General features: G+C 71.6%; 55 protein-coding genes, 1 tRNA gene and 1 pseudogene (1 of these 57 cut by a window edge). 25 read left to right on the top strand and 32 right to left on the bottom strand.

The window, feature by feature from the left end; genetic code table 11:
- Positions 1-1,066 carry the 3' portion of a glycosyl hydrolase family 8 gene (locus VIU94_RS04285; RefSeq protein ID WP_331907686.1) on the top strand. Its footprint begins 584 nt before the window's first position, so the window shows 1,066 of its 1,650 coding nt (coding positions 585-1,650); the start codon falls outside the window, past its left edge; the stop codon is at positions 1,064-1,066.
- Between the two features lie 8 nt (positions 1,067-1,074).
- The gene (locus tag VIU94_RS04280) at positions 1,075-1,269 is read left to right on the top strand and encodes a hypothetical protein (protein WP_331907684.1); all 195 of its coding nucleotides are present in this window, start codon (positions 1,075-1,077) and stop codon (positions 1,267-1,269) included.
- A 78-nt stretch (positions 1,270-1,347) separates the two neighbouring features.
- On the opposite strand, the gene VIU94_RS04275 is transcribed toward VIU94_RS04280, so the two are convergent.
- The gene (locus VIU94_RS04275) at positions 1,348-1,704 is read right to left on the bottom strand and encodes a DoxX family protein (protein ID WP_331907682.1); all 357 of its coding nucleotides are present in this window, start codon (positions 1,702-1,704) and stop codon (positions 1,348-1,350) included.
- A 114-nt stretch (positions 1,705-1,818) separates the two neighbouring features.
- Between VIU94_RS04275 and VIU94_RS04270 the strand changes: the two genes are divergently transcribed.
- The 4 genes from VIU94_RS04270 (at position 1,819) to VIU94_RS04255 (ending at position 5,616) form a co-directional block, all read left to right on the top strand.
- Positions 1,819-2,730, top strand: a complete 912-nt coding sequence (locus tag VIU94_RS04270; protein ID WP_331907680.1) for a LysR family transcriptional regulator — start codon at positions 1,819-1,821, stop codon at positions 2,728-2,730.
- Between the two features lie 71 nt (positions 2,731-2,801).
- On the top strand, positions 2,802-3,350 hold the full coding sequence (locus VIU94_RS04265) for a hypothetical protein (RefSeq protein ID WP_331907694.1): 549 nt from the start codon (positions 2,802-2,804) through the stop codon (positions 3,348-3,350).
- 129 nt (positions 3,351-3,479) lie between these two features.
- Complete coding sequence (locus VIU94_RS04260) at positions 3,480-4,928, top strand: sensor histidine kinase (RefSeq protein ID WP_414720884.1); 1,449 nt, start codon at positions 3,480-3,482, stop codon at positions 4,926-4,928.
- Positions 4,929-4,935: 7 nt separating this feature from the next.
- On the top strand, positions 4,936-5,616 hold the full coding sequence (locus VIU94_RS04255; RefSeq protein WP_331907676.1) for a response regulator: 681 nt from the start codon (positions 4,936-4,938) through the stop codon (positions 5,614-5,616).
- 87 nt (positions 5,617-5,703) lie between these two features.
- Here VIU94_RS04255 and VIU94_RS04250 read toward each other — a convergent pair.
- Positions 5,704-6,048: pseudogene (locus tag VIU94_RS04250) on the bottom strand (phosphatase PAP2 family protein); the annotation flags it as partial.
- A 466-nt stretch (positions 6,049-6,514) separates the two neighbouring features.
- On the opposite strand from VIU94_RS04250, the gene VIU94_RS04245 reads away from it, so the two are divergent.
- Positions 6,515-7,105 (top strand): hypothetical protein, encoded by a 591-nt coding sequence (locus VIU94_RS04245; protein WP_331907674.1) that lies wholly within the window; start codon positions 6,515-6,517, stop codon positions 7,103-7,105.
- Positions 7,106-7,176: 71 nt separating this feature from the next.
- On the opposite strand, the gene VIU94_RS04240 is transcribed toward VIU94_RS04245, so the two are convergent.
- Entirely contained in the window at positions 7,177-7,851 is a 675-nt protein-coding gene (locus VIU94_RS04240; protein ID WP_331907672.1) for an alpha/beta fold hydrolase, read from the bottom strand.
- An 87-nt stretch (positions 7,852-7,938) separates the two neighbouring features.
- A complete protein-coding gene (gene fabV, locus VIU94_RS04235) occupies positions 7,939-9,153 on the bottom strand; it encodes an enoyl-[acyl-carrier-protein] reductase FabV (RefSeq protein ID WP_331907670.1) in 1,215 nt (404 codons plus the stop codon).
- A 432-nt stretch (positions 9,154-9,585) separates the two neighbouring features.
- Between fabV and VIU94_RS04230 the strand changes: the two genes are divergently transcribed.
- From VIU94_RS04230 to VIU94_RS04220, 3 genes are all read left to right on the top strand, one after another.
- On the top strand, positions 9,586-10,263 hold the full coding sequence (locus VIU94_RS04230; protein WP_331907668.1) for a hypothetical protein: 678 nt from the start codon (positions 9,586-9,588) through the stop codon (positions 10,261-10,263).
- Positions 10,264-10,404: 141 nt separating this feature from the next.
- The gene (locus tag VIU94_RS04225; protein WP_331907666.1) at positions 10,405-11,322 is read left to right on the top strand and encodes a HisA/HisF-related TIM barrel protein; all 918 of its coding nucleotides are present in this window, start codon (positions 10,405-10,407) and stop codon (positions 11,320-11,322) included.
- 58 nt (positions 11,323-11,380) lie between these two features.
- Positions 11,381-12,091 (top strand): N-acyl homoserine lactonase family protein, encoded by a 711-nt coding sequence (locus VIU94_RS04220; protein ID WP_331907664.1) that lies wholly within the window; start codon positions 11,381-11,383, stop codon positions 12,089-12,091.
- A 3-nt stretch (positions 12,092-12,094) separates the two neighbouring features.
- On the opposite strand, the gene VIU94_RS04215 is transcribed toward VIU94_RS04220, so the two are convergent.
- From VIU94_RS04215 to VIU94_RS04195, 5 genes are all read right to left on the bottom strand, one after another.
- On the bottom strand, positions 12,095-13,513 hold the full coding sequence (locus tag VIU94_RS04215; protein ID WP_331907662.1) for a TerD family protein: 1,419 nt from the start codon (positions 13,511-13,513) through the stop codon (positions 12,095-12,097).
- Positions 13,514-13,570: 57 nt separating this feature from the next.
- Positions 13,571-15,058, bottom strand: a complete 1,488-nt coding sequence (locus tag VIU94_RS04210; protein WP_331907660.1) for a GH1 family beta-glucosidase — start codon at positions 15,056-15,058, stop codon at positions 13,571-13,573.
- Between the two features lie 63 nt (positions 15,059-15,121).
- Positions 15,122-16,000 carry a carbohydrate ABC transporter permease gene (locus VIU94_RS04205; protein WP_331907658.1) on the bottom strand — a complete coding sequence of 293 codons (879 nt, stop codon included), beginning with the start codon at positions 15,998-16,000 and terminating at the stop codon, positions 15,122-15,124.
- Positions 15,997-16,998, bottom strand: a complete 1,002-nt coding sequence (locus tag VIU94_RS04200) for a carbohydrate ABC transporter permease (RefSeq protein WP_331907656.1) — start codon at positions 16,996-16,998, stop codon at positions 15,997-15,999. The genes VIU94_RS04205 and VIU94_RS04200 overlap by 4 nt, the downstream gene beginning before the upstream one ends.
- Positions 16,999-17,117: 119 nt before the next feature.
- Positions 17,118-18,458: an ABC transporter substrate-binding protein gene (locus tag VIU94_RS04195; RefSeq protein WP_331907654.1), complete on the bottom strand. Its 1,341-nt coding sequence runs from the start codon at positions 18,456-18,458 to the stop codon at positions 17,118-17,120.
- A gap of 224 nt (positions 18,459-18,682) precedes the next feature.
- Between VIU94_RS04195 and VIU94_RS04190 the strand changes: the two genes are divergently transcribed.
- Positions 18,683-19,705, top strand: a complete 1,023-nt coding sequence (locus tag VIU94_RS04190; protein WP_331907652.1) for a LacI family DNA-binding transcriptional regulator — start codon at positions 18,683-18,685, stop codon at positions 19,703-19,705.
- A gap of 285 nt (positions 19,706-19,990) precedes the next feature.
- Complete coding sequence (locus VIU94_RS04185; RefSeq protein ID WP_331907650.1) at positions 19,991-20,731, top strand: helix-turn-helix transcriptional regulator; 741 nt, start codon at positions 19,991-19,993, stop codon at positions 20,729-20,731.
- 132 nt (positions 20,732-20,863) lie between these two features.
- Here VIU94_RS04185 and VIU94_RS04180 read toward each other — a convergent pair whose 3' ends face one another.
- The 9 genes from VIU94_RS04180 to VIU94_RS04140 all read right to left on the bottom strand — a co-directional run bounded on the left by VIU94_RS04180 (position 20,864) and on the right by VIU94_RS04140 (position 28,434).
- Complete coding sequence (locus VIU94_RS04180) at positions 20,864-21,523, bottom strand: hypothetical protein (RefSeq protein ID WP_331907648.1); 660 nt, start codon at positions 21,521-21,523, stop codon at positions 20,864-20,866.
- Positions 21,511-22,065 (bottom strand): hypothetical protein, encoded by a 555-nt coding sequence (locus tag VIU94_RS04175; RefSeq protein WP_331907646.1) that lies wholly within the window; start codon positions 22,063-22,065, stop codon positions 21,511-21,513. Before VIU94_RS04175 ends, VIU94_RS04180 begins: the two co-directional genes overlap by 13 nt.
- Before the next feature lie 173 nt (positions 22,066-22,238).
- Entirely contained in the window at positions 22,239-22,598 is a 360-nt protein-coding gene (locus VIU94_RS04170; protein WP_331907644.1) for a hypothetical protein, read from the bottom strand.
- Positions 22,599-22,692: 94 nt separating this feature from the next.
- On the bottom strand, positions 22,693-23,826 hold the full coding sequence (locus VIU94_RS04165) for an FAD-dependent monooxygenase (RefSeq protein WP_331907642.1): 1,134 nt from the start codon (positions 23,824-23,826) through the stop codon (positions 22,693-22,695).
- Between the two features lie 72 nt (positions 23,827-23,898).
- Positions 23,899-24,465, bottom strand: a complete 567-nt coding sequence (locus VIU94_RS04160; protein ID WP_331907640.1) for a GTP-binding protein — start codon at positions 24,463-24,465, stop codon at positions 23,899-23,901.
- Positions 24,466-24,469: 4 nt separating this feature from the next.
- Complete coding sequence (locus VIU94_RS04155) at positions 24,470-24,889, bottom strand: DUF742 domain-containing protein (RefSeq protein ID WP_331907638.1); 420 nt, start codon at positions 24,887-24,889, stop codon at positions 24,470-24,472.
- A complete protein-coding gene (locus VIU94_RS04150; protein ID WP_331907636.1) occupies positions 24,886-25,323 on the bottom strand; it encodes a roadblock/LC7 domain-containing protein in 438 nt (145 codons plus the stop codon). The genes VIU94_RS04155 and VIU94_RS04150 overlap by 4 nt, the downstream gene beginning before the upstream one ends.
- Entirely contained in the window at positions 25,320-27,713 is a 2,394-nt protein-coding gene (locus VIU94_RS04145; protein ID WP_331907634.1) for a nitrate- and nitrite sensing domain-containing protein, read from the bottom strand. Before VIU94_RS04145 ends, VIU94_RS04150 begins: the two co-directional genes overlap by 4 nt.
- A gap of 331 nt (positions 27,714-28,044) precedes the next feature.
- Positions 28,045-28,434: a hypothetical protein gene (locus VIU94_RS04140; protein ID WP_331907632.1), complete on the bottom strand. Its 390-nt coding sequence runs from the start codon at positions 28,432-28,434 to the stop codon at positions 28,045-28,047.
- A 97-nt stretch (positions 28,435-28,531) separates the two neighbouring features.
- Between VIU94_RS04140 and VIU94_RS04135 the strand changes: the two genes are divergently transcribed.
- Positions 28,532-28,605, top strand: a tRNA-Met gene (locus VIU94_RS04135).
- Positions 28,606-28,692: 87 nt separating this feature from the next.
- Positions 28,693-29,604 carry a hypothetical protein gene (locus VIU94_RS04130; RefSeq protein WP_331907630.1) on the top strand — a complete coding sequence of 304 codons (912 nt, stop codon included), beginning with the start codon at positions 28,693-28,695 and terminating at the stop codon, positions 29,602-29,604.
- Between the two features lie 195 nt (positions 29,605-29,799).
- Here the strand turns inward: VIU94_RS04130 and VIU94_RS04125 are convergent, their stop codons facing one another.
- Entirely contained in the window at positions 29,800-30,720 is a 921-nt protein-coding gene (locus tag VIU94_RS04125; protein ID WP_331907628.1) for a hypothetical protein, read from the bottom strand.
- A 67-nt stretch (positions 30,721-30,787) separates the two neighbouring features.
- Between VIU94_RS04125 and VIU94_RS04120 the strand changes: the two genes are divergently transcribed.
- Positions 30,788-31,276 carry a DUF4265 domain-containing protein gene (locus tag VIU94_RS04120; RefSeq protein WP_414720883.1) on the top strand — a complete coding sequence of 163 codons (489 nt, stop codon included), beginning with the start codon at positions 30,788-30,790 and terminating at the stop codon, positions 31,274-31,276.
- Positions 31,277-31,413: 137 nt separating this feature from the next.
- Here VIU94_RS04120 and VIU94_RS04115 read toward each other — a convergent pair whose 3' ends face one another.
- Positions 31,414-31,995, bottom strand: coding sequence for a TetR/AcrR family transcriptional regulator (locus VIU94_RS04115; protein ID WP_331907626.1), 582 nt, complete (start codon positions 31,993-31,995; stop codon positions 31,414-31,416).
- A 94-nt stretch (positions 31,996-32,089) separates the two neighbouring features.
- Here VIU94_RS04115 and VIU94_RS04110 point away from each other — a divergent pair, with 94 nt between their 5' ends.
- Complete coding sequence (locus tag VIU94_RS04110; RefSeq protein WP_331907624.1) at positions 32,090-33,571, top strand: amidase; 1,482 nt, start codon at positions 32,090-32,092, stop codon at positions 33,569-33,571.
- Between the two features lie 72 nt (positions 33,572-33,643).
- On the opposite strand, the gene VIU94_RS04105 is transcribed toward VIU94_RS04110, so the two are convergent.
- Both VIU94_RS04105 and VIU94_RS04100 read right to left on the bottom strand, forming a co-directional pair.
- On the bottom strand, positions 33,644-35,323 hold the full coding sequence (locus tag VIU94_RS04105; protein WP_331907622.1) for a thiamine pyrophosphate-binding protein: 1,680 nt from the start codon (positions 35,321-35,323) through the stop codon (positions 33,644-33,646).
- 153 nt (positions 35,324-35,476) lie between these two features.
- On the bottom strand, positions 35,477-36,946 hold the full coding sequence (locus VIU94_RS04100; RefSeq protein ID WP_331907620.1) for a sodium:solute symporter family protein: 1,470 nt from the start codon (positions 36,944-36,946) through the stop codon (positions 35,477-35,479).
- A gap of 178 nt (positions 36,947-37,124) precedes the next feature.
- Here VIU94_RS04100 and VIU94_RS04095 point away from each other — a divergent pair, with 178 nt between their 5' ends.
- Together VIU94_RS04095 and VIU94_RS04090 are read left to right on the top strand one after the other, a co-directional pair.
- On the top strand, positions 37,125-38,582 hold the full coding sequence (locus VIU94_RS04095) for a PucR family transcriptional regulator ligand-binding domain-containing protein (RefSeq protein ID WP_331907618.1): 1,458 nt from the start codon (positions 37,125-37,127) through the stop codon (positions 38,580-38,582).
- A 47-nt stretch (positions 38,583-38,629) separates the two neighbouring features.
- A complete protein-coding gene (locus tag VIU94_RS04090; RefSeq protein WP_331907616.1) occupies positions 38,630-39,052 on the top strand; it encodes a DUF6924 domain-containing protein in 423 nt (140 codons plus the stop codon).
- A 21-nt stretch (positions 39,053-39,073) separates the two neighbouring features.
- On the opposite strand, the gene VIU94_RS04085 is transcribed toward VIU94_RS04090, so the two are convergent.
- The 4 genes from VIU94_RS04085 to VIU94_RS04070 all read right to left on the bottom strand — a co-directional run bounded on the left by VIU94_RS04085 (position 39,074) and on the right by VIU94_RS04070 (position 41,625).
- Complete coding sequence (locus VIU94_RS04085; protein ID WP_331907614.1) at positions 39,074-39,646, bottom strand: hypothetical protein; 573 nt, start codon at positions 39,644-39,646, stop codon at positions 39,074-39,076.
- Positions 39,647-39,989: 343 nt separating this feature from the next.
- Positions 39,990-40,613: a dihydrofolate reductase family protein gene (locus VIU94_RS04080; RefSeq protein WP_331907612.1), complete on the bottom strand. Its 624-nt coding sequence runs from the start codon at positions 40,611-40,613 to the stop codon at positions 39,990-39,992.
- 121 nt (positions 40,614-40,734) lie between these two features.
- Positions 40,735-41,067 (bottom strand): hypothetical protein, encoded by a 333-nt coding sequence (locus VIU94_RS04075; protein ID WP_331907610.1) that lies wholly within the window; start codon positions 41,065-41,067, stop codon positions 40,735-40,737.
- A 135-nt stretch (positions 41,068-41,202) separates the two neighbouring features.
- Positions 41,203-41,625, bottom strand: coding sequence for a MarR family winged helix-turn-helix transcriptional regulator (locus tag VIU94_RS04070; protein WP_331907608.1), 423 nt, complete (start codon positions 41,623-41,625; stop codon positions 41,203-41,205).
- Between the two features lie 202 nt (positions 41,626-41,827).
- Between VIU94_RS04070 and eno the strand changes: the two genes are divergently transcribed.
- The 5 genes from eno (at position 41,828) to VIU94_RS04045 (ending at position 49,053) form a co-directional block, all read left to right on the top strand.
- Positions 41,828-43,129, top strand: a complete 1,302-nt coding sequence (eno, locus tag VIU94_RS04065; RefSeq protein WP_331907606.1) for a phosphopyruvate hydratase — start codon at positions 41,828-41,830, stop codon at positions 43,127-43,129.
- Positions 43,130-43,191: 62 nt separating this feature from the next.
- Complete coding sequence (locus tag VIU94_RS04060) at positions 43,192-44,382, top strand: cytochrome P450 family protein (RefSeq protein WP_331907604.1); 1,191 nt, start codon at positions 43,192-43,194, stop codon at positions 44,380-44,382.
- Between the two features lie 219 nt (positions 44,383-44,601).
- Positions 44,602-45,417 (top strand): tyrosine-protein phosphatase, encoded by an 816-nt coding sequence (locus tag VIU94_RS04055; RefSeq protein ID WP_331907602.1) that lies wholly within the window; start codon positions 44,602-44,604, stop codon positions 45,415-45,417.
- 191 nt (positions 45,418-45,608) lie between these two features.
- Positions 45,609-47,681, top strand: a complete 2,073-nt coding sequence (ligA, locus tag VIU94_RS04050) for an NAD-dependent DNA ligase LigA (protein ID WP_331907600.1) — start codon at positions 45,609-45,611, stop codon at positions 47,679-47,681.
- Between the two features lie 148 nt (positions 47,682-47,829).
- The gene (locus VIU94_RS04045) at positions 47,830-49,053 is read left to right on the top strand and encodes a glycosyltransferase (protein WP_331907690.1); all 1,224 of its coding nucleotides are present in this window, start codon (positions 47,830-47,832) and stop codon (positions 49,051-49,053) included.
- A 146-nt stretch (positions 49,054-49,199) separates the two neighbouring features.
- Here the strand turns inward: VIU94_RS04045 and VIU94_RS04040 are convergent, their stop codons facing one another.
- Positions 49,200-49,661 (bottom strand): GNAT family N-acetyltransferase, encoded by a 462-nt coding sequence (locus VIU94_RS04040; protein ID WP_331907598.1) that lies wholly within the window; start codon positions 49,659-49,661, stop codon positions 49,200-49,202.
- Between the two features lie 141 nt (positions 49,662-49,802).
- Between VIU94_RS04040 and VIU94_RS04035 the strand changes: the two genes are divergently transcribed.
- Positions 49,803-50,516: a DUF6215 domain-containing protein gene (locus VIU94_RS04035; protein WP_331907596.1), complete on the top strand. Its 714-nt coding sequence runs from the start codon at positions 49,803-49,805 to the stop codon at positions 50,514-50,516.
- Between the two features lie 8 nt (positions 50,517-50,524).
- Here the strand turns inward: VIU94_RS04035 and VIU94_RS04030 are convergent, their stop codons facing one another.
- Complete coding sequence (locus VIU94_RS04030) at positions 50,525-51,583, bottom strand: phosphotransferase (protein WP_331907594.1); 1,059 nt, start codon at positions 51,581-51,583, stop codon at positions 50,525-50,527.
- 169 nt (positions 51,584-51,752) lie between these two features.
- Between VIU94_RS04030 and VIU94_RS04025 the strand changes: the two genes are divergently transcribed.
- Positions 51,753-52,286, top strand: coding sequence for an antibiotic biosynthesis monooxygenase (locus VIU94_RS04025; protein WP_331907592.1), 534 nt, complete (start codon positions 51,753-51,755; stop codon positions 52,284-52,286).
- Positions 52,287-52,368: 82 nt separating this feature from the next.
- On the opposite strand, the gene VIU94_RS04020 is transcribed toward VIU94_RS04025, so the two are convergent.
- The 4 genes from VIU94_RS04020 to VIU94_RS04005 all read right to left on the bottom strand — a co-directional run bounded on the left by VIU94_RS04020 (position 52,369) and on the right by VIU94_RS04005 (position 55,491).
- The gene (locus tag VIU94_RS04020; RefSeq protein ID WP_331907590.1) at positions 52,369-52,929 is read right to left on the bottom strand and encodes a TetR/AcrR family transcriptional regulator; all 561 of its coding nucleotides are present in this window, start codon (positions 52,927-52,929) and stop codon (positions 52,369-52,371) included.
- The gene (locus tag VIU94_RS04015) at positions 52,922-53,758 is read right to left on the bottom strand and encodes an alpha/beta fold hydrolase (RefSeq protein ID WP_331907588.1); all 837 of its coding nucleotides are present in this window, start codon (positions 53,756-53,758) and stop codon (positions 52,922-52,924) included. Before VIU94_RS04015 ends, VIU94_RS04020 begins: the two co-directional genes overlap by 8 nt.
- A gap of 88 nt (positions 53,759-53,846) precedes the next feature.
- A complete protein-coding gene (locus VIU94_RS04010) occupies positions 53,847-55,064 on the bottom strand; it encodes an RNA polymerase sigma factor (protein ID WP_331907586.1) in 1,218 nt (405 codons plus the stop codon).
- 1 nt (position 55,065) lies between these two features.
- Entirely contained in the window at positions 55,066-55,491 is a 426-nt protein-coding gene (locus VIU94_RS04005) for a YciI family protein (RefSeq protein WP_331907584.1), read from the bottom strand.
- Positions 55,492-55,588: the final 97 nt, after the last annotated feature.

Below are 55,588 nucleotides of genomic sequence, written 5' to 3'. Positions count from 1 at the left end.
GAAGGTCGTCTCCTACTACAACAACTGGAAGTCCGCCTTCGTCCGGCAGAACTGCGGCAACGGCTGGTACCAGGTCATCTCCCCGGACGCCGACCACCCGTACGTCGCCGAGGCGCAGGGCTACGGCATGGTCATCACCGCGACCATGGCCGGCGCCGACCCCGACGCCAAGAAGATCTTCGACGGCCTGGTCAAGTGGAAGATCGACCACCCCTCCTCGGTCAACCCGAACCTGCTCGCCGCCGAACAGGACACCTCCTGTCGCAGCGTCAACGGCGGCGACGGCGCGACCGACGGCGACATGGACGTGGCGTACGGGCTGCTGCTCGCCGACCGGCAGTGGGGCAGCAGCGGCACGTACAACTACAAGGACCTGGCGATCAAGCACATCAACGCCATCAAGAAGGACGAGCTGAACCCCTCCACCCACCTGCTGAAGCTGGGCGACTGGAGCAGCTCGGGCGATCAGTACTACTACATCACCCGGACCTCCGACTGGATGGTCGACCACTTCCGCGCCTTCCGTAAGGCCACCGGCGACACCGCCTGGGACACCGTCCGCACCGCGCACCAGAACCAGATCGCCAACCTCCAGTCGACGTACGCCCCGAGCACCGGCCTCCTGCCGGACTTCGTCGTCAACACGAACAGCACGCCCAAGCCGGCCCCGGGCCAGGTCCTGGAGAGCCCGAACGACGGCAAGTACTACTGGAACGCCTGCCGCACCCCGTGGCGGATCGGCGACGACGCGGTGACCAGCGGCGACGCCAAGTCCCTCGCGGCGGCACGGAAGTTGAACTCCTGGATCAAGGGCAAGACCGGCGGCGACCCCAACAAGATCGCCATCGGCTACGCGCTCAACGGCACGCAGATCTCCTCCGGCAGCGACGCCGCCTACGTCGCGCCCTTCGCCGTCGCGGCGATGACGGACACGAACAGCCAGGCATGGCTCGACGCCCTGTGGAACAAGATGCTGGCCACCCCGATCCAGACCGACAGCTACTTCGGGGCGAGCATCCAGCTTCAGACGATGATCACGGTGACCGGGAACCACTGGGTCCCGTAGGGGTGACGATGCGAAGCAACGGCACAGCACTGCTCACGATCCTGTCCCTGACGTCGATGGCGGGGGTGGCGTCCGCGACCGCCCCGCCGGCTACGGCGTCCGCGACCGCCCCGCCGGCCACCGCGTCGGCGACCCTCGTCCACTCCACCAACACCGTCACCCGGGCCCGAACCGGCCTGACCGACATCCCGGTCACCCCCTGACGGGTACCGAAGAGGCCCGGCCCTTCCTCGCCTCCCATGGGGGAGGAGGAGGGGTCGGGCCTCGTACGGCTCGACTCGTCACCGCACCCCGTGCACGACCACGCCGAGGACCAGCACGGCGACGGACAGCGCGAGAAAGCCGAGCGCCCCGCCCAACCGGCGATCGCCCACCCGTAGATGCGCGCCGATCGCCGCGAGGAAGTACAGCACCAGCCCCACCCCGGCCGCCGTCCCGAGCACCGGCACCGCGAACCCGGCCAGCAGGCCCAGCGATCCGGCCGCGAGGCACGCGCCCAGCGGTGCCATCCACGACCGGGGCACCCGCAACCGGTCCGCGATCGCGACGATCGACGCGTGCCCGACGAAGTCCAGATACGCGCCGTATGCGAGAGCGGCGGCGGTCAGGACGGTGACGACGGCGTACAGGGCGAGCACGGAAGCCTCCAGGGCGCAGAACGAGCGGACCGGAACCAAAGCCGTCCGCCTCGGCTTCCACCTTCTTCGCGCGCGCCGTTGCAGGTCCAATACCTGCATCCATAACCTGACGGCATGGATGTGGACACCCGGCTGCTCCGCTACTTCGCCGCCGTCGCCGAGGAAGGCAACCTCACCCGTGCCGCGGAGCGGCTGTTCGTCTCGCAGCCGGCGCTGACCAAGCAGATCCGACAGCTCGAAGCACTCCTCGACGTCCGGCTGTTCACCCGCTCCCGGTCCGGCATGGCCCTCACCGAACCGGGCCGCGCCCTCGCCGCCGGTGTGCCCGGGCTGCTCGCCGACTGGGACCGCGTGCGGCGGGAGACGCGGAGCGCGGCCTCCCGCGCCGCGCGTGTGCTGCGGGTCGGGTTCCTCGCCAGCGCGGCCAACGAACTCACCCCGCGCATCACCGCCGCGTTCCGCGACCGCCGGCCCGACTGGCGCGTCGACATGCGCCAGGCCCCCTGGTCGGACCCGACCGCCGGGCTGGCGGCCGGAGACGTCGACGCCGCGCTGCTCCGGCTCCCCTTTCCCGGCCAGGACGCGCTGCGCACCGAGGTGTTGCTCACCGAAGCCCGCTGGATCGTGCTCCCCGCCGATCACCGCCTGGCCGGCCGCGAGGAGATCCCGTTCCGGGAGCTGTGGGACGAACCCTTCGTCGCCGCCCCGCCCGAGACCGGCCCCTGGCGCGACTACTGGCTCGCCGTCGACGCCCGCGAGGGCCATCCCGTCCGCATCGGCGCCGTCACCGAGAACCCCGACGACTGGCTGACCGCGATCGCCAACGGCTACGGCATCGCCCTCGCCCCCGAGTCGGCCGCCCGCTTCTACCCGCGCCCCGGCATCGCCTACCGGCCCGTCACCGGGGTCGCCCCGACCCGTGTCGGCATCGCGTGGCCGCCCGCCGCAGACACCGACCCGGTCGTCCAGGAGTTCGTCGCCTGCTGCCTGGACCAGAGGCCGCCGGAACCGACCTCGACCGGGTGAGGGACGATGACCGGGTGACGCATCGCAACACCCCCGGACTGACCCCGTACCAGGAAGCCCTGCGCGACCGGATGCTCGACACCCCGGTCCTCCCGGCGCCCGCGCCCTGGCGGCCGGTCTTCCCGACGACGTGGGAGCCCGTCGGCGGACTCCTCGGCATCGGCTTCGGGACGGATCCCGACACCGGCCATGACCTGGTGATGGTCGTCTCGACCAGCGGCCACGGCCTCTTCGACGCCGTCAGCGGGGAGAAGATCGCACGCGACCACGACCCCGACGACGAGGACAGCCTCCCGGACGACTCACCCGACCTCACCTGCCCCGGGCTCGGGCCCCTCGCCGGCACCCGGGTCCACATCGCAGGCTTGTACGGCGGGGGACTGCACACGAGCGCCGCCGACGGATGGATCGTCGAGGCGATCAGCCCCGACTGGCCGCACCATCGGGTGATCCTGTCCACCGACGGCGGACAGCGCCACTCCGGTCCGTACGGCGAACGATGGTGGCACGTCTTTCACGCCGACTACTCGGAGCTGCGCGCCACCGGCTTCTCCCCGTCGGGACGCACCCTCGCCGTCGCGACGAGCAGCGACCTCACGCTGTGGACGCGGGACGACTGAGTCCGCGCGGCCGCGCGTACGAACAGGGGGCGTGCGGCACGCAGTGCTCGCCGGTCGCCGCGCAGATTGGACTTTCGGCAGTGTCGGAAGGCTCCCGATGTCCGTACCGTCGCCTCCGTGAACAGCACGATGACCAACGGCAACACTCCGACGTGGACCGCCATTTCGCGGCGGGCGCTCGACCCGCGGACGGCTCTGACAGCGGCTGCCGCAGTGGCCGCCGGTCTGAGCGTGGTCAACCTTTGGTGGGCCGGCCCCACTGCCGTCGCCGCGTTCCTGGCAGGACGGCGGCCTGGCAGGACGCTTCCGACAGCGCTCGCCGTGGTCGCTGTTCTCGCGGCCGGCGTGGTGGCGTTGTCCTTCGTCCCTGCTTGGCTCCCCCTGGCCGGCCGGTTCGTCACGGTGGTGGCTCTCGCCACGATGCTGCCCTGGTTCGCGGGCCGGTTCTGGTGCCAGTATCGGCAGCTTGTCCGGGCGGGGTGGGAGCATGCCGAACAACTGCAACGCGAGAAGCAGTTGATCGCCGATCAAGCCCGGCTGCGCGAGCGGACGCGTATCGCCCAGGACATGCACGACGTACTGGGCCATGACCTCAGCCTGATCGCCTTGTCGGCCGGCGCACTCAAACTCGCGCCAGGCCTCGAGGAACACCATCGACGGGCCGCAGGCGACATCAGGGCCAGAGCCGCGGCCGCGGTGGAGCGTCTCGGCGAGGTGATCGGTGTCCTGCGTGAGGAGACCGGGGACATGCGGACGGCCCCCATCGGCTCCAGCCTCACGGGTCTGACCTCCGAGGCTTCCGCGGCCGGGCTGGCGACGGAGCTGCGCGTCGACGGCACGGCGGACGGCCTTCCGCCGGTGGTCGAACGGGCGGCTCACCGGGTCGTGCAGGAAGCGCTGACCAACGTCGCCAAGCACGCACCTGGCGCGTCAGCGACCGTCCACGTGACGCATACGGCAGCGGAGACAACAGTCGTGGTGGGGAACGGCCCGCCCTCGTCCGCGGCCGACGTGCAGCCCCGCCCCGGGCCCCCGAGCGGGGGACGTGGCCTCATCGGTCTCGAAGAGCGCATACGGTTGGCCGGCGGTTCGTTCGACCACGGCCCGCGCGACGGAGGCTACGCAGTCGTCGCGCGCATCCCGCACACACCCTCATCCCCGCCACCGCCGACCGCGCCCGCAGCCTCTCGGACCGGCCGCCTATTGCCGCAGGAACATCGCCGCGCTCGTCGCCGCGTCGGCCGGGCCTTGGTCGCCGCGGTGATGGTCCCGCTGGTGACGGGAGCCCTGCTGAGCGGAGCACTCATGGTCTGGGAGATGCGCTCGGCGGCGCGGTCGGTCTTGGACCCGGGCGACTATGCCCGCCTGCGGCTGGGGCAAGATCGTTCCGAGGTGGAGCGCTTCCTGCCGGACCGGCAGACGAACTACCGACCGCTGACTGCCGAGCCGACAGGAGACGGAACAACGTGCGAGTACTACGCGATGACGGCCGACCGGTTCGACGACCGGTCCGGCGACGCCTACCGGCTCTGCTTCCGGAACGACGCATTGGTGTCCCTCGACACGCTGACCCCGTGAGCAGCCGATGATCCGCGTGCTGATCGCCGACGACGAGCCGATGATCCGCGCGGGGGTGCGCGCCGTTCTTGCCACGGATCCGGACATCGAAGTCGTCGCCGAAGCCGTCGACGGGCACGACGCCGTGGAACTGGTCCGGCGCCACCGCCCCGCGGTGGCCGTACTCGACATCCGCATGCCGGGCATCAACGGCATCGACGCGGCGGCGGAGATCCGCAGCGCAGTGCCGAGTACGAGCGTCATCATGCTGACGACGTTCGGCGAGGACGACTACATCCTTCAGGCACTCGGCGGTGGTGCGGCAGGGTTCCTGATCAAGTCGGGCGAGCCCGAGGAACTGATCACCGGAGTCCGTGCGCTGGCCGAAGGCGCCGCCTACCTGTCACCGAAAGTCGCGGCCCGGGTCATCGCGCACCTCGCCGCGACGGGCGCCGGCAGCCTGGCCGGTCGGCGCTCCGCCGCCCGCGACCGGGTCGCCGCCCTCACGGCACGGGAACGGGAGGTATTGGCCTTTCTCGGGAGCGGCCTGTCCAACGGGCAGATCGCCCGGCGGCTGCACGTCGTGGAGGGAACGGTCAAAGCCCACGTGAGTTCCATCCTGGCGCGGCTGGGCGTGGACAACCGGGCCGCTGCCGCGGTCGTGGCCCACGAGGCCGGGATCGTGCTGCCGCAGCCTCCCCAGCCGTGACGCCGCCCGCTGAGCAACTGGCATGAACGCCAGTAGCACGGCCGCCACCACAGTGCCGCCGAGCGTCGCGCCGGCGAGTACATCGTGGGGGTAATGGACCCCCACCAGCACGCGCAGGAGCGCGGCGGCCCCGGCGAGCGGCAGCGTGATCGTGGCCAGACGGGGCCGTAGCACGGCGAGACCGACCGCCAACCCGGCGGCCAGGGTGGCGTGATTGCTCGGGAACGACCAGTCCCCGGCTCCGGGACATTCCGCGACGAGATCGGCCCCTGTGCGTATGGCACGGCAGGGCCGCTCCTCGTCCACGACCAGCTTCACCGCTTCGCTCACCGCATAGGCCACGACGGTGCCCAGACCGGTCAGAACGGATCCGGCGACCCCTCGTGCGTCCTTGCGGCGGATCGCTGTCCACCACGACCAGGCCAGCGCCATCCCCAGGATCAACAGTGCGCCCTCGGTGGCCACTTCCAGCAGGGGGCCCAGCCACGACGGCGCATCCGCCACCGCGCCGGTCAGCGAACGGTACGCGGAAGCCGAAGCTCCACCCGTGACCTCGACCGCACCAGCCTCGCCCAGCCCACCGGGAGACAGCCACATGACAACTCCTGCTCCGGCGCCCAGGACGCCCAGTGCACCGAGCAGCCGGCCGGCCGGGATTCTCTCTCGCAGTTCTCGTTCCATGAGGCCCGAACGTAGAAGCGGGAACAGCCAGGAACCCGAGCCGAACGGCAACACCGGACGTTGACGATGGTCAGGGTTGACAGCCCGGCCGCCCTCGGCGCGTCAGGCACCGGGCGGAGCGGGCCATCCGGGCGGGAGGCCGGGCCCGTACGGCATGGCGCACATAGCCTTGAAGACCCGCGAGGGAAGCTGATGGCTCCCCATGCAGGAGAGGTCCGTGAGTGATCCCAGCCCCCGAGTGACCCCGAGGCCGACATCCGCGGCGGCAGGCGACAGCATTCCCGCTCCCGGGGTCATCGGCATCGGGCTCGCCGCGGTGCTGACGTTCGCGCTCGCCCAGGGCTCGTGGCAGTGGTTCGCCACGTTCATCGGGGTGACACTCCTGGCGGTGATGCTCGCCTTCCAGCGGCGGGCGGAATGGACGCCGGACATCCGCTCGGCGTACATGCGCGGCCTGGTCGCGTACGCGCTGGTCGTCGGCCTGTGCGTGGCAATCGCACTCGCCCCCCTGCTGCAGCGCCAGGCCTGGCTGTTTCCGATGCCGGCCACGCGCGACGACTGCGAGCTGCTGGGCAGGTACCAGGCCCTCCAGGCGGAGGCCGCGCTGGGGAACCTGGCCGGCAGCGACGGCCCCGCCCTGGCGTTCGCACAGGAGGACCTGGCAGACAAGGCCGTTGCCGAGTGCCTGGCGGCCACGACGACCCTGTGGCTACCCCTGTACGGGGTGGGCGTCGCGATCCTGGTGGCGACGGGCGCCTGGCTCCGCGACCGGGCCCGGTCCATGGGCCGACCGGACCCCGTCGGCTGAGGACCGCCCGCCAGACGCTCCGAGACGACCCGGAGTGGGCCTTGTGGGCGGCGCGGCGCGGGCCGTCCCGTTCAGGGCAGATACGCGAGGAGCCGGTCGACCAGGTCGACCGGGTGAGACAGCGCGACCAAGTGGCCGCCGGAGACCTCGTCGGCGGTGATCCCTAGGCGCTCGCGGGCCACTCTGCGCTGGAACTCCAGGGGGAAGAACCGGTCCTCGGCTGCGGCAAGCACGCGTGTGGGCACGTCTGGCCATCGTTCGATGCCGCAGGGCTGGCTGAACGCGATGTCGGCCTCAGGCCGCTCGTGCGCCGCGCCGGCAGCGGCGACCTCGGCCGGCACGTCGTGCAGGAAGTAGGTGGCCAGGTCGAACTCCGTGGTGTACCCGCCTGCTTCGGCTGCCGCGACGCGGGCCGCCTCCGATCCTGTGTCGTCCCACCATTGTCCGGGTGTCTCGCCCGGTAGCGGGATCATCGCGTTGACCAGCACGAGTAGACCTGCCTGCGTGCGAGTACAGGCCATGGGGGCGGTGAAGCCGCCCATCGATTGGGCGACCACTACGACGTCGTCATGGTCGCCGATCGCGGCGACCACCGCGTCGGTGTACTCGGGCAGCCCCGCGGACTCGTCGGCGCCGGGCAGATCGACGGCGACCGCCTCGTGCCCCCTCGCCTGCAGCTCGGGCACCACACGATGCCAGTACCAGGCCGCGCCCCCGGCCCCGGGAATCAAGACGAACACGCTCATCCCTGCACCCTTCGCTCCGGCTCATCCTCTGTGATCGGTGACAGTTAGCCACGGCTACTGGCCCCTCCGGCGTTGCTCCGGGCGGAGTCAGGGCGTGTGGTGGGGCCAGGCGACGTCGGTGACGACCGGGGCGGTGTAGTCGATGCCGGGCACGGAGAATCCGTAGAGGCGCCGTACCTCCGCACGGAACCAGTCGAGGTCGGCCAGGTCGGCGATGGTCGCCGTGCCGGCGGTCTCCCAGCGTTCGGCAACGGCCGCCTGGACGTCGTCGGTGAGTTCCCAGGTGTCCAGGCGGATACGGCCCTCGTCGTCCAGGGCGAGCGGGGCCGCGCCGGTGAGCTGGTCCCACAGCGCGGCGAGCTGGCGGATCGGCGGGACGAGGCCGTCTCCGAGGACGCCGCGCAGCAGGCCGGTGTACAGGGCGATGCCGGGGATCGCGGTGGAGGACTGGGTGACGGCGGCGCCGTTGACGGAGGTCACGGCCCGCCCGCCCACCATCTTGTCGAGCCGCTCGTTCAACGTGCGGGCGGTGGCCTCCAGATGGGCCTTGGCCGCGCCGATGGTGCCCTGCCGGTAGATCGCCGCCGTCAGCGAAGAACCGATGTACGACAGCGCGGCGGTGGCGAACCCGTCGGCGAGCAGTCCCCGCCCGGCGAGGTGGTCGATCCAGCGTTCCCAGTCCGCGCCGCCCATCACGGCCACGGTCTGCTCCACGTCGTCGCCCTCGGCCGGCCCGGTCTCGACCTCGCGGACCTCGGGAACACCCTCGTCGTCGAAGACAAGGGTCTTGGTGCGGTTCGCCCGACCGATCGGCTTGAGGACGGAGGCGTACGCGGCGCCGGTGTCGGGGTCGGTACGCCGGGGCGCGGCCACCGAGTAGATCAGGTAGTCCAGTCGGCCGCCGAAACGCTGCTCGATGAGGTCGGCGACCTGGTCCTTCATCGCGTCGGAGAACGCGTCGCCGTTGAGGAAGACCAGGTCCCGCCCGGCAGCGCGGGCGATGTCGGCGGTGGCGGCGGTGCGGTACCAACCGGCCGTTGCGGTACGCCGCGCGGTGGGGGCCTTCTCGAAGGACAGGCCGATACCGCGGATACCGGCGCGCTTGAGTCCGGCGAGCGTGGCCGCGAGACCGTACCCGGCGGAGGAACCGATCACGAGCGCCACCGGCCCGTCGCCCTCCGGCACGCCGACGGGGGCGGGGCATGCCTGCCACATGTCGGCCACCAACTGCCGGCACCCTGCCGGGTGGGAGTCGAGAAACAGAAATCCCCGATTGCGGGGAGTGAGAACGCGCTCGTTCACGATGGCAGTCCTTGGGTCGGCCGGGACAGGGACGCGGCGGCCGGACGGCCCCCGCGCCCTGCAAGTCTGCGGCAGCACACACGCGGACAGTCGCCCTGCCAGGAACAATGATCATGAGCCGGTCTTGGAGTGTTCCACCACTTCCAGCGATCGGCTCCCTGTCGCAGGGCGACTCCGGACCAACCGGGCCCGTCGCCTGAATCGGTGACTCTATGTGTTCGTCAGGTGCGTGTCGGGCATGCTCACTTGGGCGTTCCCCGCCCCGTCAATCACTTGGAGTAACCATGCCACCCCTCCGCCTGGCCGCGCTCGGCGCCGTCGGCACCCTCTGCGCCGCCGCACTCTGCGCCGGACCTGCTGCGGCCGACACCGATCCCGCCCCGCGCGCGGGCGCTGGCGCCCCACACGATCACGTTCGGACGCTCGAAGACGGTGGCTGCCCATTCGGGGGCCAACGTCAACGTCCCCTGCCAGTCGCCCGAGCAGAGCTCCGGAGGCGGCGTCCAGACCACCGGCAACGGAGTTTTCATCACCGCCTCCTGGTCCCTGGCAGGCTGGGCGGCCGACGTCTACAACGAGTCCGACACCCCGCAGACGGTCACGGCCGTGGCGATCTGCACCCCGCAGCGACACACGCGCCGATCGAGCATTCCCATCGAGCGTGTGCCGGCAGGGCAGTCGGGGCTCGCCCGCGCCGTCTGCCCCGCCGGCACGCAGGCCACCGGCGGCGGAAACATCGGCGGGGCCTCGGGCCAGGACCGGCAGTACGTGAGCCAGTCGTCCGACGTCAGCGTCGGCGGCGAATGGGTTGTACAGGCCTTCAACCACTCCCCGACCGAGCAGACGCTCTCCGCCCAGGTGGTGTGCACCGACACGCCTCACAGCGCGCAGTCCAGTGACGGCACGCTACTGGCCCAGGGGGCCACGGGAACCGCTCACGTCGAATGCCCGGCTGCCGGTGAGGTGCCAGCCGGGGGCGGCGGGCTCGGCAACCCCGCCGTGCAACTCAACGAGTCGTACCCCACCCCCACAGGGTGGACCGTGCGCGCCACGAACAAGGGGAACCAGCCCCTGACCCTGTTCTCCCGCGTGATCTGTACGCGACCCTGACCGGCGCGGTGCGGAACAGGAGGGTGCCGGACTTGGCGCGGATCCCTCCCTCCTGTTCCTCCTGCCGTAGCGGCGCAGTCGGTTCACGATGCAGGCAGGCGACGGGAACCGAAGTGGGTCAGTAGCACCTCGTGGCACGGCATGGTGACAGCCCCGTGTCCCGAGTCAAGTGGGCAGCTTCCGGCCATTCGCCGTGACGAGAGCCTCGACCGTATGCGGGCCTCCGCTCGGACACCTAGGGTTCCTGCGAGCGGAGTTGCCCACGAAGCTTGGGGAGAGGCCGACATGCCGGAGACCGTAGGGCGCGGAAATCGGGGGGACTTCACGGTCTTTCCCTCGGTCCACGTCGCTGGGGGCAGAGTGGTCCACCTGGTTCAGGACGGCCATGTACCGGAACCGGTGCGCACCGATCCGGTCGAGACCGCACTCGCCTTCCAGGAACAGGGCGCCACCTGGCTCCACCTCGTGATGACCGAAGAGAACGGAGGCTTCGACGCCGACACAGCCGGACGCGTCATCGACGCCGTCGACATCGACGTCCAACTGATGTGCCGCGCCGGAGTCACCGACGACGCCTCCCTCGCCCGCGCGCTGGGCACCGGCTGCACCCGGCTGAACCTCGGACGCGGCTCTCTGGCCGACCTTCACTGGTGTGCCACGGCCATCGCCCGGCATGGCGAACGGCTCGGCGTCAGCCTGCCCGTGCGCTTCACCGACCACGGCCCGCGCGTCGCCGGCCTGCGACCCGGTGCCGACTCCGGCGATCTCGGCGACGTCCTGAGCGTCCTGGACCGCGCTGGTTGCGCCCGCTACGTCGTGGCCGACGTGAGCAGGGAAAGCGCCCTGTCCGGACCCCACCTCGACCTCTTCAAACACGTCTGTACGCACACACCCGCGGCCGTGCTGGCAGCAGGCGGCGTCACCAGCCTCCAGGACCTGCGAGAAATCACGACCCTCGCCCCGCATGGCGTCGAGGGCGCCCTCATCGGCAGGGCCCTGTACGCCGAGGCGTTCACCCTGCCCCAGGCCCTCGCCACCGTCAGCCGCCCCCACGGGTGACGCTCTGCCCTCGGCAGAGTCCGCCGTACGCCCGCGGGCCGTCTGCCAGCATGGCCGCATGGGAGAGCGCACGCAGATCCGCCGACTCGACCTCGGGTACTTCGTCCGGCCCGCGTCGGAGACCGGCGGACCGGAGCCGCGGGTCGAACCCGTCCTCGCGTACCTGGTGCGGCACGGCCGGAGGACGCTTCTGTTCGACACCGGCATCGGCCACGCCGGTCCGGAGACCGAGGCGCACTACCGTCCCCGGCGGCGCGACCTGAGGGACGCGCTCTCCGCCGCCGGAGTCGACCTGGCGGACGTCTCCCTCGTGGTCAACAGCCACTTGCACTTCGACCACTGCGGCGGCAACCCGCTGCTGCCGGGGACACCCGTCCTCGTCCAGGGCGTGGAACTGGCGACCGCCCGCAGCGGCGGGTACACCGCGGACGAGCTGGTGGACTTCCCCGGTGCCACCTACGAAGAGCTCGACGGCGAGGCCGAGGTGTGGCCGGGAGTGTGGATCGTCCCCACCCCGGGCCACACGGCCGGTCATCAGTCCCTGATCGTCCGGCAGCCGGACGGCACGGTGGTCCTCGCCGGGCAGGCGCACGACTTCGCCTCCGAGTTCGGCGCGGACCACCTCGCCCGCCGCGCCGCACGGGACGGCGTCGCCGAGCCCCTGCCCGGCTACCGGCTCTGGGTGGACCGGGTCGCCGAATTCGCCCCGCGCCGGGTGTTCTTCGCCCACGACTGCGCGGTCTGGGAGCCGGTGGAGGGCGGCGCCTGATCGTCAGCGGCGCCGGTTCCAGAAGCCCCCGCTGCCGACCGGGCGCGGCGTGATCGTCCAGGCCCCGCTAGCCCTGATCAGCAACAACCGCGGTCCCTCGGTCAGCGGAGCGCTGCCGCGTCCTCGGTCGTACTTGTAGAACACGTCATCGCGTTTGCCGTTCTGCCGCAGGGCCTTGACCTCGAAGACCCCGTCCCCGTGCTCGTCGCCCCGGTGCCGGATGCCGATGTCCATGGTGTCTCCGGTGTGCGCCAGGACGTCCGGTCCACGTCCCTCGATCTTGTCGTTCAGCTCCTGCAGCGTGGACACCGGGCGTACGGAGACGGTCCACTTGTTCTCCGTCCTGATCCGCATCCGCAGCGGAGCGAGGCCGTGATGATCCGTGATGCACCGGCCGCGCACGTCGTCGATGTAGCTGTAGAAGATGGACGTGTCGTCGCGGTTGCGATGGTTCAGGGTGATGATCTCCGTGTAACCGTCGCCCTTCACGGCCACGTCGACGACCACGAATCCGGCCGGGATGTCGACCTCGACGTGAATGACCTCGTTGCCTTCGCCGCTCTGCTCGAAGTACGGGAACTCCGGCCCGAAGTCGACGGGCAGCGCGTTGCGGGGGAACGCCGGGCCGCCGAACGGCGCGGCCGGCGCAAGGACGGGGCCGTCGGCCTTCGCGACAGGGTCGGAATCCACCGCCGGGACCGGCTCCGCCACCGGCATGGGCTGCGGAGCCGCCTGGGGCTGTGGAACTGCCTCGGCCTGCGGGACCGGCTCGGGCGCCGGCTCCGCCACCGGCGGCTGCGCATCCGCCGGCAGCGGAGGCGCCGGCGGAAGCGTTCGGGGCAGCGGCTCCGGATCGGGTTCGTCGGCGGCCTCGTCCCCGAGTTCCTCGTCCGGCACGGTGAAGCCGAAGTCGGCCGCCAGGCCGGGGAGTCCCGACGCGTACCCCTGCCCCACCGCGCGGAACTTCCACCCCCCGTCCCTGCGGTAGAACTCGCCCAGCAGGATCGCGGTCTCCGTCGTGGCGTCCTCGATCGCGTACAGCGCCAGCTGCTCCCCGGCGGACGCGCTCACCGCCTGCATGTACAGGTCCCTGATCTGCCCGAACGTCCCGCCGTCGCAGGACGCCGAGATCACGATCCGCTCCACGGACGGCTCGATCCGGCCGGGATCGATCTCGAGCCAGTCCGCGGACACTCCGCCCTCGCCCTGCGCGTTGCCCAGCAGCCGTACGCCGCTGCCGGCGTGCTCGGGCTGGTTGTAGAACACCAGGTCGCCCTGGCCCCTGACCTTGCCGCTCGCGTCGACGAGCAATGCCGCGGCATCCACTTCCGGCGACCCCGGCCCACCGGACCGGCGTACGACGGCGACCCGCATGGGCTCGCCGCTCAGCGGAAGGTTGCCCCCCTTGATGATCTGCGTCATGCGCGCATCTTCACATCCTTCACAGTGTCTGCAACAGGGGCTATCTCAAAGATCACTTCACCGGATTTCCCGAGGTCGCCGGGCGGGCTTCTCCCTTCCGGCCGACGGCAGTTCACCCGTCCGCGCCACCCCCGCGTACCACCGCGCGCTCGCCTTCGGCGTCCGCTCCAGCGTCTCGTAGTCGACGTGGACCGCCCCGAACCGCTTCGCGTACCCGTACGCCCACTCGAAGTTGTCGAGGAGCGACCACAGGAAGTAGCCGCGTACGTCCGCGCCGTCGGCGATCGCCCGGTGCACGGCCTTCAGATGGGCGTGGACGTAGGCGATCCGCTCGGGATCCTCGACCGAGCCGTCCGGGCCGACGACGTCCTCGTACGCCGCCCCGTTCTCGCTCACCACGAGCGGCAGGTCCGGGTACCGCGCGGACACGCGGGTCAGCAGGTCGTACAGGCCGCTCGGGTCGACGGGCCAGCCCATCGCCGTCCGTTCGCCGGGCGCGCGGTGGAAGGCCACGTCGTCCGCGCCCGGCCAGGGCGAGTAGGCGCTGTCGCCGTGCCCGTCCTCCTGCGGCTTCGCCTCGCCCGCCGCGACCTCCGAAACGACCGTCGGCGTGTAGTAGTTGACGCCCAGCCAGTCCAGCCGCTGCCCGATCGCCGCCTCGTCCCCGTCCTGTACGAACGACCAGTCCGTCAGCCGTGCCGTGTCGGCGAACAGGTCCTCCGGGTACCCGCCCTCCAGCATCGGGCCGAGCCAGATCCGGTTGCCGACCGCGTCGATCCGCCGCGCCGCCTCGCGGTCCGCGTCCGACGCGGTCAGCGGGCGCACCTCGTGCAGGTTGAGGGAGACCGCGAGCCGTCCGCCCGACGGCAGCGCCGCCCGCAGGGCCTGGACGGCCAGGCCGTGGCCCAGGTTGAGATGGTGGGCGGCGCGCAGCGCGGCCACCGGGTCGGTCCGCCCGGGCGCGTGGACGCCCGAGCCGTACCCCAGGAAGGCGCTGCACCAGGGCTCGTTGAGCGTCGTCCAGCGCTCGACCCGGTCGCCGAGCGCGCCCGCGAGCAGTGCCGCGTACTCCGCGAACCGCTCCGCGGTCGCCCGCTCCGGCCAGCCGCCCGCGTCCTCCAACTCCTGCGGCAGGTCCCAGTGGTAGAGGGTGAGGGCCGGCTCGATGCCGGCGGTCAGCAGCTCGTCCACCAGCCGCCGGTAGAAGTCCAGGCCCTTCTGGGCGGCCGGCCCCCGGCCGGTCGGCTGGACCCGGGACCAGGAGACCGAGAACCGGTAAGAGTCGAGGCCGAGTTCGGACATGAGCCGGACGTCCTCGCGGTACCGGCGGTAGTGGTCCACGGCCACGTCCCCGGTGTGGCCCTCGAAGACCTTGCCGGGGGTGTGCGCGAACGTGTCCCAGATCGACGGGGTGCGACCGTCCACGCAGGCAGCGCCCTCGACCTGGTACGCGGCGGTTGCGGTGCCCCACATGAAGCCGGAAGGGAACTTACGGGCGCGGGAAGGGGCGGCGGCGGTGAGCGGCCGGGTCTCGGACGCGGTCATAGAAGATTGCTCCCAACACGGAGAAGGAGAAGGCGCATCGGTACGAAGGAGAGGGGCGGCCGGTCAGCTCTTGACCGCGCCCGCCGTGATGCCGCCGACGATGTGCTTGCCCAGCACGGCGAAGACCAGCAGCAGCGGAAGCGTCGATATGAGCGCACCGGTCAGCACGATGGCCTGGTCGACGCTGTGGTTGCCCGAGCCGAGGCCCGCGAGCGCGACCTGGAGGGTCGGGTTCCCGTCCGGGGTCAGCGCGATGAAGGGCCAGAAGAAGTCGTTCCAGGCCTGCACGAACACCAGCATCCCGAGGACCGCCATCGCCGGCCGCGCCACCGGGAACACCACGTGCCAGATGATCCGCAGGCTGTGCGCCCCGTCCATCCGGGCCGCCTCCACCAGCTCCACGGGCAGCGCCTCGATGAGGAACTGACGCATGAAGAACACGCCGAACGCGGCGACCAGGGACGGCAGCACCACCGACTGGAGCTGGTCTGCCCAGCCCAGGTCCGTGATGATCCGATAGAGCGGGATGACGCTGAGCTGCGGCGGAATCGTCATGGTCGCCACCACCAGCGTGAGCAGCGCACCGCGGCCCCTGAACGGCAGCTTGGCGAAGGCGAATCCGGCGAGGGTGGAGAACAGCACGGTGGACAGCGCGACCAACCCCGCGACGACCGTCGTGTTGACCAGCGCCTCCCCCATGTCGACCTGGTTCCAGGCGAAGGACAGGTTGTCGAGCAGCCGCGGGCCCGGCAGGAGCGGCGCCGGCGCCTCGACCACGCGTTCGCCGCTGTGCGAGGCGGCGACGAGATTCCAGTACAGCGGGAAGAGCGAGACCAGTGCGGCGAGGCCCAGGAGCAGGTACGTCAGCGGGCCGGCGTGGTGCTGACGGCCTGCGGCGGGGCGTCCGAGACGCTGCTTCGCAGCTGCGATGGTGTTCGTCATGCTCGGGCCCCCGGCTTCTTGCGGTACGTGCGGGCGACCAGGGTCCGGACCGCTCCGATCAGCAGCAGGAGCAGCAGCATGACCCATGCGACGGCCGATGCTTGGCCCAGCGCGCCGGTGATCCACCCCTTCTCGTACATCAACAGGCTCAGCGTCTGGAACTGGTTGCCGCTGCCGCCGCTGACGCCCACGCTCCCGCCGTACAGCATCGGCTCGCCGAACAGCTGGGTGGCGCCGATCGTGGAGACGACGATCGTGAACAGGATCGTGGGCCGGATGGAGGGGATGGTGACGCTGGCGAACTGCCGCCATCGCGAGGCCCCGTCGAGAGCCGCTGCCTCGTACAGATCCTGCGGCACGGCCTGCATCGCGGCCAGGTAGATGAGCGCGTTGTAGCCGGTCCAGCGCCAGGTGACGATGGTCGAGATCGCGATCTGCGCCGGCCACTTCGACGACTCCCAGTCGACCTTCCCGACGCCGGCCCACTCCAGAGCGGTGTTGATCATTCCGTAGTCGGTGTTGAACAGCTGCGCGAAGACAAGGGTCGCGGCCGCGATGGAGGTTGCGTACGGGGCGAGGACGGCCACGCGGAAGAATCCGCGGGCGCGCAGGCGGTAGTTGAGCAGATGGGCCAGGCCCAGTGCCATGAGCAGCTGCGGAACGGTCGACAGGACGCCGATGGTGAACGTGTTGGCGAGCGCGTTCCAGAAGAACTCGCTGCCGGCGAGGTCGCTGTAGTTCTTCAGGCCCTTCCATTCGGCCGCGCCGCCGAGTTCCACGCGGTGCAGGGAGAGCCAGCCGGTGTAGATCAGCGGGAAGAGCCCGAAGGCGGCGAAGGCGAGGAAGAAGGGGGCGACGAAGGCGTACGGGGTCGCCTTGAGGTCCCAGCGGTAGAGCCGGCTGCGGAAGGTCGTGGGGGAGAGGGGCGGTGGGGACGAGGGAGGTGAGGAGGCGAGCGGCGGGGAGTCGTCGCCCCTCGCCTTGACGGAGGTGGCCACGGGGGGCGTCCTTCCAGGTCGGAGCTTGCGCCGGTGTGCGCTGGTGCGGACGGCACGCCGGTCCGTCGCCCCCCCGGCCCGAGGAGGTGGGCGGCGGCGGACCGGGCGCTCGGCCCCCGCTACTGGTCGATCTTGTCGTCGACCAGCTTCCTGACGTTCTCCCAGGCCTTCGCCGGGTCGGTGCCGCGCTGCTCGATGTCGAGGATGCCGTTGTCGGTGAGGAAGGTCTTCACCTGACCGTCCCAGCGGCTGATCGGGGCCGGCTTGATGCCCGCCGCGGCCTCCGAGTAGATCTTGCCGACGGGGGTGTCGCCGAAGTACGGCATCTTGGTGTCCTGGACGACCGCGGAGGCGAGCGTGTCCTTGGTCGACGGGATGTTGCCGTTCACCGCGAACACCTTCGCGTGCTGCGCGGGGGCGGTCAACCAGGCGGCCAGCTCCGCCGCCTCCTTGGCGTGCTTGCCTGACTTGGGGACCGCGAGGAACGAGCCACCCCAGTTCCCGGCCACGGGCGGCGCGGCGATGTCCCAGTTTCCCTGGTTGCCCGGGCCGGCCTGGTCCTTGATGATGCCGGTCATCCAGCTGGGACAGGCGACGGTCGCGAACTTCGAGTTCTTGAACGCGGCGTTCCACGTGCCCTTCTCGTCGAACTGGCGCAGCCTCGCGGTGAGCCCGCCCTGCGCGGCCGCGACGGCGGTGTCCCAGGCCTGCTTCACGCCGGGGCTGTTCTCCCAGTCGAGCCGGCCGCTCGCGTCGGCGTACTGGACGGAGTTGCTGGAGAGCACCGCGTTGAACAGGCCGCTTGCGGAGTCGTGGAAGGCGGTGCCGGCCGGGGCGTTCCTCTTGTACGTCCGGCCCGCCTCGACGAACTTGGCCCAGTCGCCCGCCCAGAGCTTCGCCACCTCGGTCCGGTCGGTGGGCAGCTTGGCTTCGGCGAAGAGGTCCTTGTCGAAGCAGATCGCCATCGGGCCTATGTCCGTGCCGAGACCGATGACCTTGCCGTCGGCGCTGGTGGCCTGCTTGACCTTCCAGTCCAGGTAGGCGCTCAGGTCCGCGCCGCCGTTGGCGCCCAGGTCGACCCACTTGCCGGCCATGGCGGGCCCGGTGGCCTCGGCGATGTAGCCGACCTCGAGGGCCTGGATGTCGGCGAGGCCGCTGTTGCGGGAGAGGCGCAGCTTCAGGGTGTCCCAGTACTTCTGCCCGTCGGCGACGTTCGACTCGACGATCTTGATGTTCGGGTGCAGCTTCTCGTACTCGGCGTAGAGCTTGGCGCCGGTCTTGTCGTCGTACCCGAAGGAACCGAAGGTCCCGATCCGCAGCGTGATCTTCCCGTCGCTGCCGGCCTTGTCGTCGTCGCTGCCGCCGCCGCAGCCGGTGAGCAGGGCGGCTGCGGCGGTGATGGCGGCGATGGCCGCGGCGGTTGGGCGGAACTGTCCGACTCTGCTGCTGGAAGTGCGCATTCCACTCTCCTCGTCCAAGGGCGGTACTGATGGGAGCGCTCCCACGCCGTTGCCGGAAGGCTGCTGCCCGCCGACTGTGGGTGTCAAGACGTGAACGCGGATTCGTTACGGGGAGGCTTCGACGGGCGGATGCCTTAGCATGGGAGCGCTCCCATGCATCCTCGGCCTCTATCGTTTGCTGACCGGCGCGGAGCGCGACGTACGACGAGGGGAGTTGGGGAGCCTTGAGCGGACGGCAGAGCGGCAGGCCCACCCTGGAAGAGGTCGCGGCCCGGGCCGGGGTCGGCCGTGGCACCGTGTCCCGGGTCATCAACGGCTCGCCGCGGGTCAGCGAGCAGGCCAGGGCGGCCGTCGACCGTGCCATCGCCGAGCTCGGCTACGTCCCCAACCAAGCCGCGCGGGCGCTGGCCGGCAGCCGCACCGACGCGATCGCGCTGGTGATCCCCGAGACCGAGGCGCGGTTGTTTGCGGAGCCGTACTTCCTGGACATCATCCGCGGCGTGAGCGCCGAACTGGCCGAGGCGGACAAGCAGTTGCTGCTCACCCTGATCCGCTCCGAACAGGAGCGGCGGCGCTTCGAGCAGTACGTGGCCGCCCAGCGGGTGGACGGCGTGCTGCTGGCCTCGGTGCACGCCGACGACCCGCTGCCGGAGCTCGTGCGCGAACTCGGCCTGCCGGTCGTGCTCAACGGACGCCGCACGGAGGACGAACCGGTCGCGTACGTGGACTCCGACAACGCCGGCGCGGGCCGGGCGGCCGTCGACCACCTGGCCGGACGGGGGCGGCGCGTCATCGCCACCGTCACCGGACCGCTGGACATGTACGCTGCCCGCGCCCGTCTCGACGGCTACCGCGCGGGGCTCGCCGCGGCCGGACTCGACGCCGACGAGGCGCTGGTGGCCTCCGGGGACTTCACCGAGGACGGCGGCCGGCGCGCCATGCGCGAGCTCCTCGCCCGCCGCCCGGACTTGGACGCCGTTTTCGCCGCCTCGGACGTGATGGCGGCAGGCGCGCGCGCCGCCCTGCGCGAGGCGGGCCGCCGGGTCCCCGAGGACGTGGCCCTGGTCGGCGTCGACGACTCGCCCGTGGCCCGCCTGATGGACCCTCCGCTCACCAGCGTTCGCCAGCCCATCGAGGAGATGGGCCGCACCATGGCACGCATGCTGCTCCAGCAGATCGCCGAGACCTCCGCCGAAACGCCGCAGAGGGTCCTGCCGACAGACCTGGTGGTGCGCGAGTCCTCCTGACGACCCGGTCCGACCCGCCGCCCGGTCCGACCCGCCGCCCGGTCCGACCCGCCGCCGCCGGCGGCGAGGAGGCGGCCCGCGAACTCCTGGAACGCGCCCCGGACCTCCACGGAACTCGTTCGCAGGGAGTCCGTGTAGGGAACGCGGGGCGGCAGCGGTCCTGGGGGAGGCGGAGGCGTGGGCTGTGGAGCCTTGCGGAACCTGCCCCCGAGAGGCGGAGCCGCGGCCACCGCCGTACGATCTCGCGCGAAACGACCCCCCGCAGGCCAGGCACTGGAGGACCGTGTGGACCAGCTCCCCGTCCCGGACGTCGAGCGGCTTCTCGCCGTCGTCGCCGACTGCCACTCCGCGCGCACGCTGCCGGAGCTCGGCGAGCTGCTCACCGAGTCCCTCGCTGCCCGCCTCGACTTCCGGAACGCCGCGGTCCTCACCGGCGATACCCGGCCCCGGCTCTTCCAGGACGCGACGGCCCAGGCGTCCGGGATCGTCGAACCCGCCATGGAGGCGTACCGCGAGCGCTTCCACCGCCTCGACCCGATCGCGGTCGCGGCCGTCGACGCGGCGGTGCGCGGCGTACCAGCCCCGCCGCTGACCCTGCTCGACGTCGCCCACCTCGTCGATGAGAAGCGGCGGCCGTTCGTCGACGAATTTCTGCGGCCCAACGGCATCGGCGCGGTCATGGCCAAGTCCTGGTCGCCGCCCGGCACCGGCCTGCAGTTCGGGATCGCGCTGTTCGACCCGTACGAGCACGCCTTCGGCCCCCGCGAGGTCGCCCTGCTCGGCCTCCTCGGGCCTGCGGTCGCCCGCATCGCGGCGGGGCTGCTGGCCGCCCGCCCGGCTTGGGCGGACCTGCTCACACCCCGCGAGACGGAAGCGGTCGCGCTGCTCGCCGAGGGCCTCACGGACGAGCAGATCGCCCGCCGCATGGTCGTCGACGTCGGGACGGCCAAGAAGCACCTCGCCGCGGCCCGCCGCAAGTCCAAATGTCCCAACCGGGTCGCCCTGGCGCGTGCCTGGGCCCCCTGAGCGAAGGCCTGCGCCGGTCCGGCCCCCCGTGCCGGACCGGCACAAGAGGAATCCCCCACTCCCCTCGAGCCGCCCTCAGCATGACCCATCGCGGGGCCCCGGACCATGGGCCTAAAGGAGAAGATCCGCCGGTCAGAGGCCGCTCGCAGGATCCGCCTCAGGGGGCAGAAGCGGCGGGGACGGAAGCCCGAAGTGCTCGACGATGATCCGCACCGTCTGCGCCCCATCGGCGTTGAAACCCGGATCCGTGTCGTAGTTCGGAGTGTCCCGGCCGACGATCCCGGCGTTCAGCAGCTCGCGCACGAGCAGGTCGGCCTGGCCACCGGCGCGTATGGACTCGCGACGCTCTCCGACATTGAAGTAGGTCTGCTCGAACCCGCCGCGGTAGTAGGCGAACTGGAACGGGTGCCGGTCGCAGTGCGGAACCATGAAGTTCTGCCCGTGCGGGCATGCGCAGGGCGGCGTGGATGCCAGGAACACGGTCTCCACGACCTGCCCCTGGGGCACGCGGTCGGCGTAGCGGAAGCCCGTGATGTCGCGCGCCAGATCCCAGAGGGACCTGTCGGCGGCGTAGGCGGCCTCGGCCTCGGAAGCGTCGTGCGTCAGCAAGTCCCAGCCGTACGACCGGCCGGACGCGCGGGCCTCGTCGGCGTCGTGCGTCACCCAGGCCCAGCCGGACGACTCGCCGGAGGCGCGGGCGGGATGCCCCGCTTCCGCGAAGGCATGAGCCAGGGTGGGCAGCGCCATGCCCCGGCAGAACGTGACGAACGTGTTCGGGGTCAGCCGGCCCATGTCGGAGTCACCTCCGGGGAGAGGGGCGGCGAGGGGAGGGCGAAGAAGTCGGCGAGCGTTCTCACCAGGCGTTCCTCGTCGTCCTGGTCATGGTCGTAGCAGTCGTGACCGGGCTCGTCCTCGTGCGCGCAGACCGCGTCGGGGCCGATGAGGCCGGCCGCCAGGAGCTCGGCCGACAGATAGTCCGGGTTGTCGCCGACGCGCTGCCCGAGGTCCTCGAAGCTGAACCACAGGACCGTGCGGCCGTCGCGGTGGTACTCGAACGCCGGTGGGAAGCCCTTGGGGCTGCACGGCTCCGTCACGAACACGACGATCTCCGCGCCGCCCGGGCAGAGGCCGCTGTAGTTCACCGGCTCGAAGTCCTCGGCCTCGGCGTTGAGCATCTCGTGCACGACCCACGCCCACCCGCCCGCCTCACCGGACGCGAGCGGCTCCCGCATCACGCCGCGCAGGCCCTCGGCGAGCGCGCCGAGGGTCATGCCCCGCGCGAAGACGAGGTTCACATCGAGTCCCCCGTACGGACCCTGAATCCAATCGGTCATGCTCAGCACCCTAAGCGCGGGCACTGACAGGCCGGTTCATCATCCGTAGTACGCGGCGTACCAGGCGGACTGGGCGGCGGGGGAGAAGTCTGCGAAGTCACCCGCCCGCTCGCAGTCGAGGATCCGCGCAACGTCCACGTCTCAGTTCTCAGTCCGTCTTCGGCGCCGCCGGTTCAGCGGAACTCGTGCACGACCTCGATCTTTCCGACGATGTGCGCGTTGAACAATTCGAGCTCCTCGGCCGGGACCCAGAGCTCCAGGATCGTCTGCCCGCCGGCCTGTTGCACGGGGTACCGGCTCAGGAAGTCCGCCTCGACCTCGAACCGCGTCACGAACCCCACACCGCTGTGCTTCACGTTCCAGTCCCGCGCGATCCTGATCGCGTAGTCCTCGTTCAGCACCGGATAGAAGATCGGCTGCTCGGGCAGGCGCGGAGGCCATGCCCGCGAGTCCAGCTCGCGCACGAGGGCCAACTCCTCGGGCCCGGTCGGGCGCCACAGAGTCGTCGTCGGCGTGGAGTGCTGGCTGGTCATGGGTCATCGCTTCCTGGGACGGGCCGCCGCAGAACGCGGGGGCCCGGATTCCGGGACGATACCGACGCCTCCGCTTCGCCGGCCACGGGATTTCCTAGTACGGCTTCGCCAGGACGTGGGCCGCGCCCGGGACGCCGATCTTGAGGAGCTCGTCCTCCTCCGGGGTCGTCTCCGCGCCCATCTCCTGCTTGAGCACCGCGCGTGACAGGGCCTGGACCCACATCGCGCGAGGCCGGCGGCGGGCCTCCCATGCCTCCAGGGCCTCCGGCACCGTCGGGGCGGCGTCCAGCGACTCGGCCAGGACGAAGGCGTCCTCGACGGCCATCGCGGCGCCTTGCGCGAGGTGAGGCGTGGAGGCGTGCGCCGCGTCGCCGGCCAGGACGACTCGCCCGACGTGCCACGGCTCCTCGACCGTCACCTGAGAGATCCGCGAATACACCACGGCGCCGGGATCGTCGACCGCGGCGAGCGCCTCGGCGACCGGCCCGGAGAACATCGCCAGCCGCTTCACGAGCTCCTCGTGGGCCAGCTCCGGATCCGGACGGAAGTCCTCGGCCTCGGCGAACACCGCGCCCAGATACATCAGCTCGTCCGTGATCGGGGTCAGCAGCGCCTTCGCCTCCTGCCCCGCCGTCGACATCACGACACCGCGTACGCCGGCCTGACGCGGCACCGTGACCCGCCAGTTGGCGAATCCGGTGTACTCGGGGGCGTACCGCTCCCCGTACAGGCGCGTGCGCAGCGGCGAGCCGATGCCGTCGAAGCCGACCACCAAGTCCCACCGTCCGGCGGAGCCGTCGGAGAGCCGCACGGTGACGCCCGTCCCGTCGTCGTCCAGCTCCGCCACCGTCGTGCCGAACCGGATCCGCGCGCCCGCCGCGCCGGCGGCCTCGCCGAGCACCTCGGCGAGGGCGGGGCGCGGGATGCCGTTGTTCGGCGGCGCGCCGTCCATGCGGGGCTGGGGGATCCGCGCCAGCTCGTTGCCCATGGGGTCGGCGATCGTCAGGACCTCCCACTCGAACCCCGCCGCCAGGCAGGCCTCCAGCAGGCCGATCTCGCGCATCACGTGCAGGGCGTTCGACGGCTGGATGATGCCCACACCGAGCGCGTCCAGTTCGTCGCGTATCTCGGCGACCTCCACGGTGTGGCCGCGCCGGGCCAGGGCGGTGGCGAGCGTCAGCCCGCCGATGCCGCCGCCGTGGATCAGGACGCGCAGTGGTGATGCCATGTCGGGTGTCTCCAGACGAAGGGGAGGGAGGGAGGAGGAAGGTCCTTGAACGTCCTTGAACGTCCTGGGGCGTCAGATCGTCGCCGGCAGCCTCATCAGGTGGTCCATGAGCGCCAGCAACACCTCCTTGTCGAAGCCGCGCTGCCGGACGTCGCCGATCAGCAGCGGGACGTCCGGATCGACGTCGAGCGCGGCGCGGATCTCGTCCGCCGTACGGGTGTTGTGGCCGTGGAAGCAGTTGATCGCGACGACGAACGGGATCGCGCGGCTCTCGAAGAAGTCGATCGAGGCGAAACTGGTCTCCAGACGCCGGGTGTCGGCGATGACCACCCCGCCCAGCGCGCCGTTGACCAGGTCGTTCCACATGAACCAGAAGCGTTCCTGCCCAGGCGTGCCGAACAGGTAGACCACCAACTCGTCGCTGACCGAGATACGCCCGAAATCGAGGGCGACGGTCGTCGTCTCCTTCTCGTCGATGCCGTCCAGGTCGTCCACGCCGACGCCGGCGTCGGTGAGGTACTCCTCCGTGCGCAGCGGCCTCACCTCGCTCACCGCACCGACAAGGGTGGTCTTGCCGACGCCGAAACCGCCGGCGACGAGGATCTTCACTGCGGCCGGGGCCGCCTGATTGCTGATCATGGGTTCAGAGTCTCCGGAGTCCGTCGCGTACCGCGGTCAGCAGGCTCACGTCGAGGCTGCCCGCCGCCACCGCCAGCGGCGCACGGGCGGTCAGCAGGCCCTGGCCGACCAGGTCGGCCAGAAGGATCTTGGTCACCGACACCGGGAGGTCGAGGTCGGCCGCCACCTCGGCGAGCGCCGCGGAGCGACGGCACCGGTCGAGGATCAGCCGGTGCTCCGGCTGGAGCCTGCCTGAGCGCGGCGGCAGTCCTCGCGCGTCGCGGGGTCCGTCCACCGTCGTCAGCACCGTGATGAGCGAGAGGTCGTCCCGGTCGGGCGCGGTCCGGCCGCGGGTGAGGGTGTACGGGCGCACCATGCTGCCCGAGCCGTCCTCGTCGAGCCCCTCGTCCCCGTCCTCGTCCGTGCCCTCCCAGCCGGTGCTCATGCCCTGTGCCCTGCCTCGTGGCCGAAGGCCTCGACCTCGGCGCGCGCCGGGGTGCCGAGCTGCTCGCCGACCTGCTGGACGAGGTTGTGCATGGCAAGCGACGTCACCTCGGCGTCCACTTCCTGCGAGGCGACGACCGCCAGGTGCGTGCCCTGCCCCGCGGCGACGATGAAGAGCCACAGGTCGGCCAGTTCGACGATCACCTGGTGCACCGGGCCTCCGTCGAAGAGCTGACCGACGCCGCGGGCCAGGCTCTGCTGACCGGTGCAGATGGCGGCGAGGCGTTCGGCGTCGCCGCGGTCCAGGGAGCGCGAGTGGCTGACGACCAGGCCGTCGTCGGAGAGCAGGACGGCGCTGCGGGTCTCGGCCACCGAGTTCACCAGGCCGTCGAGCAGCCAGTCCAGGTCCTGGCGGGTCGCGGTTGTGCGTGTCATGACCGGTCTTCTCTCGTGGGTTGGGACGGTAGGGCGGGCTGGGGTGCGGATGCGGGTGAGGGCTCCGGTGCGGGGTTCGCGCGGGCGGCGCGCGAACGGCGCTGGAACGCACCGATCGTCGCCCCGGCCCGACGCGGTGCGTCCGTCGGCGTGGGGTCGGCGGCCGGGGCCGGTACGGAGTCGGCCGGGGTCCCGCGCAGCTCGTCGACCAGGCTGGCCTGCCGCACCCGACGAGGCAGCGGCGGCTCGTCGGCGGCGGGGGAGGCGGCGTGGGCCGGAGAGTCCTCGGGCCGGAGTCCATCGGCGCGCCCATGGGAGCGTGCGTGGGGAAGCTCTTCGGGGCGTTCGTGCCCGTGACCGTGCGGCTCGGGGCTCGCGGCTCCCGTTCCGTACGGGCTCGTGGCCTCCGCTCCGTACAGGTTCACGGCCTCCGCTTCGTACGAGCTCGTACCTCCCGTCCCGTACGGGCTCGGCCCCTCCGTTCGCGTCCGCTCGAGGGCGAGCGTCGGCCGTCCCGCGGCCGCGCCTCGGCGTCGTCGCATCCGCGTGGGCAGCGTCGCGGCGTCCCGCAGGTCCGCGGCGGCCACCGGGCCGGCTCCCGGCTGCGTCCCGGTGACGACGAGCTCCGGGGGCACGAGCACGACGGCACGGGTGCCGCCGTACGCCGAGGTACGGAACTCGACCCGCAGCTCGTACTGGGAGGCGAGGCGCGCGACGACGTGCAGGCCGAGGCGGATGTCGTCGGTGTGGGCCAGGAGGTCCATCCGGGGCGGACGCGTCATCAGCTCGTTGGCCGCGGTCAGCCGCTCCTCGTCCATGCCCAGGCCCCGGTCCTCGACCTCGATGGCCAGGCCCCGGCTCACCTGGGCGGCCCTGACCTCGACCGGGCCGGTCGGCGGGGAGAAGGCGAGCGCGTTCTCGATCAGCTCGGCGAGGACGTGCGAGACGGGTCCTACGGCGCGGGGGGCCAGCGCGTGGTTCGCGTCGAGGTCGAGCATCACCCGCTGGTAGTCGCTCACCTCGCCCTGCGCCGAACGCATCACGTCGAGCAGCGGCACCGGCTTGCGCCAGCGGCGGTGCGGCGAACCGCCCGCGAGGATGACCAGGTTCTCCTCGTACCGCCGAAGTCGGGCCGTGAGGTGGTCGAGGTCGAACAGCCCGTCGAGGAGTTCCGGGTCCTCGTGCCGGCGCTCCAGCTCGTCCAGCTTCTTCATCTGCTGGCCGATGAGCTGCTGCGTCCGGCGCGCGATGCGCTGCAACAGCCGCTCGAAGCCGCGGTGTTGGTTCGCCTGTCGGACGGCGGCCTCCAGCGCGCTGGTGCGCGCGAGGTTGAACGCCTCGCCGAGTCGGGTGAGTTCGTCCGAGGCGCGGTCGTGCACGTCCTGCCGGATGGCGCGCGCCTCGGTCTCGACGTCGATGCGCTCGCCCTGGCCGAGCCGGTCGACGACGTCGGGCAGGGCCTTCTCCAGGGCCTCGGCCTGCTCGTGGAGACGGCGGATGCGCCGGCGCAGGGTGCGGGTGAGACGCCAGGTGGTCCAGATGACGGCGACGACGGCCAGCAGGCCGACGACGGTGGTCACCGCCATCCGCGCGAGCAGCCCCATCACGCTGCCCTTGCCCTCCTCGACCACCAGGGCGGTCCGGTGCTCCAGGAGCTTCTGCAGCTGGGGTGTGAGGGAGTCCATGGCGGCACGCCAGGACTTCTCGTCGGCGGCCAGAGACACGTACCCGTCGGCGTTCGCGCGGGCCGGGCGCAGGACCGTGGTCTCGACGTTCGTCTTCGTCCGCCACTGCGGACTGCCGACGATCTCGTCCCACATGGCCTTCTCGTCGTCCGGGAGGCGGGGCACGATCTGGGTGGAGGCGAGGAACGACTGGCTGGAGACCGTCTCACGGAAGGCGGCGAGGTCTGCGGTGCTCAGTCTGCGGTCGGGCCAGCCGCGGGCGAGGAGGGCGTCTGAGCGGGAGATCATCTCCTTGGCCCAGAAGAGGTCGACGAGCGGCTGGGAGAGCGTGGTGATCCTGCCGTTGTCGACCCGGCTGAGCGCCGAGAAAAGCTCCAGGTCGACGGCGATCAGGTCGGTGTAGTACGTGTACACCGCCTGCTGCTGGTCGTCATCGCCGCCGTCGACGAGCTCCCGCTGGGCGGGTAACTTCCCGATCGCTTCCCGGGCTTCGGCGACGGCGCGCAGGACCTCGGCCGGCGCGTCTTCCTCGCTCACGTCCGACAGCGTCCGGAACCGCTCGACCGCCTCGTCCGTCGACGCGCGCTGCCGGCTCAGCGCCTCGACGGCCCCGGGGCGGCGGGCCAGCGCCTCGGCGCTGAGCCGCCGTTCCTCCTGGAGGCTGTAGTACACGAGGTTGGACGGCTGACCCGCCTTCTCCGCCAACAGGCCCTGTCCTGCCTGCCGTTGGAAGTCGAGGAAGGTCTGACCACTGGTGACGCCCCAGAGCGCGAGCAGTGCGACACCGGGGACGAGGGTGAGGACGAGCAGGGCGGTCCGCAGGGAGAGGGACGACGCCGAGCCGGTCCTTCGTAACGACGCGCGCGTGCGCAGGGCATGCTCCTTGACGTGGATCGGCGTGACGACCGATCAGATTCGTGGTGCATTCCAACGCGTGCATATTAGTCACACCGTGATCACGTGTAGGCGAGAGTTGGCGCGTTCGATCGATTTCGCTCACGCGACGACGAAGTGAGCAGGTGGGCCCGGCCCCGGGCTAGACCGAGGAGAGTCGGCTGAAGCCCGCCTGCGGGGTGTGGAGGGTGACGGTCCCTCCGCCGAGCATCTCGGCCTTCTGGCGGAGCCGGTCCACGGCGAGCGGGCTCGGACGGCCGTACACATCGATGGATCTCATGCGGATGAGCTCAGCGAACGCCCGGAACTTCGGATCGCCGAGCTCCAGGTGGAACTCCAGCGACGCCGAGTCGGGATGGACGGCCACCAGCGTCATCGTGGACTCGGACTCGTCGATGTAGAAGTGGTAGGCGATCAGCCGCGGCTCCCGTGCCTCGATGAACTCGGCCAGGTCGCGCATCCCGCTCTTGACCGCCGCGAGCTTGCCCTCGCGGATGGCCGAGCGGTCGACGTAGTACAGGGGGTCCGTCATGCCGCCTGAATCTATCGGCGGACGCCCGCTCGGCCCGCTCGACGCGTCGGTCGAAAACCCTTGGCGCGTGACAGGTCGGCCGTCTTACGGTGGAGGTCGCCGGGTGGAGCAGTTAGGCAGCTCGCTGGGCTCATAACCCAGAGGTCGCGGGTTCGAATCCCGCCTCGGCCACTAAGGAACCGGGCCCGCCGCATGCGTTGCGGCGGGCCCGGTCGCGTACAACGGGCGATTCGCGGCCTTGGGCACGAGAGTGGGGGAGTGGATGTCGACGAGGTCATCGATGAGCTGTACGGGCTGAGGCCGTCGGAGTTCACCGCCGCCCGGGACGCGTACGTCGCACAGGCTCGGAAGGCCAAGGACGCCGCCGGGGCCAAGCGGATCGCCGCCCTGCGCAGGCCGACCCTGCCCGCCTGGGCCTCGAACCACCTCGTTCGGACGCGGCCCGCCGAGGCCGAACAGCTCCTCGCGCTCGGCCGGGCCCTCCGCGAGGCGCACCGCACTCTCGACCCGCATCAGCTCCGGCAGCTGAGCCGCCAGCAGCACCGGCTGATTGCGACGCTCGTGCAGGACGCCGTCGCTCTCGCCGCGCAGGCCGGACAGCCGGTCGGCGGGAGCGCCCTGGACGAGATCGGGCAGATCCTGCGGAGCGTCCTCGCCGACCCCGACGTCGCCGAGGAGTGGGCCAAGGGGCGGCTCGTGAAGCCCCCGGAGGCCACGGTCGGCTTCACCGCGGCCCTCACGCCGGACGAGGTCCCGCCTCGTACGTCCCCGAAGCGGCAGGAAGCGACGGAGCCGCCTCGGCAGTCGCCCCCGCCCGCCGGGACGAAGCCGTCCCGCCATGCGGCCCAGCAGCGCGAGCGCCTGGAAGCCGCCCGTTCGGCGGCAGCCGAAAGCGATGCCGAGGCCCGCCGTCTCGAAGCCGGGCTCCAGGAGGTCCGGTCCCTGCACGATGCCGCCGAGGCCCGCGCCGCCGCCGCGGCCGACCGCGCCGCCGCACTCGCCGTACAGCTCCGCGCCGCCCGCGACGATGAGCGCGAGGCTCGTACGGAGGCGAGGCACACCGGCACCGCGGCCCGCGAGGCCGACCGCGCCGCACACGCCGCGCGGCGAGCGGCCGACAAAGCAGGCCAGGCCCTGAAGCGGCTGGAGCCAGAGCCGCCCGCTGAGTAGCCCCGCCTCAGCCGGACGCGCTGAACTGCCCCGTGCCGACGACCTTGAGCAGCGTGAGCCGTTCCCCCGGCGGTATCGCTGCCCGCCGACGGCGTGTACAGCACTGCAGCCGTCCGTAGTACGCGTGCTCCTCGACCGGGTACGCGGCGTGCTGCGCCGGCGGCGGCGTCCTGACGGGGTCCTCACAGGCCGAGATCAGCCGCGGCCCGGCCCTGGCCACCCGTCCCGCCGCAGCACCGCGTCCGCCACGTCCGGCGCGGCGGCCTGCATCCAGCCCCTCAGCGGGTCGGGCTCACGCCGGGACCAGTGCTCCCGCGCTTCGGCGCGCAGCTCTGCCAAGGCCTGCTCCCGGTCGACGGCGGGCGGCGCGAACCGGCCGGCCGCCGCGCGCACATGCTCCTCCCACCGGTCCTCCCAGAACTCCACCGTCCAACCCGGCCAGCGCGTCGCCATACCGCCCGCGCCGGCCGTCGCGTCGAGCAGCCACCAGCCGACCCGGCGTCGCTCAGGATCGACGTGGATCCCGGAGCCGGCGGTCACCGCGCAGACGCCGTGGTCGGGTGCGTCCGTCAGACGGTCGAGCAGGGCCGGGCCCTCGACGATCGGGTGGTCGTTGACCCCGGAGAGCACATGGCACCGGTCCGCACCGACAGTGACGACCCGGATCATCGGGTCGGGGTCGGCCAGCTCCTCGTCGTCGAGGTCCATCGCGAACTCCGGACACAGCGACCGGCCGCGCCAGCGAACGTCCTCCGGGTCCAGGCCGAGGCAGACCCTCAGGTCTGCCGGACCGTCGAACGTCCAGCGCAGTTCCCAGCCCGGCCACGCATGCCTCAGCGCCTCCCAGACGGCAGCCCGGTGCCGCATCTGGGTGATCGGCCCCTCCCAGGCGAAGAGGAGCAGCGTCCTGCGGCTCAGATCGATCAGCGCCGCAGCCTCGCACGCCTGGTCGTCGCGCCAGTGCCCCTGCACCCGGTCGCGTGCGCGGACCAGGGGAAGGACGACCTCGGGCCCGGCGAGCAGGTCGAGGTCGAGCCCCACGGCGCCGAAGCGGGACTCGTACATCTCGTGCACGCCGTCCTCGGGAACCACGACGTACGTCACCCAATTGGCCATGTCGGAGATCATCTCAAGTACCGCGCCGGCCACCGACCCGGTGGGGGCCGTGGCCGGAATGTGGCGCATGATGGGCTTCGTGGAGAGCACGGCAGAGAAGATCAAGGTCTGGTTCCGCTTCGTCCCGCGCGAGGACTGGCTCCCGCAGGACACCGAGGGGCTGTGGGCCACGAAGGTCGGCGACGACACGGCCTGCGTCCAGAACGTCCCCTTCCTACAGGACGGCGTGGCGGAGGGCGACGTCGTCCAGTACCGGACCGACTCCGAAGGGCTCCATTGGGCGGTCGGCCGGGTCAGCGCCTCCGGCAACTGCACGATCCGCGTCCTCCCCGTTCCCAGCGGCCCTCTGGGGCGCAACGCGGCGGCCGTGCACCAGCGCCTCTCCCCGTTCGGGCTCGGCGGCGAGGTCTTCAGCGCCGACTTCCCGATGGTCGCCTTCAACGCGCCGGCCGACGCCGACTTCACCGGCATCAAGGCGCTCCTGGAGCACGGGGAAGAGGACGGTTGGTGGCACTACGAGGTCGGGTGCGGCACCGACGCGTGGTGGAACGCCTGACGGTCGGTCGCGGGTCACTTCGGTACGCCGGTCGCGGGTCACTTCGGTACGGCTGACGGCCCGGGCGCGCGTCAGTGCAGGACGGCTGACGGCCCGGGCGCGCGTCAGTGCAGGACGGCTGACGGCCCCGGCGCGCGTCACTGTTCGGAGGCGACTGCCCGCCCTGCCGCCAGATGGGTGCTCAGTCGCTCCTCCAACCCCCTGATCAGCGACGTCAGCCCGATCTCGAAGCCCAGCTCGGCCTGTTCGGGGTCGCGGGTGATCAGGTCGAGCGCCGAGCCGACCACGAAGTACTCGATCGCCCGGACGACCGCCGGGACCTCGGCCTCCGGCCAGCCGGCCTGGCGCAGCACGGCGTACGCCCGCTCGTACGCCTCCAGCGTGGCGGCCGAGCCGATGGGCTCGGCGGTGAGCAGCGGCACGACGCGCGGGTGGGCGGCGAAGACGGTGCGGTAGGCGTGCGCCCAGCGCGCCGCCGCGAGCGTCCACGGCCGCAGTTCCGCGTGCCCGGTGCCGATCTGTGCCGTGAGCAACTCCCGTAGCCCCTCGACGAGTTCACTCTTCCCCGAGATGTGGTTGTACAGGGAGGGGCCCTTGACGCCGAGTTCCGCCGCCACGCGGCTCATGGAAAGTGCGTCGGGGCCGTGCTCGTCGACGAGCCGCAGCGCCGTGCTCATGATGCGCTCGCGGGTGATCAGTCTCGTACTGGGGCGTGCCACCGGATGCCTGTTCTCGTTCCGCTCTTGTCCCGGCCCTCGGGCCCTCGCTAGCCTACCTAAAACTACGCCCTCTAGTTTTAGGTGATGGGATGCCATGCGCTACGACGAATACCGGCGCTTCGACGCGGTGGGGCTCGCCGAACTGGTCGCCCGCCGCGAGGTGTCGGCCCAGGAGCTGCTCGACGTCGCGATCGAACGCGCGGAGGCCGTCGACGGGCGTCTCAACGCCATCGTGCGTCCCCTGCACGACATCGCCCGCGCGCGGGCCGGCACCGAGCTCACCGGACCGTTCGCCGGCGTGCCCTTCCTGGTCAAGGACCTGCTGCAGGACTACGCCGGTCAGCCCACCGGCAGCGGCTCGCGCGCCGCACGGCGCAACGTCCCGACGCAGCACAGCGAGGCCGTCCGCCGGTGGCTCGACGCGGGCCTGGTGGTCTTCGGCAAGACCAACACCCCCGAATTCGGCCTCAAGTCCATCACCGAACCCGAGGTCGACGGGCCCACGCGCAACCCGTGGCACCTCGACCACACCCCGGGCGGCTCCTCCGGCGGCTCGGCCGCCGCCGTGGCGGCCGGGATCGTTCCCGTCGCAGGCGGCAACGACGGCGGCGGATCGATCCGCATCCCCGCGGCCTGCTGCCACCTGTTCGGCCTCAAGCCCGGACGCGGCCTCGTGCCCGCCGGGCCGTCCCACGCGGAGTACGAGCAGGGGCTCGCCACCGACGGCGTGCTCTCGCGCACCGTCCGGGACACCGCAGCGATGCTGGACGTCCTCACCGCGGGCGACGACCCCGGCGGCCCCTACCTGGCGGCCCGCCCGGAGAACGCGTACGCCGAGCTCGCCCAGCGGCCGCCCGGCCGGCTGCGCGTCGGGTTCACCACCGCCTCGCCGATCGGCACGCCGGTGTCCCCGGAGGCCGTGGCCGCGGTCGAGGACATGGTCGCCCTCCTGACGAAGCTCGGCCACGACGTCGAACCGGCCGAGCCGGAGGTGGACGGGGAGGCGCTGGCGCTCGACTTCCTCACCGCCTGGTACGCCGGCACCGCGGCCACCGTGGCCGAACTGCGCCGGACGGCGGGCGCGCGGGCCAAGGACTTCGAGACGGACACCCTGCTGTTGGCCGCGGTCGGCCGTGCGATGCGGGCCCCGCAGTACCACCTGGCCACTCAGCGCCGCAACGACCACGCCCGCGCCCTGACCGCCTTCCACGACCGCTACGACCTGCTGCTCACCCCCACGCTCGCCGAGCCTCCGGTCCGCATCGGCGCACTCGAGACCCCGGCCTTCGTCAAGGCCGCGGGTCACGCGGTGATGCGCCTCGGGCTGGTCGGCCAACTCGCCCGGACCGGCCTGTGGAAGCAGGTCATCCTCACCAACCTGGCCACCGTGCCCTTCACCCAGCTCGCCAACATGACAGGCCGCCCCGCCATGTCCGTCCCCGGCTACCGCACACCCCAAGGCCTGCCGCTCGGCGTCCAGTTCGTCGCCCCGCTCGGCGGCGAGGGCCTCCTCCTCGCCCTCGCCGGCCAACTGGAGACGGAGCGCCCCTGGGCCGACGAGGAGCCCCTGCTGTAGGGAAGTACAGAGCCCGGGACTCAGAGGTGCGTACAGAGCCCGGGACTCAGAGGGACGTCCAGAGCCCGGGACTCAGAGGTGCGTCGGTTCGAACATCCTCAGTACGGCCGGGAGGACCACCACCGACGGGCCCGGTGCGGCGAGGGCCTTGCCGAGGTCCGTCGTCAGGGACTCCGGGGTGGTCAGGGTGGCCGGGACGCCGAAGGACTCGGCCAGGGCGACGAAGTCCGGCCTGGTCAGTTCGGTCGCCGTGGCCTCGCCGAAGGCGTCGTTCATGTACTCGCGCAGGATGCCGTAGCCGCCGTCGTCGACGATGAGCCAGGTGACGTCGAGGTCGTACTGCTTCGCCGTCGCAAGCTCGGCGATCGAGTAGAGCGCGCCGCCGTCGCCCGACACCGCGAGCACCGGGCGGGTCGCGTCGGCCGCCGCCGCGCCGAGGGCCGCCGGGAAGCCGTAACCGAGGCCGCCGGCGCCCTGGGCGGAGTGCATCGTGTTCGGGTGCCGGGCGTCGAAGGCGGACCAGGCCCAGTACGCCAGGATCGTCATGTCCCAGAAGCTGGCCGCCGCGTCCGGCAGCGCCTCGCGCACCGCGGCGACGAGCCGCTGCTCCAGGCCCAGATCCTGGGCCTGGAGACGGTCCGTCACCTTTGCCAGGACGGCCCGCACCCGCTCGGGCGCGCCGGCGTCCTCGCGCGCCGGCACCGTGTCCAGCAGGGCCTGGAGGGCGAGGCGCGCGTCGGCGTGGATGCCGAGAGCGGGGTGGTTGGACTCCAGCTTTCCGGCGTCGGCCTCGATCTGCACGATCCGGCCGCGCGGCGCGAACGTGTGGTAGTTCGACGACAGTTCGCCCAAGCCGCTGCCGACGACGAGCAGGACGTCCGCGTCCTCCAGGAACTCGGTGGTGTGCCGGTCCTCCAACCAGGACTGGAGCGAGAGCGGGTGCTCCCACGGGAAGGCGCCCTTGCCGCCGAAGGTGGTGACCACCGGCGCGTTCAGCCGCTCCGCGAGCGCGAGCAGCGCTCCGGAGGCGTCGGAGCGGACGACTCCGCCGCCGGCGATGATCGCCGGCCGCTCGGCCTTCGCCAGCAGGTCCGCCGCGACCGCGGTCAGTTCGGGGCGCGGCACGACCGGCTGCGGGGTCGCGTCCAGGGCGGTGACCACGGGCAGCGTGGTCTCGGCGAGGAGCACGTCCTGCGGGATCTCGACCCACACCGGCCCGTGCGGGGCGGTGAGCGCCGACTGCCAGGCGGCGGCGATCGCGGACGGGATCTGGGACGGGGTCCGCACGGTGTGCACGGACTTCACGATGTCGCGGAAGGACGCCTGCTGGTCGCGCAGTTCGTGCAGGTAGCCGTGCCGGCCGCCGCCCAAGCCGGCGACCGGGACCTGGCTGCCGATGGCGAGCACGGGCGCGGACGCGGCGGCCGCCTCCTGGAGCGCGGCGAGCGACATCAGCGCGCCGGGGCCGGTGGAGAGCAGCAGCGGGGCCGCCTCGCCGGTGATCCGGCCGTACGCGTCGGCGGCGAAGCCCGCGTTGTTCTCGACGCGCAGTCCGACGTAACGGAGCGTGGAGCGGCGCAGTGCGTCGAACATGCCGAGGGCGTGTTGGCCGGGAAGACCGAAGACCGTGGTCGCGCCGAGGCCGCACAGGGACTCGACGACGAGGTCGCCGCCGGTGCGACCCTTCGGGGGGTTGAGGGCGGCTTCGGTCTGCGCGGCGGTGAGCCGATCCGGCGCTGCGCTGCTGGTCATGCTGGGCACTCCTGGGGCGTAGGGGTGGGGCGTGGGCGGGGGCCGCTGGGCAGGGCGGGCGTGGGCGGGGGCCGCTGGGCAGGGCGGGCGCGGCCCCCACCGGGGGCTGAGCTCGGGACGGGGTGTCAGGCGGTCGCGTCGGCCGTCAGGCCGTCAGGCCGTCGCGGCGGCCGGCTCCGTCTCCGCTTCCGGCCGGGGCTCCTGACCCGCAAGCCGGGCCCGCCAGTTCGCCAGCACGGCGGCGTCCGTGGGGCGAGTCGCCAGCGAGACGATCACGTACGCGGCGAGCGAGGCCAGCAGCCCGTAGTAGACAGGCTCGTTCGCGAGGATTCCGTAGGCGTACATCAGGCCGATGACGGCCACGCCGCCGACGGAGACCGCGGCGAGCGCGCCCTGGACCGTGCCACGGCGCCACAGCAGGCCGCCGAGGATCGGCACGAGCAGACCGGCGACCAGCAGGTTGTACGCGACGGTGAGCGCCTGGACGACGTCGTTGAGGGCGATGGCGATGGCGATCACCGCGATGCCCATGAGGAGGATGAAGGCCCGGTTGCCCTTGACCTCGTCGTGCTCGCCCTCGGTCTTCTTGACGCCGAGCCCGCGCAGACGGGACCAGATGTCGTTGTTGGCGACAGTCGCACAGGCGATGAGCGCGCCGGAGGACGTGGACATCACCGCGGCGAGCGCGGCGGCGAGGACCAGGCCCCGCACACCCATCGGCAGTTCGTCCTTGACGATGGTGGCGAAGGCGTCGTCGGCGCTGGGCAGCTTGGGGTAGAGCACCTTGGCCGCCGTGCCGATGACCGCCCCCGCGAGGGCGTACGCCAGACAGTAGGTACCGGCGACGGTGCCGCCCCACTTGGCGACCTTGTCGGTGCGGGCGGTGAAGACTCGCTGCCAGATGTCCTGACCGATGAGCATGCCGAAGGTGTAGATCAGCACGTACGTGAAGATCGTCTCGCCGCCGATGCCGAGCGGCTCGAAGTACGAGGTGGGCAGTGCGGCCTTCATCTCGGCGAAGCCGCCCGCCTTCACGACGGCGATCGGCAGCAGCAGGAGCAGTACGCCGACGGTCTTCACCACGAACTGCACCATGTCGGTGATCGTGATGGACCACATGCCGCCGAGGGTCGAGTAGGCGACGACGATCGTGCCGCCGAGGACGATCGCGGCGGCCCGCGGCAGGTCGAAGAGGACGTCGAAGATCGTGGCGTAGGCGATCGTCGAAGTGACCGCGAGCATCAGCGTGTACGCCCACATCACGACGCCGGATATGACGCCGGCCCTGCCGCCGTAGCGCAGGTCGAGCATCTCGGAGACGGTGTAGACCTTCAGGCGGGCGATCCGCGCCGAGAAGAAGACGCTCAGCGCGAGCAGGCCCAGGCCGATGGTGAAGACCATCCAGGCGCCGGAGAGCCCGTACTTGTAGCCCAGGCCGACGCCGCCGATGGTGGACGCGCCGCCGAGGACGATCGCGGCCATTGTGCCGGAGTACATCCAGGGCCCGAGGCGGCGGCCCGCGACCAGGAACTCGCTCTTGGACTTGGCGCGGCGCATGCCCCACCAGCCCATCACCAGCATGCCGGCCAAATACAGGACGATCACTGCGTAGTCGACGGCCATGGGCCCTCCTTCGTACCTCGGTGGCGTGTCGTGCGGGGAAACCACCCGGCGGCTGATCGTGGGGACATCCGCCCGTACCCGCGGCCGCCTGGTGGCACGACAGTAGGTGGCCGGAAAGCGACGCTGAAGTGTACGTTTCCTCCACTGCCCGCCCGGAGGATGTACGAAGGGTCCACTCATGCCCACGGCGGAGGCCGCTCCCACCCCGCACGCGCACCCCACCCCGCACGCGCACCCCGTCCCGCTCGCCGCCCTGCTCACCCGCGAGGACCTGGGCCTGCGGCAGCTCGCGGGGCCGCCGGACGTCTCGCTGCACTGGGTGCACACCTCCGAGATGGCCGACCCCTACCCGTACCTCCTCGGCGGCGAGTTGCTGATGACGGCGGGAGTGCTGCTGACGGACCCCGCCCGGTACGTGGAGCGGCTGGCGGAGGCGGGGGCCGCGGCGCTCGGCTTCGGTCTGGTGCCGGTGTACGACACGGTCCCGGCGGCCCTCGTGGAGGCGTGCGAGCGGCATGCCATGCCGTTGATCGAGGTCCCGCCCGCGACGCCGTTCACTGCGGTGGCCCGGGCGCTGTGGCGGCTGATGGCGGAGGCCCGGCTGCACGAGCTGCGCCGGGTGAGCGAGGCCCAGCAGTCCCTGGCGACGGCCGCGGCCCGCCCGGCCCCGGTCCCCGCGGTGCTCGGTGCGCTGGCGTCCCGGCTCGGCGGACGTGCGGTCCTCTTCGGCCCCGGCGGCACGGAGTCGGCGGCCGGCCGGGAGATCCCCGCGGAGGCGGCCCGGGCCCTGGCAGACCTGGCAGGCGTGGTCGGCCCGCGCCCCGGCGGACCGGCCACGGCGAGCGGCGACGGCGGCGGACTGCGACTCACGGCGTACGCGCTGGGCGGCGGGGACGGATTGACGCTGGGCGTGGCGACGGAGCACCGGGCATCGGGCGACCACACGATCGCCGGCGTGGCGGTCGTCCTCCTCTCCCTGCTCACGGCTCCCCACCGCGCCGCCGACGCCACCGCCCGCGACACGGCGCTGGTCCGCCTCCTCCTCGGCGCGACCCCGGCGGACGCGGCCGGCGCCTTGCAGCCGGGTCCCTGGACTGTCGTCCACGCCCGAGGCGGAGACGGCACCCCGTTCGCAGCGGCCACCCTGGGCGCGGCGCTCGGCACGCCGCTCGTGGACGCCGGTGACGAGCCCGTACGCCTGCTCCTCCCGGCCTCCGCGGCCGTCACCGCGCAGCCCGGATGGACCCTCGGGGTCAGTGCCCCCGCCGAGCCAAGGTCTCTCGCCGCCGCCGACGCGCAGGCCGCGCGGGCGCTGCGCCGCGCGAAGGCGACCCGCGCCGCACTGGTCCGGCACCGGACGGGCGGGTTCGCCGCGCTCATCGACGGCGACGAGGCCGCCGCGTACGCACGCGACCTGCTGGCCCCGCTGACCGAACCCCTCACGGAAACGCTGCGCACCTGGCTCTCGCTGCACGGCAGTTGGGACCGCACGGCAGTGGCCCAGGACATCCACCGCAACACCGTCCGCCAACGCATCACCCGCTGCGCCGCCCTCCTGGAACGCGACCTGGACGACCCGGACGTACGAATGGAACTATGGTTCGCCCTGCAGTCGACGGGCGGGGAAACGCGGTGACGGATCGGTTGGGCGACTCCTGAGAAGCACGTGAGAGGATCACCCGCGTGTCCCTGCCCTACCCCGACGATCTGACATCCCTGGTCCTGCGCACCCACTTCGCCGACGCCGGAGCCTGGGAGGACCTTCGAGCCGCGATCGACGCCGCGGACGAGTACCAGCACGCCACCTACGTCAGCGATCCGCGTTTCGACGAGGTGAGCGTGCAGGCGCTGGTCGACGAGGAGGCCGCCGCGGACGAGGACGAGCAGATCGTCCATGTCTTCCTCGCGGATGCGGCCACCATGTCGGACCCGTCGTATCCGCTCCTGGCCGTGGACCTGGCGGACGAGCCGGGGCGGACGTTCCGGCTGCCCGCGCAGTGGTTTCCCGACGTCTCGGCGAACCTCAGCATCGCCAACATGGACTTCGCCGAGTACGCCGACGCCACGGACGAAGCCGGGACTTTCCGCGGCTTCGCCCGAGACTGATCACCCACCGACGAGGGCCGCTCAGCGGCCCCGTCGCAGCCAGGCCGACACCTCACGCCACGCGGCCTGCGCTGCCGCCTCTTCACCCCACCACCAGGTGAACGGCGAGGCGTCGTCCTCCAGTTCCTCCCGCCACCAGCCGAAGGCCTCGTCGCGGTGCCGACGGGCGATCGGTCCCTCTTCCGTCTCCCAGCGGGCCAGCCACGGCGCGACCGAGGAGGTCGCGGTCGCGCAGGTCTCGAACACCGCGCACGCGGGGACCGGGGGAGCCGCCGTCCGCAAGGTCTGCGTCCACCACGCGTCGAAGAATCCCGCGACGGCCTGCTTCTGCGGGACGGGCCACTGCCGCCACTCGGCCGCGGCGAGACCCCGGGCCATGAGGTCGGACTCGGACGCCCCCTCCGCGAGGATCACGACGAGCTGCGGCAGGACGCGCCGGATGACGGCGGGCTGGTCGCCCCAGTGGAGGCGGTCCTTGTGCGTGACCTGGCGCACGAGGTCCGCCGGGAGGGGAATGTCGGGCGTCCGCAGCAGTTCGACTTCCTCCGCGAGGAAGCACCGGCCGCAGCCGGCCTCGTCCGCACGGGCCGTCATGCCATGGAAGGCTTCCGCAACTCGATCCACAGCAGCGGCGAGTGGATCGGTGTCCGGGTGAGTCATCAGGCGTCCTGTCGAGACTCCAGCGGGTTGCACCCGCCGAAGAGCGCGACGCTACCAGGCGTCCGTCCCGCCGCATCCCTGACGAAGATCGTCGACGGCGCACCGTGAGCCTCGAAGAGGGGTACGGCGGTGATTTCATCGGCGTGCCGCAGACCGTCACGAGCCGCGACCTGGTGCTCAGGCGCCAGAAGAACGTGACCGACACCTCGACATGGAGCAGGCCTTCGACGAGGCGGTCGCCGCGGTACGCGGATAGGGCCGCCGGCTGGGCTCGACCTCAGCGCGCGTCGTCGCGGGGCAGGTGGCGCTTGGCGTCCTCGTAGCCCGCGTCGGCGGCCGGGGCGGCGGGCGCGTACATCAGGTTCAGGACGCCCGTGGCGAAGGTGGCAGCGGACAGCAGCTCCAGCGGGATCGGCGTCTCGGCCTCGTCGAACAGCCGCAGGCCCTTGCGTACGACGATCGGGTGCACCAGGAGGTTGAGCTCGTCCAGCACGCCGGCGTCGAGCAGCTGCCGGACCACGGACACAGAGCCGCTCATCGCAATGGGCCCCTCGCCCGGCTGCGCCTTGAGATCCGCGACCGCGTCGAGGAGATCGCCCTCCTGATACTCCGAGTTCCGCCACGTGAGGGGGAGTCCCCGCCGACGTGAGACGACGATCTTGCGCGCATCGCCCAGAACCTTGGCGAAGGGGGCATCCTCCCCGCCTGCCGCCTCGCGGTCGGGCCAGGCGCCGGCGAAGCTCTCGTACGTCGTGCGCCCGAGGAGCAGCGTGTCCACCTGGCCCAGGACGGCGTCGACAGCGGCGCCCATCTCGTCATTGAAGTACGGGAAGTGCCAGAGGTGGGGATCCTCGACGACGCCGTCGAGCGAGACGAAGAGTTGGGCGACGATCTTCCTCATGGTGACGCTCCAGGGTGTCCTACGCGACTGAATGCCTTCGTGGCTTCAGACGCTAGACGTACGGAACCCCGGCCCCGCCGATGTCGGCCGGGCGCGTCGTCGGCATCGGGAGCCGGATGTCTCAGCGGGCGGCCCGCCACGAGGCGACCGTCTTGCGGACCAGCGTGAGGGCGGCCCAGACCAGCAGGACGTTCAGCACCGCGCCGCCGGCGAGGGGGACCAGGAGGCCGTAGGGGTTCGCGGTCTCCGTCTCCCCCGGGCCGAAGAGGGCGACGGCGGGGTAGAGCGCGAAGACCGAGACGAGAAGAGAGCCGGGCAGGGTCGCGAAGTACAGCGGCACCGTATTGTCGGGCGGCCCGTCGGCGAGGGCATGGGCCACCACGCCGACCGCGACCAGTCCGACGTAGAGCGCGGCAGCGGCCCGGCACGCGCGAGGGGAGAGTCTGTGCGCCATGTGCGGTAGTGCCCTTGGTTGGGGTGCGGAGGGGTGCGGAGATAGGGGAAAGCCCGGGCTCCTCCAGCGGGGAGGGCGGCCCGGGCCTCAGTATGGCACCGCAGGTTTGAACATGTTCAATAGGGTGATCGCTCCCTAGCGCGCGGCGAGCCGCTCCATCAGGGCGGCGCTGCGCGCCAGCACCTCGCGCTCCTCGCCGGTGAGCTCGAGCTCGATGGCCTGGGCGAGCCAGCCCGCCCTGCGCCCGCGCTCCGCCTCGAGAGCGGTCCGTCCCGCAGGGGAGAGCTCCACAAGGGACTTGCGGCCGTCCGTGGGATGCGCCCGGCGGACGACGAGCCCCTGTTCCATGAGAAGCCCGACCGAGCGGGCCATGGACTGGGGCCGTACGCGCTGGTCCGCCGCCAGATCGCTGGTGGTCATGGCCCCGTCGCGATCGAGGGTGCCGAGCACGGAGGCGTGACCGAGCGGGATCCGGTCCTCGTTCTTCACGCGCCGCGTGAGCTTGCCCATCGCAGTACGCAGTTCGATGGCGACGGTGGCGGGTTCCGGGGTGGGCATGGGCCACTTTAACCGGTGACTGCCAGCGAAGCTGTACACCTCACCTGCGCAGCTGAACTGAACAGCCGAACTGAACAGCGCAACTGAACAGCGCAACTGAACAGTGAAACTGAACAGCATTGCTGTAGAGTCAGTGCTGTCGCGGCACGCGCCAACGCTGTCGCAGCAGGGCCGCGGCGTGCATCAATGCGAAGGACCTCCCATGACTTCCTCGGCAGTTGAGTCCACCGTCATTCAGTCCGTCACCGCCCGCAGGGTCCTCGACAGCCGGGGCAACCCCACCGTCGAGGCCGATGTCCTCCTCGCCGATGGATCCCTCGGCCGCGCCGCCGTCCCCTCCGGCGCCTCCACCGGCGCACGGGAAGCCGTGGAGCTGCGCGACGGGGACCCCGGGCGCTGGCACGGCAAGGGCGTCGACCGTGCGGTCGCCCACGTCAACGGCGACATCGCGGCAGCGGTCGTCGGGCGCGACGCCGACGATCAGGCCGGACTCGATGCCGCGCTCGTCGCGCTCGACGGCACGGCCGACAAGTCCCGGCTCGGCGCCAACGCGCTCCTCGGCGTCTCCCTCGCCGCCGCAAAGGCCGCCGCGGCGGCCCACCGTCAGCCGCTCTACCGCTACCTAGGCGGCGCCGACGCGCGCCTTCTCCCACTGCCGATGATGAACATCGTCAACGGCGGCGCCCACGCCGACAACCCGCTGGACTTCCAGGAGTTCATGATCGCTCCGATCGGTGCGGAGACCTTCGCGGAAGCTGTCCGTATGGGCTCCGAGGTCTTCCATACGCTCCGTCGCGATCTGCTGTCCGCCGGGCACGCCACGGGCGTCGGTGACGAGGGCGGCTTCGCGCCCGCACTCCGTACGGCCGAGGAAGCGCTCGACTTCGTGATGACGGCCATCGAGCGCACCGGTTACCGGCCCGGCACGGACATCGGCCTGGTCATGGACCCGGCCTCGTCGGAGTTCTTCCAGGACGGTACGTATGTGTACGCGGGCGAGGGCGTGCGCCGTACGCCCACCGAACACGCCGACTACCTGGCCAAGCTGATCGACGCGTACCCGATCGTCTCCATCGAGGACCCGATGGCCGAGAACGACCTGGACGGCTGGCGGGAGCTGACCGCCCGCGTCGGCGACCGGTGCCAGCTCACCGGCGACGACGTGTTCTGCACCAATGAGAATCTGCTGCGCGAGGGCATCCGCACCGGTGTCGGCAACTCGGTCCTGGTCAAGGTCAACCAGATCGGCACCCTGACCGAAGCCCTCGCCACGGTCGCCACCGCGCACCGCGCCGGCTGGACCGTCGTCATGTCGCACCGTTCCGGCGAGACGGAGGACACCACCATCGCGGACCTGGCGGTGGCGACGGGCTGCGGCCAGATCAAGACCGGCTCGCTGTCCCGGTCCGACCGTACGGCGAAGTACAACCAACTCATCAGGATCGAAGAGGAGTTGGGTGCATCGGCGCAGTACGCGGGCGGAGCGGTGCTGAACCGTTCCTGAACTGTTCCTGACGCACTGCACCTGCGCCGATGGTGCTCCCTTGGTCAAATAGTGTGTGGCGTATGGATCTTGCGGACGATTTGATCACCCACCCCTATGACGTCTACGAGCGTCTGCGGACCACCTCTCCGGTGCATCGCATCAAGGGAACCGACGGACAACCTGCCTGGCTCGTCACGCGGTTCGACGACGTGCGCGCCGCCCTCGCCGATCCGCGCCTGTCGCTGGACAAGACGCATGCGCGTGAGGGCGGTTACCGCGGGCTTTCGTTGCCTCCGGCCCTGGACGCCAACCTGCTGAACATGGATCCTCCCGATCACACCCGGCTGCGCCGTCTCGTCGGGCGAGCGTTCACCGCGCGTCGGGTCGAGCAGCTGCGCGCGCCGATCCGGGCCACCGCCGACGGGCTCCTGGACGCCCTGGGTGCGGACGGCTCCACGGACCTGATCTCCGCCTACGCGGCCCCTCTGCCGATCACCGTCATCTGCGAGCTCCTGGGCATCCCGGAGAGCCACCGGCGGGACTTCCGTTCCTGGACTGACGCGCTGATCGCCCCGGATCCGAGCCGTCCGCAGGCAGCCAAGGGGGCCATCGTGGCGATGCTCGGTTTCCTCGGAGAGCTCCTGGCGCACAAGCGGCGCGAACCCGCGGACGATCTTCTCTCCGATCTGATCGCCGTCCGGGACGCGGAGGACGACCGGCTCACGGAGGACGAGCTGATGTCCCTGGCGTTCCTCATCCTGTTCGCCGGATACGAGAACACGGTCCAGCTGATAGGCAATGCGGTCCTGGCCCTGCTGCACAATCCGGACCAGATGGACGCGCTGCGAAAGGACCCGTCCCGCATCCCCGCCGCCGTCGAGGAATTCGCCCGCTTCGAGGGGCCGGCCCTGCTGGCCATCCGGCGCTTCCCGACGCAGGACGTGACGATCGGCGATGTTCGGATTCCTGCCGGCGACACGGTCCTGCTGTCCTTGTCCGCCGCCAACCGCGACCCGGACCGTTTCCCTGACCCGGACCGCCTGGACATCGGCCGCGACGCCGCCGGTCACTTGGCTCTCGGGCACGGCATCCACTACTGCCTGGGCGCACCCCTGGCGCGAGCGGAGACCGAGATCGCCGTGGCGGCGCTGCTGGAGCGGTTCGAGGAGATCGAGCTGCTTGAGGCGGAACCTCGCTGGCGTCCCTCGCTGCGCGCCCGCGGTCTGATCGAGCTGCCCGTGAGCTATCGGGGCGCGCGGCCGACGTCCTGAGCGATGCGAGCCCGGCCGGGATCGGAGCGGGGTCGGGCTCCCGCAGCTGCATGATTTGAGCAGCACCGTTCCGGCCACGCGATTCCGTTCACCGAGGCCACCGTCACGGCCGGCGCCGACGGCTCCTTCACCCTCACCTGGAAGGCGGAGGACGTCAGGCGCGTCGAGATCCGCGAGAACGGCAAGGTCGTCGCCAGTGGCGGGGCCGTCGGTCGCGCCGTGATCACCGGACTGCCCGCCGCGGACCGCCAGTGGTTCTGGTTCGAGGCCGACCACGGCCAGGGCCTGCGCCTCGCCGACCGACTCGTCAAGCTGTCCGGGACGGTCAACCTCCGCGACGCGGGCGGCTACCGCACCGAGAACGGCCAGTGGGTCAAGATGGGCGAGGTCTACCGCTCGGACGCCCTCAACAAGCTGACCGCCGAGGACCAGGCCAAGCTCCAGCGCCTGCACATCAAGACCGTCTTCGACCTGCGCATGGAGGACGAGCGCGCCAAGGACCCCGACAAGGTCCCGGCCGGCGCCAAGTACGTCGTCGCCGACGTCTTCGCGGGCTCCGGCGCCTTCCAGGCCATGCCGAAGTCCCCGGCCGAGGCCGAGCGGATGATGATCGACGCCGAGAAGGCGATGGTCAGCGGCGACGGCGGCAGGAAGGCGTACACCCAGGTCTTCGAGGGCATAGGCGAGGACGACGCGCGCTCCGTGCTCTTCCACTGCACCGCCGGCAAGGACCGCACCGGCTGGTCCAACGCCACCCTGCTGACCGCCCTCGGCGTGCCGCGGGACACCGTCATGGCCGACTACCTGGCCAGCAACGACTACCGCAAGGCCGCCAACGACGCGATCCTCGGCCACCTCCCGCCGCAGCAGGCCGCCGTCTACAAGCCGCTGCTGGACGTCCGCGCCGAGTACCTCAACTCCGGCTACGACGAGGTCGCGGCGGAGTACGGCACCTTCGACCGCTACCTGAAGGACGGCCTCGGCATCGACCACCGCGAGCTGAAGCGCCTGAAGAAGGACCTCCTCGTCGGCTGAGTCGGCACCGCACGAGCCGGCGCGGTTCACCGCCGTCCGACGGTGAACCGCGCCGCCCTCATGACCGGTCGGACGGCGGCGTCGGCGAGGAGACCGCCTGGAGCAGGGCGTCCCTGCACGCCTATCGCGGACTTCTGTTCCTGAGCCGCCGCGACCGGGCGTTGTCAGACCCCTGCGACAAGATGTTCTGCATGACGACCCTTCCCGCCGTTGAGGCGAGCTTCAGCCTGTCCGGTCCCGCCGAGTACGAGACCGCCGTCGAGCGCCTGCGCGAGGCGTCCGGCACGTACTACGGCGCGGGCTACAGCCTCATGGACGACGCCACGTACGACCGGCTGCGGCTGGCCGTGAAGGCCTGGGAGGAGGAGCACCCCGACGCTGCCGCCGCGGACTCCCCGACTGATCAGGTCGCCGACGGAGCCGCCCCCGTCGGCGACGTCGCGCACACCACGCGCCTGCTCAGCCTCGACAACGTGTTCAGCCCCGAGGAGCTCGTGAGCTGGGGGGCGTCGCTCCAGCGCCGTCTGGGGCACGAGCCGGCGGGGGGCTTCACCGTCGAGCCGAAGCTGGACGGGGCGGCGATCGCCGCCCGCTACCGCGACGGACGTCTGGTGCAGATCATCACCCGCGGCGACGGCAGCCACGGCGAGGACGTCAGCCACGTCATCGGCACGATCGTGGGCCTGCCCGAGCAGCTGCCTGTGCCCGCCACGTTCGAGGCCCGAGGCGAGGTCCTGTTCACGCAGGCGCAGTTCGAGACGGCGAACGAGGTGCGCGCCGAGCACGGTGCCGACGTCTTCGCCAATCCGCGCAACGGGGCCGCCGGCACGCTGCGCGCGAAGGACCGGCCGTACCGGCTGGCCATGACGTTCTGGGCGTACGGCGTGGTCGAGCTGGACGGCGTGGCGTTCCTGCCCGCCGGAGCCGGCCATGCCGAGGCGCTGGCCGCGGTGGCGAAGGCCGGGGTGCAGACCACGGCGGAGACCCCGGCCGGACTGCACGGGGTCGCCACGCTCGACGAGGCGCAGCAGAAGGTCGACGCGATCGCCGCGATGCGCGCGAGCCTGCCGTTCGGCATCGACGGAGTCGTCATCAAGGCCGACAGCGCGGCCGAGCAGACGGCGGCGGGATTCGGCAGCCGCTTCCCGTACTGGGCGATCGCCTTCAAACTCCCGGCCGTCGAGCGGCAGACCGTCCTTCAGGACGTCGTCTGGGACGTCGGCCGTACGGGAGTCCTCGCGCCCACCGCGGTGCTCGCACCGGTGGAGCTCGACGGGTCGACCGTCACCCGCGCCACGCTCCACAACCCGGCCGACATCCTCCGGCGCGACCTCCACATAGGCGACACGGTGACGGTCTACAAGGCCGGCGACATCATCCCGCGCGTCCAGGCCGCAGTCGTCGAGCTCCGACCGCAGGATGCCGCGCCGGTCCCGCTGCCCGAGGAGTGCCCCAACTGCGGCGGAGAGATAGACAAGAGCCAGGAGCGGTGGCGCTGCGCGAAGGGCACCGCCTGCGCACTGGCACCGCTGATCGAGTACGTCGCCGGACGCGACATCCTCGACATCGACGGTCTGGGAAGGAAGTACGTCGACGCGTTGATCGCCTCCGGCGACGTCCGGGACGTCGCCGACGTCTTCACCCTCACCGAGGAGCAGCTCACCGCCGCCTCGGGCAGCTCCAAGCGCGGCGCCAAGCTCGTCGAACAGATCCAACTCGCCAAGACCCGCCCCCTCAGCCGCGTCTTCTGCGCCCTGGGCGTGCCGGGCACCGGCCGCAGGATGTCCCGGCGCATCGCCGCCCACTTCGGCACGATGGAAGCCATCCGCCAGGCCGACGCCGATGCTCTGCAGGAAGTCGAGGGCATAGGCCCGGAGAAGGCACCGGTGATCGTCGAGCAGGTCACCGCGCTCGCCCCGGTCATCGACAAGCTGATCGCGGCAGGCGTCAACATGACCGAACCGCAGCAGGTCGATGCTTCCGCCGCCGCTGCCGAAGAGGGCCCGCTCGCCGGGAAGACCGTCGTCGTGACGGGCAAGATGACCGGCCCGCTGGACGGCTGGGGACGTACTGAAATGTCCGCCCTGATCGAGAAGGCCGGCGGCCGTGCCGGCAGCAGCGTCAACTCCAAGACCACGTACTTGGTCGCTGCCCCGACCTCGACCGGCAAGCCGAGCACCAAGGCCGTCAAGGCCGGGGAACTCGGCGTGGAGGTCCTCACCCCCGAGGCCTTCGCCACACTCCTGGCCGCCTACCTGCCCTGAGCCCAGGCAAGAGAAGAGGAAGGGGGCTCGCCGCTCCCTTCCGTGATCAACTTATAGCGCGCTGGGGGGCTTGCGGCAAGACCCCGGTCGTACCGCAGAATCGCCGACCTGAGCCAGAACCTTTGAAACTGGGGGACCTGAAGTGCGTGTGGTGTTGTCGACGTACGGGGCGCGCGGGAGCGTCGAGCCGATCGTGGGACTCGCGGTGCGATTGCAGGAGTTCGGTGCGGAGGTGCGGGTGTGCGCGCCGCCGGACGAGGAGTTCGTGGAGCTGCTGGCGGGTGTCGGTGTGCCGCTGGTTCCGGTCGGCCGGCCGGTGCGTCAGTTGGTGACCTCGGTGAAGCCGGGGTCCACGGTGGGCCTGGCGCAGCGTGCGGCCGAGTTGATCGCCGCGCAGTTCGACACGGTCGCCACGGCGGCCGAGGGATGCGACGCGCTGGTGGCGAGCGGCCCGCTGCCGGTCACGGCCGGCGCGCGGTCGGTGGCCGAGAAGTTGGGCATCCGCTACGTGCACGCGAGCCCCACGCCGGTCCTCCTGCCCTCGCCGCACCAGCCGCCGCCCGCGCGACGGGGCCGGCCGATGCCGCCGGGCGTGACCGACAACCGGGCGCTGTGGGACATGGACGCGCAGAACGCGAACGAGATGTTCGGTGCGGCGATCAATGCCCACCGGGCGTCGATCGGCCTGCCGCCGGTGGACAACGTCCGCGACTACGCGTTCACGGACCGCCCGTGGCTGGCGACGGACCCGACCCTGAGTCCGTGGCCGGAGCTGACGGACCTCGACGTCGTGCAGACCGGCGCGTGGATCCGGCCGGACGAACGCCCGCTCCCGCCCGAGCTGGTGGCCTTCCTCGACGCCGGCGCGCCGCCGGTGTACGTGGGCTTCGGCAGCATGCCCATAGCCGCCTCGAAGGACGTCTCCCGGGCGGCCATCGAGGCGATCCGCGCGCAGGGCCGGCGCGCGATCGTCTCCCACGGCTGGGCCGGCTTGGACCTGATCGACGACCAGGACGACTGCTTCGCCGTCGGCGAGGCCAACCATCAGGCGCTGTTCGCCCGCGTAGCCGCCGTCGTGCACCACGGCAGCGCGGGCCCCACGACGACGGCCGCCCGAGCCGGCGCGCCGCAGGTGGTGGTCCCCCAGGGGGCTGACCAGCCGTACTGGGCCGAGAGGGTGACCGACCTGGGCATCGGCGTGGCACACGACGGTCCGACTCCGACCACCGAGTCCCTGTCAGCCGCGCTCAAGACGGCCCTGACCCCCGAGACCCGCGCACGAGCGCGGGCGGTGGCGGGCACGATCAGGACCGACGGGGCGACGGTGGCCGCGAAGCTGCTGCTCGACGAGGTCGGCGGAGAAAGGCCGTAGCCGTCGACGGGAGCCCCACGGGGCGGTAGGGGCCCCAGAGCACCTGCCCAGATCCGTTCGAAGGCAGAGAAGGCAGAGAAGGCGGCGAAGGCGGCGAAGGCGTGCGGAAACCACGGTTCCGCACGCCTTCGATCGTCACCCAGCGTCTACTCCTGAGGCCGCCAGACGTAGCGGACGTCAGGCTCACGCTCCTCATTGCGCAGTCCGTCGGTTCGCTCGACCGCGACGAAGCCGTGCCGCTCGTAGAACCGTTGCGCTGCTCCGTTGACCTGGAACGTCCACAACTCCAGCCCGTCCGGCCGCTGCCGCTTGGCCAGGTCCATGAACCGGTCACCCAGCCCCCGGCCGCGCCACGACGGGTCGAGGTAGAGCTGCTCCAGGTCCCCGCCGTCGAGTACCAGCAGCCCCACCACGCCGCCCTCGGCGACCGCCACCCAGGTCTCGTACTGGGGCACGACCACGAAGGAGAACCAATCCCGCACCGCGTCGTCGTCATGCGCGCGGCGCACGGTCGGCAGCGCGGCGGCGAAGGAACGCAGCCACACATCAGCTATCGCGGTCGCGTCGGAGTCGTCCGCACGCCGAAGGACAAGGTCATCACTGTTCACAGCGCGTGAGGATCGCAGATGGCGGGTCCCCGCGCATCCGAATTTGGCCTCTCACGCGCGCCGGCCGACCGCATTGTCCGCCCGATGATCACGGGTTATTGTTCGCGGGCACTTATCGGGGGATCACAGCAGGTGGGGGACATGGCCGACGATATCGACGCGCTTCCGAAGGGCGCGGGCATGGTGGGGCAGGTCGTTGCGGGCCTGACGCTCGTACCGGCTCTCTGTGTCGGTCTGTGGGCGTTGGGCGACACGGCGAACTCGAACAGCGGCGCCCCGCAGCCAGCCACGTGCGCGGAGGGGAAGACCGGGAAGGCGTCGGAGGAGCCGGGGCAGGTGCCTGGGCGCGTTTCCGGGACGCAACTGTGCAAGGCGCTGAACCGTCCCGACCTCGCTGACCTGCTCGGCACGCCGACCGAGACGTTGAAGTCCGCCAGCGGCAGCGACGGCTCCTTCAAGCTCGGGAGCGGCAAGGAGATCGCCACTCCTTCGAGTCGGGTCGAGTTCGGGACCTACACCGTGACGCTGTCGGCCAGTTACGACCGTCTTCCGGTGGCCGGATCCGCCGCCTATCTGGGGAGGGACGCGCAGGAACGGACCGTTCTGGGCCGCCCGGCGGTCCTCTCCTCGGACTACACCCTCAGCATCAGCTTCCGCCTCGACGGAAGCGACGCCCACAGCGGTCCCGGGGTCCCGGCCCGCTCCCTCACCGTGGCGCGGGATGCGAAGGACAGCGGTGGCTCCTTGACCGTGACCGTGTGGCGCGAGGGAGGCGGAGTGCCGGACGATGCGGTACTGCTCCGCGTCGCCGAGAAGGTCCTGCCGACGGTGCCGGGGTGGAACGCCGCCGGGTGACGACCCACTCAGTACCAAGGGCGGGCGTCATGCGTGGGCAGCGGACGCAGTTTCGGCCAGCGTTCGAGCAGGCGGTTGGCCATGGCGGAGCTGAGGCGGCCGACGGCGTGCAGGTGATCGTGGTCGCGGGTCATGTCGGCGACCACGCCCAGGCGGTGGACGAGCCGCTCACGGGCGGAGACGTAGCCCCACTCGAAGTCCTCGGCGGGCACCCGGGCGAGCTGGTCGGCCGTCCCGCGGTCGGCCCGCTCGACGAGCGCGTCGCCCTGGATCAGCCAGCCTGCGCACGCGTCGGCGAGGTCACCCGGCACGTCCTTCCCGGTGAGGCCGCGCCAGGTGGTCCGGTAGACGTCCTCGACCTCCGTGAGCGGGGCCGCGGTGACGGACATGGCACACCAGCAGGTGGGGAAGCCGATGCGGAAGTAGGCGAGTTCGATCAGGCCGTTCCCGAGCGAGGCCCGCTCGAAGTCGACGAAGCGGACGCCGTCGGCGGTGCGCAGATCATTGCCGGGGCAGGGGTCGCCGTGCAGCAGCGCATGGTGCGGGGTGGGGTCCAACCGCTCCAGGAGACCGGCGAGTTCATCGGGAACCGTGGACGGTACGGGCACGTCGAGCGCCCTGGCCAGGGTGAGGAAGGACTCCGCGTCGGTGGCCGTGGGCCCCGACCAGACCGGTAGTGCGCCCGCGTCGGCGGGCCCGGTGAGGGCGTGCAGCCGGGCGAGTGACTCGGCGTACCCCAGCATCCAGTCGTCCGTCCTGCCGAGGTCGTCCACGTGCTCGAGGACCATCACCCGCGAGGACGGGTCCGTGGCGAGTACCGCGGGGGCCACGGCGGGCCCGGAGGCCCGCCCCGCCAGGCGCAGCCCGGCGACCTCCCGCGCGAAGCGCGTGCTCGCGTCGGCGCCCGTGTCCCCGTCGTCGGTGATCTGCTTGACGATCACCAGCCGCCGGTCGGCCAGCCGCACCCGCCACACCCGTGAGCGCGGACTGCTGTCCAGGAGTTTGGTCTGCTTGGGGGCGCCCACGGTGGAGAGCAGCGCCTCATTGAACGGAACACGGTTCAGCATGCCGACGAGCGTAGCCGTGGCTTCGCACGCGCCAGCGAGAGCCCTGGCACCGCTGAGCGCATGACTCGGGCCGGCGCGTAGAGTGTGGTCGGGCGCGGTGTGATCATGAGGAGTACGAGTGACCGCGGCGACCCTTGAGCGTGCGACTGTCCCTGCCGACAACGGCGAAGTGACCTTGCTGATAGCCCGCCGGGTGGAGCCCGGCTACGAAGCCTCCTTCGAGAAGTGGGCGAAGGGCATCCTCGACAGCGCGTCCCGTTTTCCGGGTCATCTCGGCTATGGCTTGTTCCGCTCGTCCGGAGGCGACGCGCCGTGGTTCCTGGTCCACCGCTTCCGGGACGACGCCGCCTGCCGGGCCTGGCAGGAGTCACCGGAACGGGCCGCGTGGTTCGCCGACTGCGAGGGCCATCACCACACCGAGATCGCGCGGCGGACGCTGACCGGCATGGAGACCTGGTTCGCGAAGCCGGGTTCGACGAGGCCGGCCCCGCCGAAGTGGAAGATGGCGATCAGCGCGACGCTGGCGATCTACCCCATCTCGCTGCTCGGCAGCTACTTTTTGACGCCCCACCTGACGACCTTGCCGCTGTACCTCAGCAGCGCCGTCATCGCAGTCGTCTTCAACGTCCTGATGACGTACGCGGCGATGCCCGCCGTCAGCCGCCTGCTCCGGGGCTGGCTGACCGGTCGAGGGGGTATGTGACGCAGGCCCCGACCGCATGCTCGGTCGGTCCGAGGGCTGGCCGGCCGAACCAGGCCGCCCGCGTCGTGCGGCAGGGTTTGGGCTATGCCGAGCGAGGTGTCCGCATCCCCGTGATCGTCATGTGGATGAGCAGTTCGTAGCTCTCGTCCAGGTTCTCCGGGAGCCTGAACCCGCCATCGACCTCGAGTACCGCGAAGCCGTGGACGGCCGCCCGCAGGCAGCGGGTCGCGTGGATCGCGGCCGAGTCCGTCATGCCGTACGCGCGCAGGGCGGCGCGGATGACGTCGAGGAGCCGTGCCCCGGCCTCGGCCGTTCGCGGTTCGGGGGTCTGGAGGAGCGCCCCGTAGCGGTGCGGGTGCTCGCGCGCGAACTGCCGCCAGGTCGTCATGACGGCGCGGATCGCGTCGTCGGCCGAGCGGCCGAGCACGGCGTCGCCGACCCGGTCCGCGAGGTCGTTCATGACCCGTGCCGAGACGAGGTCGCGCAGTTCGGCGAGGTTGCGCACGTGCTTGTAGAGGGACGGGGTGGCGACCCCCGCCCGGCTCGCCACCGCGGCCAGCGTGAGGGCGGCGGGACCGGCCTCGTCGATGACCTGCAGCGCGACGTCGACGACTGCGGTCGGGGAGAGCGCGGCCCTAGGCATCCGGGCCGGCCTTGAGGAAGTCCAGGATGGCCGTGGCGACTTCGGCGGGGGCCTGGACGTGCGCGTAGTGGCCCACTCCGTCGATCATCTCGAGCTGCCCGAGCCCCGCGGGCATGCCGGCCACGACGCCTTCTCCCTCCGCCCTCGGGTCGGCCCAGTCGGGGTCGAGCGTGCCCTCGACAACCAGGGCCGGGCACCGGATGTCGGCAAGCCTGGCGCCTGCGTCGGTGGGCGCGGACATGCCCATCTTGGCGAGGACGGCCATCCGTCCCGGCCTGCGCAGGTCGTGCTCCAGGGCCGCGACATGGTCGGCGAAGCCGTCCGGCTTCGCACCGGGGTAGGCGTGGTCGAGGTAGCGCTTCCACAGCCCGACGCTGCGCAGGACACCCGTCCCCATGAGCAGCGACATGCCCTTGCGGTAGCGGGCCTGGGACAGCAGGGCGCTCAGGTCGACCTTCTGCGCGCGGGTGAACGGGCTGATCTCGACGACGGCGGTGACCAGTTCGGGCTCCTCGGCCGCCGCGATGGTCGCCGCGCCGCCCGCGAACGAGTGGCCCACGATGACCGCCGGACCTCCCAGATGCCGGATCAGAGCGATGAGGTCGGCCGCCGCGTCGGTGCGGCTGTAGGACGCCCAACCGATGCTGGACTCGCCGTGCCCGCGCTGGTCCATGCTCGCGACGCGGAATCCGGCCGCCACGAGCCGGGGCGCCACGCCCGACCAGGCCGCCCTGTTGTCGCCCATTCCGTGGGCGAGCACGATCAGCGGACCGTCGCCGGTCACGTCGTAGGCGAGTCGTCCGCCGTCGGACTTCAGGAACTCGGTCATGACCACCCCAGGTAGCTGGTAGCTAGTGGATATAGCTCAAAAGCTAATGCCATTAGCCTGCGGCGTCAACCGCTGGCGGAGGCCGGGTTCACGAACCGAGCCGGGCCGCTCTCGTCCGCAGGTAGTGGCGCTCCGGGATGCTCAAAGTGAGGCGGGCCGCTTCCTCGTAGGCCGCGCGGGCGGCTTCGGTCGCGCCGGTGCGTTCGAGGAGGTGGGCCCGGACCGCCGCGAGGCGGTGATGGTGCTTCAGGCGGGGTTCCAGGGCGGCGAGTTCGGTGAGGCCGGACGCGGGCCCGTGGACCATCGCGACGGCCACCGCGCGGCCGAGTTCCGCCATCGGGTCGGGAGCCTGGGCGACCAGCAGGTCGTACAGGGCGAGGATCTGCGGCCAGTCCGTGTCCTCGGGGCGCGCCGCCTCGTCGTGGAGCGCTGCGATCGCCGCCTGGAGTTGGTACGGGCCGGGAGGGCCCTCGGTGAGGGCCTCCTCGACCAGGGCCGTGCCCTCGGTGATCGCGGCGGAGTCCCAGAGCGAGCGGTCCTGTTCGTCCAGGGGGATCAGCTCGCCGTGCGAGCCGGCGCGGGCCGCGCCGCGGGCCTCCGTCAGGAGCATCAGGGCCAGCAGCCCGGTCACCGCGCCCTCGCGGGGCAGCAGGCGGCGCACGGCCCGGGTCAGCCGGATCGCCTCGCGGGCCAGGTCGCCGCGGTGGAGGGTGGGGCCGGAGGTGGCCGTGTAGCCCTCGTTGAAGATCAGGTAGAGCACCTGGAGGACGGTGACCAGGCGGGCGTCCCGGTCCTCCGGGCCGGGAGGATGGAAGGGGTGGTCGCGGAGCTTCGCCTTCGCCCGGCTGATGCGCTGCGCGATCGTGGCCTCCGGTACGAGATGGGCCCGGGCGATCTCCGCCGTGGTGAGGCCGCCGACCGCGCGCAGCGTCAGCGCGATCCGCGCGGCGGGCGCGAGCGCAGGGTCGCAGCACAGGAAGAGGAGCGTCAGGGTGTCGTCGTCGGACGGGGCGGCCCGGGTCTCGCGGAGCTCCAGGCGTGCGGCCGTCTCCTCGCGCCGGGCCCGCGCCTCGTCCGCCCGCAACTGGTCAGTGAGCCGCCGCGAGGCCACCCGGATCAGCCAGCCGCGCGGATTGCCGGGCGTCCCCGACTCCGGCCACTGCCGCGCGGCGGCCAGCAGGGCCTCCTGTACGGCGTCCTCGGCGGCGTCGAAGTGTCCGTACCGGCGCACGAGCGCACCGAGGACCTGCGGCGCGTGTCGGCGCAGCAGGTCCTCGACGGGCTCGACGGCGTGCTCGTCGGCCATGTCAGCTGGTGAAGAGCTCGGACTCGGGGCGCTCGTCGATCTGCCGGATCACCACCGGGTACTCCGGCGCGCCCGCCGGCTGCGGACACCGGGCGACCCGCGCCGCGATCTCGGTGACCCGCTCCAGGCTCGCGCAGTCGAGCACCCAGAACCCGGCGAGCAGCTCCTTCGTCTCCCCGTACGGCCCGTCCGTGACCACCGGTCGGCTGTCCTTGTCGACGGTCACGAACCGCGTCCGCGCGGGCTCGACGAGCCCCTGCGCGTCGACCAGCTCGCCCGACTCGGCGAGGTCGTTGTTGATCGACTCCATGTGCTCGAACATCGCCTTCAGGTCCGGCTCGCTCCACGCGGGGCTCTGCGCGGTGCCCTTGCCGCCCATGGCGTCGTAGTCGACCTGGGAGCCCTGCACCATGACGAGGTACTTCATGACGTCCTCCTTCGCTCGTGTCGTCCCTGCTGCCCTTCACAGGGTTGCCTTTCACAGGGGACGTCGGAGCCGGACGCCGATCCTCGACACCTCGCGG

This window comes from Streptomyces sp. (assembly GCF_036566765.1).
Classification (GTDB): Bacteria; Actinomycetota; Actinomycetes; order Streptomycetales; family Streptomycetaceae; genus Streptomyces.
This window is presented reverse-complemented; position numbering and strand designations above follow the sequence as displayed.

Excerpts from the sequence above, each read along its gene's own strand:
- VIU94_RS04150 (WP_331907636.1), bottom strand. The coding sequence starts at position 25,323 with ATGACACGCACAACCGCGACCCGCCAGGACCTGGACTGGCTGCTCGAC.
- VIU94_RS04225 (WP_331907666.1), top strand. The coding sequence starts at position 10,405 with ATGGTGACAGCCCCGTGTCCCGAGTCAAGTGGGCAGCTTCCGGCCATT.
- VIU94_RS04240 (WP_331907672.1), bottom strand. The coding sequence starts at position 7,851 with ATGAGCGTGTTCGTCTTGATTCCCGGGGCCGGGGGCGCGGCCTGGTAC.
- VIU94_RS04195 (WP_331907654.1), bottom strand. The coding sequence starts at position 18,458 with ATGCGCACTTCCAGCAGCAGAGTCGGACAGTTCCGCCCAACCGCCGCG.
- VIU94_RS04255 (WP_331907676.1), top strand. The coding sequence starts at position 4,936 with ATGATCCGCGTGCTGATCGCCGACGACGAGCCGATGATCCGCGCGGGG.
- VIU94_RS04100 (WP_331907620.1), bottom strand. The coding sequence starts at position 36,946 with ATGGCCGTCGACTACGCAGTGATCGTCCTGTATTTGGCCGGCATGCTG.
- VIU94_RS04170 (WP_331907644.1), bottom strand. The coding sequence starts at position 22,598 with ATGACCAGCCAGCACTCCACGCCGACGACGACTCTGTGGCGCCCGACC.
- VIU94_RS04280 (WP_331907684.1), top strand. The coding sequence starts at position 1,075 with ATGCGAAGCAACGGCACAGCACTGCTCACGATCCTGTCCCTGACGTCG.
- VIU94_RS04175 (WP_331907646.1), bottom strand. The coding sequence starts at position 22,065 with ATGACCGATTGGATTCAGGGTCCGTACGGGGGACTCGATGTGAACCTC.
- VIU94_RS04010 (WP_331907586.1), bottom strand. The coding sequence starts at position 55,064 with ATGGCCGACGAGCACGCCGTCGAGCCCGTCGAGGACCTGCTGCGCCGA.
- VIU94_RS04105 (WP_331907622.1), bottom strand. The coding sequence starts at position 35,323 with ATGACCAGCAGCGCAGCGCCGGATCGGCTCACCGCCGCGCAGACCGAA.
- VIU94_RS04120 (WP_414720883.1), top strand. The coding sequence starts at position 30,788 with ATGATGGGCTTCGTGGAGAGCACGGCAGAGAAGATCAAGGTCTGGTTC.
- VIU94_RS04110 (WP_331907624.1), top strand. The coding sequence starts at position 32,090 with ATGCGCTACGACGAATACCGGCGCTTCGACGCGGTGGGGCTCGCCGAA.
- VIU94_RS04085 (WP_331907614.1), bottom strand. The coding sequence starts at position 39,646 with ATGACGGCCCGTGCGGACGAGGCCGGCTGCGGCCGGTGCTTCCTCGCG.
- VIU94_RS04060 (WP_331907604.1), top strand. The coding sequence starts at position 43,192 with ATGGATCTTGCGGACGATTTGATCACCCACCCCTATGACGTCTACGAG.
- VIU94_RS04155 (WP_331907638.1), bottom strand. The coding sequence starts at position 24,889 with ATGAGCACCGGCTGGGAGGGCACGGACGAGGACGGGGACGAGGGGCTC.
- VIU94_RS04160 (WP_331907640.1), bottom strand. The coding sequence starts at position 24,465 with ATGATCAGCAATCAGGCGGCCCCGGCCGCAGTGAAGATCCTCGTCGCC.
- ligA (WP_331907600.1), top strand. The coding sequence starts at position 45,609 with ATGACGACCCTTCCCGCCGTTGAGGCGAGCTTCAGCCTGTCCGGTCCC.
- VIU94_RS04015 (WP_331907588.1), bottom strand. The coding sequence starts at position 53,758 with ATGACCGAGTTCCTGAAGTCCGACGGCGGACGACTCGCCTACGACGTG.
- VIU94_RS04075 (WP_331907610.1), bottom strand. The coding sequence starts at position 41,067 with ATGGCGCACAGACTCTCCCCTCGCGCGTGCCGGGCCGCTGCCGCGCTC.
- VIU94_RS04180 (WP_331907648.1), bottom strand. The coding sequence starts at position 21,523 with ATGGGCCGGCTGACCCCGAACACGTTCGTCACGTTCTGCCGGGGCATG.
- VIU94_RS04080 (WP_331907612.1), bottom strand. The coding sequence starts at position 40,613 with ATGAGGAAGATCGTCGCCCAACTCTTCGTCTCGCTCGACGGCGTCGTC.
- VIU94_RS04205 (WP_331907658.1), bottom strand. The coding sequence starts at position 16,000 with ATGACGAACACCATCGCAGCTGCGAAGCAGCGTCTCGGACGCCCCGCC.
- VIU94_RS04005 (WP_331907584.1), bottom strand. The coding sequence starts at position 55,491 with ATGAAGTACCTCGTCATGGTGCAGGGCTCCCAGGTCGACTACGACGCC.
- VIU94_RS04215 (WP_331907662.1), bottom strand. The coding sequence starts at position 13,513 with ATGACGCAGATCATCAAGGGGGGCAACCTTCCGCTGAGCGGCGAGCCC.
- VIU94_RS04125 (WP_331907628.1), bottom strand. The coding sequence starts at position 30,720 with ATGGCCAATTGGGTGACGTACGTCGTGGTTCCCGAGGACGGCGTGCAC.
- VIU94_RS04095 (WP_331907618.1), top strand. The coding sequence starts at position 37,125 with ATGCCCACGGCGGAGGCCGCTCCCACCCCGCACGCGCACCCCACCCCG.
- VIU94_RS04030 (WP_331907594.1), bottom strand. The coding sequence starts at position 51,583 with ATGCTGAACCGTGTTCCGTTCAATGAGGCGCTGCTCTCCACCGTGGGC.
- VIU94_RS04165 (WP_331907642.1), bottom strand. The coding sequence starts at position 23,826 with ATGGCATCACCACTGCGCGTCCTGATCCACGGCGGCGGCATCGGCGGG.
- eno (WP_331907606.1), top strand. The coding sequence starts at position 41,828 with ATGACTTCCTCGGCAGTTGAGTCCACCGTCATTCAGTCCGTCACCGCC.
- VIU94_RS04070 (WP_331907608.1), bottom strand. The coding sequence starts at position 41,625 with ATGCCCACCCCGGAACCCGCCACCGTCGCCATCGAACTGCGTACTGCG.
- VIU94_RS04210 (WP_331907660.1), bottom strand. The coding sequence starts at position 15,058 with ATGACCGCGTCCGAGACCCGGCCGCTCACCGCCGCCGCCCCTTCCCGC.
- VIU94_RS04035 (WP_331907596.1), top strand. The coding sequence starts at position 49,803 with ATGGCCGACGATATCGACGCGCTTCCGAAGGGCGCGGGCATGGTGGGG.
- VIU94_RS04265 (WP_331907694.1), top strand. The coding sequence starts at position 2,802 with ATGCTCGACACCCCGGTCCTCCCGGCGCCCGCGCCCTGGCGGCCGGTC.
- VIU94_RS04140 (WP_331907632.1), bottom strand. The coding sequence starts at position 28,434 with ATGACGGACCCCCTGTACTACGTCGACCGCTCGGCCATCCGCGAGGGC.
- VIU94_RS04220 (WP_331907664.1), top strand. The coding sequence starts at position 11,381 with ATGGGAGAGCGCACGCAGATCCGCCGACTCGACCTCGGGTACTTCGTC.
- VIU94_RS04260 (WP_414720884.1), top strand. The coding sequence starts at position 3,480 with ATGACCAACGGCAACACTCCGACGTGGACCGCCATTTCGCGGCGGGCG.
- VIU94_RS04020 (WP_331907590.1), bottom strand. The coding sequence starts at position 52,929 with ATGCCTAGGGCCGCGCTCTCCCCGACCGCAGTCGTCGACGTCGCGCTG.
- VIU94_RS04270 (WP_331907680.1), top strand. The coding sequence starts at position 1,819 with ATGGATGTGGACACCCGGCTGCTCCGCTACTTCGCCGCCGTCGCCGAG.